Source organism: Aureispira sp. CCB-QB1, assembly GCF_000724545.1.
Classification (GTDB): domain Bacteria; phylum Bacteroidota; class Bacteroidia; order Chitinophagales; family Saprospiraceae; genus Aureispira.
This window is the reverse complement of sequence record NZ_JHBV01000008.1, coordinates 173,015-221,711: the sequence shown is the minus strand read 5'-3', so window position 1 is coordinate 221,711 and position 48,697 is coordinate 173,015. Positions and strand designations below refer to the sequence as shown.

General features: G+C 33.1%; 49 protein-coding genes (1 of these 49 only partly in view). 9 read left to right on the top strand and 40 right to left on the bottom strand.

Annotated elements, in window-relative coordinates:
* Nucleotides 1–240 precede the first annotated feature (240 nt).
* The 6 genes from CG11_RS04045 to CG11_RS04020 all read right to left on the bottom strand — a co-directional run bounded on the left by CG11_RS04045 (nt 241) and on the right by CG11_RS04020 (nt 4,998).
* The gene (locus tag CG11_RS04045) at nt 241–1,482 is read right to left on the bottom strand and encodes a HEPN domain-containing protein (RefSeq protein WP_052593394.1); all 1,242 of its coding nucleotides are present in this window, start codon (nt 1,480–1,482) and stop codon (nt 241–243) included.
* 215 nt (nt 1,483–1,697) lie between these two features.
* Nucleotides 1,698–2,006 carry a hypothetical protein gene (locus CG11_RS04040; protein ID WP_052593392.1) on the bottom strand — a complete coding sequence of 103 codons (309 nt, stop codon included), beginning with the start codon at nt 2,004–2,006 and terminating at the stop codon, nt 1,698–1,700.
* Entirely contained in the window at nt 1,999–2,637 is a 639-nt protein-coding gene (locus CG11_RS04035) for a nucleotidyltransferase domain-containing protein (RefSeq protein ID WP_052593390.1), read from the bottom strand. The genes CG11_RS04040 and CG11_RS04035 overlap by 8 nt, the downstream gene beginning before the upstream one ends.
* Nucleotide 2,638: 1 nt before the next feature.
* On the bottom strand, nt 2,639–3,448 hold the full coding sequence (locus tag CG11_RS04030) for a pentapeptide repeat-containing protein (protein ID WP_052593388.1): 810 nt from the start codon (nt 3,446–3,448) through the stop codon (nt 2,639–2,641).
* A gap of 184 nt (nt 3,449–3,632) precedes the next feature.
* A complete protein-coding gene (locus tag CG11_RS04025; protein ID WP_052593386.1) occupies nt 3,633–4,451 on the bottom strand; it encodes a DUF5675 family protein in 819 nt (272 codons plus the stop codon).
* Nucleotides 4,452–4,629: 178 nt separating this feature from the next.
* Nucleotides 4,630–4,998, bottom strand: a complete 369-nt coding sequence (locus CG11_RS04020; protein WP_052593384.1) for a helix-turn-helix domain-containing protein — start codon at nt 4,996–4,998, stop codon at nt 4,630–4,632.
* Between the two features lie 608 nt (nt 4,999–5,606).
* Between CG11_RS04020 and CG11_RS04015 the strand changes: the two genes are divergently transcribed.
* The 6 genes from CG11_RS04015 (at nt 5,607) to CG11_RS03995 (ending at nt 8,596) form a co-directional block, all read left to right on the top strand.
* On the top strand, nt 5,607–5,879 hold the full coding sequence (locus CG11_RS04015) for a hypothetical protein (RefSeq protein WP_052593383.1): 273 nt from the start codon (nt 5,607–5,609) through the stop codon (nt 5,877–5,879).
* A gap of 58 nt (nt 5,880–5,937) precedes the next feature.
* Complete coding sequence (locus tag CG11_RS04010) at nt 5,938–6,150, top strand: helix-turn-helix domain-containing protein (RefSeq protein ID WP_052593381.1); 213 nt, start codon at nt 5,938–5,940, stop codon at nt 6,148–6,150.
* Between the two features lie 46 nt (nt 6,151–6,196).
* Nucleotides 6,197–6,790: an N-acetylmuramoyl-L-alanine amidase gene (locus tag CG11_RS04005; protein ID WP_052593379.1), complete on the top strand. Its 594-nt coding sequence runs from the start codon at nt 6,197–6,199 to the stop codon at nt 6,788–6,790.
* A 2-nt stretch (nt 6,791–6,792) separates the two neighbouring features.
* Nucleotides 6,793–7,185 carry a hypothetical protein gene (locus CG11_RS04000; RefSeq protein ID WP_052593378.1) on the top strand — a complete coding sequence of 131 codons (393 nt, stop codon included), beginning with the start codon at nt 6,793–6,795 and terminating at the stop codon, nt 7,183–7,185.
* Nucleotides 7,186–7,239: 54 nt separating this feature from the next.
* Nucleotides 7,240–7,410 carry a hypothetical protein gene (locus CG11_RS30095; RefSeq protein ID WP_156039648.1) on the top strand — a complete coding sequence of 57 codons (171 nt, stop codon included), beginning with the start codon at nt 7,240–7,242 and terminating at the stop codon, nt 7,408–7,410.
* A gap of 199 nt (nt 7,411–7,609) precedes the next feature.
* Complete coding sequence (locus CG11_RS03995; RefSeq protein WP_081909451.1) at nt 7,610–8,596, top strand: T9SS type A sorting domain-containing protein; 987 nt, start codon at nt 7,610–7,612, stop codon at nt 8,594–8,596.
* A gap of 124 nt (nt 8,597–8,720) precedes the next feature.
* Here the strand turns inward: CG11_RS03995 and CG11_RS03990 are convergent, their stop codons facing one another.
* The 5 genes from CG11_RS03990 to CG11_RS03960 form a co-directional block, all read right to left on the bottom strand.
* Nucleotides 8,721–9,365 (bottom strand): hypothetical protein, encoded by a 645-nt coding sequence (locus CG11_RS03990; RefSeq protein WP_052593374.1) that lies wholly within the window; start codon nt 9,363–9,365, stop codon nt 8,721–8,723.
* Between the two features lie 1,061 nt (nt 9,366–10,426).
* A complete protein-coding gene (locus CG11_RS03975; protein ID WP_052593368.1) occupies nt 10,427–11,137 on the bottom strand; it encodes a leucine-rich repeat domain-containing protein in 711 nt (236 codons plus the stop codon).
* Nucleotides 11,138–11,339: 202 nt separating this feature from the next.
* Nucleotides 11,340–11,996 carry a GldM family protein gene (locus CG11_RS03970; RefSeq protein WP_052593366.1) on the bottom strand — a complete coding sequence of 219 codons (657 nt, stop codon included), beginning with the start codon at nt 11,994–11,996 and terminating at the stop codon, nt 11,340–11,342.
* An 89-nt stretch (nt 11,997–12,085) separates the two neighbouring features.
* Nucleotides 12,086–12,790 carry a hypothetical protein gene (locus tag CG11_RS03965; protein ID WP_052593364.1) on the bottom strand — a complete coding sequence of 235 codons (705 nt, stop codon included), beginning with the start codon at nt 12,788–12,790 and terminating at the stop codon, nt 12,086–12,088.
* 220 nt (nt 12,791–13,010) lie between these two features.
* A complete protein-coding gene (locus CG11_RS03960; protein ID WP_081909450.1) occupies nt 13,011–13,907 on the bottom strand; it encodes a T9SS type A sorting domain-containing protein in 897 nt (298 codons plus the stop codon).
* Nucleotides 13,908–14,422: 515 nt separating this feature from the next.
* Here CG11_RS03960 and CG11_RS03955 point away from each other — a divergent pair.
* Entirely contained in the window at nt 14,423–14,983 is a 561-nt protein-coding gene (locus tag CG11_RS03955; RefSeq protein ID WP_052593360.1) for a hypothetical protein, read from the top strand.
* Here the strand turns inward: CG11_RS03955 and CG11_RS31035 are convergent.
* The 3 genes from CG11_RS31035 to CG11_RS03945 form a co-directional block, all read right to left on the bottom strand.
* Nucleotides 14,975–15,217, bottom strand: coding sequence for a hypothetical protein (locus tag CG11_RS31035; protein ID WP_368667154.1), 243 nt, complete (start codon nt 15,215–15,217; stop codon nt 14,975–14,977). The two genes, CG11_RS03955 and CG11_RS31035, sit on opposite strands and share 9 nt — an antisense overlap.
* Nucleotides 15,218–15,276: 59 nt before the next feature.
* Nucleotides 15,277–16,104 (bottom strand): hypothetical protein, encoded by an 828-nt coding sequence (locus tag CG11_RS03950; RefSeq protein WP_052593358.1) that lies wholly within the window; start codon nt 16,102–16,104, stop codon nt 15,277–15,279.
* Between the two features lie 87 nt (nt 16,105–16,191).
* Complete coding sequence (locus tag CG11_RS03945) at nt 16,192–16,836, bottom strand: hypothetical protein (RefSeq protein WP_197043777.1); 645 nt, start codon at nt 16,834–16,836, stop codon at nt 16,192–16,194.
* Between the two features lie 929 nt (nt 16,837–17,765).
* Here CG11_RS03945 and CG11_RS03940 point away from each other — a divergent pair.
* Nucleotides 17,766–21,356 (top strand): polysaccharide lyase family 8 super-sandwich domain-containing protein, encoded by a 3,591-nt coding sequence (locus CG11_RS03940; RefSeq protein WP_052593356.1) that lies wholly within the window; start codon nt 17,766–17,768, stop codon nt 21,354–21,356.
* A 96-nt stretch (nt 21,357–21,452) separates the two neighbouring features.
* Here the strand turns inward: CG11_RS03940 and CG11_RS03935 are convergent, their stop codons facing one another.
* The 20 genes from CG11_RS03935 to CG11_RS03835 form a co-directional block, all read right to left on the bottom strand.
* Nucleotides 21,453–22,382 carry a DUF5655 domain-containing protein gene (locus tag CG11_RS03935; protein WP_052593354.1) on the bottom strand — a complete coding sequence of 310 codons (930 nt, stop codon included), beginning with the start codon at nt 22,380–22,382 and terminating at the stop codon, nt 21,453–21,455.
* A gap of 125 nt (nt 22,383–22,507) precedes the next feature.
* On the bottom strand, nt 22,508–23,617 hold the full coding sequence (locus tag CG11_RS03930; protein WP_052593352.1) for a DUF6544 family protein: 1,110 nt from the start codon (nt 23,615–23,617) through the stop codon (nt 22,508–22,510).
* Nucleotides 23,618–23,630: 13 nt separating this feature from the next.
* Entirely contained in the window at nt 23,631–24,671 is a 1,041-nt protein-coding gene (locus tag CG11_RS03925) for a two-component regulator propeller domain-containing protein (protein WP_052593351.1), read from the bottom strand.
* Nucleotides 24,672–24,738: 67 nt separating this feature from the next.
* Entirely contained in the window at nt 24,739–25,317 is a 579-nt protein-coding gene (locus CG11_RS03920) for a hypothetical protein (RefSeq protein ID WP_052593348.1), read from the bottom strand.
* A 92-nt stretch (nt 25,318–25,409) separates the two neighbouring features.
* A complete protein-coding gene (locus CG11_RS03915) occupies nt 25,410–25,865 on the bottom strand; it encodes a hypothetical protein (protein WP_052593346.1) in 456 nt (151 codons plus the stop codon).
* Nucleotides 25,866–26,063: 198 nt separating this feature from the next.
* Nucleotides 26,064–27,287 carry a GTP-binding protein gene (locus CG11_RS03910; RefSeq protein ID WP_076784490.1) on the bottom strand — a complete coding sequence of 408 codons (1,224 nt, stop codon included), beginning with the start codon at nt 27,285–27,287 and terminating at the stop codon, nt 26,064–26,066.
* Between the two features lie 234 nt (nt 27,288–27,521).
* Entirely contained in the window at nt 27,522–28,160 is a 639-nt protein-coding gene (locus tag CG11_RS03900; protein WP_052593342.1) for a DUF1826 domain-containing protein, read from the bottom strand.
* A 611-nt stretch (nt 28,161–28,771) separates the two neighbouring features.
* Nucleotides 28,772–29,905 (bottom strand): hypothetical protein, encoded by a 1,134-nt coding sequence (locus tag CG11_RS03895; RefSeq protein ID WP_052593340.1) that lies wholly within the window; start codon nt 29,903–29,905, stop codon nt 28,772–28,774.
* A gap of 66 nt (nt 29,906–29,971) precedes the next feature.
* Entirely contained in the window at nt 29,972–31,381 is a 1,410-nt protein-coding gene (locus tag CG11_RS03890; protein ID WP_081909449.1) for an alpha/beta fold hydrolase, read from the bottom strand.
* Nucleotides 31,382–31,453: 72 nt separating this feature from the next.
* Nucleotides 31,454–32,305, bottom strand: a complete 852-nt coding sequence (locus CG11_RS03885; protein WP_052593336.1) for an AraC family transcriptional regulator — start codon at nt 32,303–32,305, stop codon at nt 31,454–31,456.
* Nucleotides 32,306–32,438: 133 nt separating this feature from the next.
* Nucleotides 32,439–32,894, bottom strand: coding sequence for a GNAT family N-acetyltransferase (locus tag CG11_RS03880; RefSeq protein WP_052593334.1), 456 nt, complete (start codon nt 32,892–32,894; stop codon nt 32,439–32,441).
* 122 nt (nt 32,895–33,016) lie between these two features.
* A complete protein-coding gene (locus CG11_RS03875) occupies nt 33,017–33,394 on the bottom strand; it encodes a hypothetical protein (RefSeq protein WP_052593333.1) in 378 nt (125 codons plus the stop codon).
* Nucleotides 33,395–33,471: 77 nt separating this feature from the next.
* Nucleotides 33,472–34,314, bottom strand: coding sequence for a DUF5694 domain-containing protein (locus tag CG11_RS03870; protein ID WP_052593331.1), 843 nt, complete (start codon nt 34,312–34,314; stop codon nt 33,472–33,474).
* Nucleotides 34,315–34,427: 113 nt separating this feature from the next.
* Complete coding sequence (locus tag CG11_RS03865; RefSeq protein WP_052593329.1) at nt 34,428–35,531, bottom strand: serpin family protein; 1,104 nt, start codon at nt 35,529–35,531, stop codon at nt 34,428–34,430.
* Nucleotides 35,532–35,621: 90 nt separating this feature from the next.
* A complete protein-coding gene (locus CG11_RS03860) occupies nt 35,622–36,107 on the bottom strand; it encodes a DUF6265 family protein (protein ID WP_052593327.1) in 486 nt (161 codons plus the stop codon).
* 89 nt (nt 36,108–36,196) lie between these two features.
* On the bottom strand, nt 36,197–37,417 hold the full coding sequence (locus CG11_RS03855; protein WP_052593325.1) for a DUF418 domain-containing protein: 1,221 nt from the start codon (nt 37,415–37,417) through the stop codon (nt 36,197–36,199).
* A 143-nt stretch (nt 37,418–37,560) separates the two neighbouring features.
* Complete coding sequence (locus CG11_RS03850) at nt 37,561–38,184, bottom strand: bifunctional 2-polyprenyl-6-hydroxyphenol methylase/3-demethylubiquinol 3-O-methyltransferase UbiG (RefSeq protein ID WP_052593323.1); 624 nt, start codon at nt 38,182–38,184, stop codon at nt 37,561–37,563.
* 103 nt (nt 38,185–38,287) lie between these two features.
* A complete protein-coding gene (locus tag CG11_RS03845) occupies nt 38,288–39,136 on the bottom strand; it encodes an AraC family transcriptional regulator (RefSeq protein WP_052593321.1) in 849 nt (282 codons plus the stop codon).
* Between the two features lie 61 nt (nt 39,137–39,197).
* Nucleotides 39,198–40,622, bottom strand: coding sequence for a serine hydrolase (locus CG11_RS03840; RefSeq protein ID WP_052593318.1), 1,425 nt, complete (start codon nt 40,620–40,622; stop codon nt 39,198–39,200).
* Nucleotides 40,619–41,059 carry a MarR family winged helix-turn-helix transcriptional regulator gene (locus CG11_RS03835; RefSeq protein ID WP_052593316.1) on the bottom strand — a complete coding sequence of 147 codons (441 nt, stop codon included), beginning with the start codon at nt 41,057–41,059 and terminating at the stop codon, nt 40,619–40,621. Before CG11_RS03835 ends, CG11_RS03840 begins: the two co-directional genes overlap by 4 nt.
* A gap of 318 nt (nt 41,060–41,377) precedes the next feature.
* Here CG11_RS03835 and CG11_RS03830 point away from each other — a divergent pair, with 318 nt between their 5' ends.
* Nucleotides 41,378–42,706 (top strand): fatty acid desaturase, encoded by a 1,329-nt coding sequence (locus tag CG11_RS03830; RefSeq protein ID WP_052593313.1) that lies wholly within the window; start codon nt 41,378–41,380, stop codon nt 42,704–42,706.
* 98 nt (nt 42,707–42,804) lie between these two features.
* Here the strand turns inward: CG11_RS03830 and CG11_RS03825 are convergent, their stop codons facing one another.
* From CG11_RS03825 to CG11_RS03800, 6 genes are all read right to left on the bottom strand, one after another.
* Nucleotides 42,805–43,791, bottom strand: a complete 987-nt coding sequence (locus CG11_RS03825; protein ID WP_052593311.1) for a fumarylacetoacetate hydrolase family protein — start codon at nt 43,789–43,791, stop codon at nt 42,805–42,807.
* 152 nt (nt 43,792–43,943) lie between these two features.
* The gene (locus CG11_RS03820) at nt 43,944–44,927 is read right to left on the bottom strand and encodes a hypothetical protein (protein WP_052593309.1); all 984 of its coding nucleotides are present in this window, start codon (nt 44,925–44,927) and stop codon (nt 43,944–43,946) included.
* On the bottom strand, nt 44,917–45,882 hold the full coding sequence (locus CG11_RS03815) for a hypothetical protein (protein WP_156039647.1): 966 nt from the start codon (nt 45,880–45,882) through the stop codon (nt 44,917–44,919). The genes CG11_RS03820 and CG11_RS03815 overlap by 11 nt, the downstream gene beginning before the upstream one ends.
* An 803-nt stretch (nt 45,883–46,685) precedes the next feature.
* The gene (locus CG11_RS03810; RefSeq protein WP_052593305.1) at nt 46,686–47,696 is read right to left on the bottom strand and encodes an ADP-ribosylglycohydrolase family protein; all 1,011 of its coding nucleotides are present in this window, start codon (nt 47,694–47,696) and stop codon (nt 46,686–46,688) included.
* Nucleotides 47,697–47,736: 40 nt separating this feature from the next.
* Nucleotides 47,737–48,468, bottom strand: coding sequence for a hypothetical protein (locus CG11_RS03805; protein WP_052593302.1), 732 nt, complete (start codon nt 48,466–48,468; stop codon nt 47,737–47,739).
* A 61-nt stretch (nt 48,469–48,529) separates the two neighbouring features.
* Nucleotides 48,530–48,697: the 3' end of a helix-turn-helix domain-containing protein gene (locus CG11_RS03800; protein WP_052593300.1), read on the bottom strand. Its footprint extends 192 nt past the window's final position; the window shows 168 of its 360 coding nt (coding positions 193–360); the start codon falls outside the window, past its right edge; it ends in the stop codon at nt 48,530–48,532.

Below are 48,697 nucleotides of genomic sequence, written 5' to 3'. Positions count from 1 at the left end.
ACAGACTTAGAAAAGCCATCCATTTTATCTTAACATTTTTATTTTGTCAATGTGCTTTAGAAAATTCGGGATGACTCATGTTTTTTTTTTGTAATGTTGCTACATATATATAACGTGCCGCAAGATATGTGCTACGAAATATAGCCTTTTCCCAAAGCAAAATCTGGGATTTTGCGGCAGTCTCACAAAAGTCCTAGACTTTAGACGCAGGATGGCTATATATAGCCGTGTTGGCTACAGTTATTTTATTTTTTTTAGATCCTCAATAACTTTTAGCATTAATTCAATGGCTTCTGGTAAGTCTTTTTCTAACATAAATAAATCCGTTGATGGATTGTGAACTATCATGTTTCTATAATTCATTAAAAATATTAATTGATCGAATAATCTATTAGAAAATAGTTTCTTTTGATGAATTACTCTCAATAAACGGTGAACAGGTATAGATTGAGGTTTAACACTTAGAGCGTGATTATTGGATATTCGCATTAATTCAACTACTAAGCTTTTCCAATAGAAAAGAAAGTCACCATATAGTTTATTAATATTTTCAAGAGAATCTTTTGTGATTTTTTCTATTTCTTCTTCTGAGAATTCTATCTCATCCATAGTTTTATCTGCTTCTTCAATTATTTGCTTTAACTCATTACAGTCATTGACACCTTTTTCTAAGTCTTTTTCTGTAAATAAGTTGTTATGAGCTACTTTGTGTCGAAGCTTTTCAATATCTTCCCATTTTTTTTGAAACTGTTTGTCTTTAAATGTTTCTTTAAAATATTTAGTATAATTACTTTGTAATTCTTGTTTTAGCTCTTTTATTGCGTCAATACTTTCTTCAATATTCATGAGTTTATCAATAATATCATTCTTATTTATATAGCCAGAAGATAAGGCATATATCATTTTTCCAAGTTCACCGAAATCAATTAGATATACTTTGTTATCTATATAATTTGAAAAAACTTGTTCATTTTTTTTTCGTAATCTAGCTTTTTGTTTCATTTCGCTATCGGCAGTAATATCCCACCATTTAGGTCCAAGCTTAGTGATGAAAAATTTCATTAGATACCCTCGAAGTAAAGTTTCTAATTCGTTTATTAAAGGATATAATGTACATGCTATATTTTTTGATATTTCATCTTTTATAACATATGTATGGTCAAAATTTTGGGCTGAAATAAATTCAAGCAGTTTTATTCTAATTGCTGCTACTTTTTCATATTTACCCTTCAAAAAAACTAAATAGGATATTTGGTTGGGTATTGAATTATCAGAGGTAGAAGATTTCTTTTTTATTTGGCAGATAAGCGAATTGTTTTTTTCTTGAATTTTTTTATTTTTTAATTCAGCATCATCCCATAGTTCTCCATTTGATAGTAATAGGTGTAAAAAGTTAGTTTCATTTTTTACTTTAACATTAGAGGTTGTATCAACGCAGATAATAACAAATTCAAATTTCATTTTACTAGTGTCTAATTTCATGTCAAGATAATTGATTTATTTCACTTTTCTGTGTTGCTTACCTCAAAATCTTTAGGGAGCGAAGTTGCAGCCAACGTCTTAATATATGCAGTGCCACAAGTTATGCGAACCGAAATATGGCTAATCCCTAGAGCAAAATCTGTGATTTTGCGGTGTTAGACATACGCTGCGCCTTTTTCCTAGGATAGCCATATGCGCTTTGTTATGTGCTGTAATTATTGTTTTTCCGAATACTTTTTTAGCTCTTCTTTTAGTTTAGTAACAAAACTTGAAATTTCTACGCTTAGATTTTTATATGATTCGGAAATTTGTTCTTGACTCTTATTGGCTAGGAAAAATAGTTTACCAGAAATCTCCGTAATTATTTTTACTAATTCAGATGATGAATCTAACTGATTTTCTATAGTCCATCTTTGTATTGCTTTACTGGATAGACCAAATATTGATGTCTTTAGTTGCGTTGTACCATTAATTAGTTGAATTATTTCTCGTTGAGCAGATATTCTGTTATTGAATTCAAACATATTGTATTTTTTTATTTAATGAACTAAACCAATTTTTCAGTGATATTTCCTGACTAATTACTTTAGAGATTTCAGAGGTGTTTATTTTTTCTCCTATACCTCTCGTTGTTAGTATTCTTGCTCTTTCAAGAATGGAAAATATTAAGGGAGGAATATTTAGCGAATCTTCTCCTAACTTTAATGCTGAAAATCTTGAAAAGTTATATTGCTTTAAGACACCCAATGAGTAACACGAAGCAAAATTTCTAATGGCTAGAAAAATCATTGATAAGTCAAAAATTTGAGAATTAGGATTTTCCTTTAATGAATCCATTGATTCTAGAAAAAGATTGTAGAACTTCTTACAATCTCTCTCTTCATTTGTATAAGGGGAAGGAGGAGGAATATTTTCCAATAGATTTTCACCATTGTCTGAAAATAAAAATTTAGCTTCAGTGTATAAATGCCATGCGAATGGATTTCCTTCTATCCAAATTTTATTTAATCTTTCAAAACTATAAACTGAATATTGTTCCATATTGAACTGTCTATATGGGTTTTGTTCAGTTTTGTTGATCACAACTAATAGGTCTATATCTGAGGATGGGTCAATTTCTCCTCTACAGACAGAACCAAAAGCATAAATATACATACTATCTTTTGTTGAAGCGTTTAATTATTATAGCCATAAATAGGCTAAAGATGAATAATCTAATGAAGTATATCAAACTTAGATATGATTTTGAGTAATGAGAAGGTCGTTCAATACTGAAAAATATTTCGGGCATTTGGTTTAATGAACTCCAATATGAATCAATTTGATCTGTATCGCGAAATTTAAAAACATCATATAGAACCATTAAAATACCAAGAATTAAGACAGTTCTTAGTAATCTAGATACACTTTCTCCATTTCCCCATATAAATTCTTGAATTTTAAAAGAGACCCATTTGAAGAAAGCTTTTACTCTGTTAAAACCAGAATATTTTTTTCTATAGTAAGACTCATTTGAATTCCAAGATTTATATAAATGAGTTTTTGTAGCAGTTAATTCTACCTTAATCGCTTTATTCGCAGATTCATTAATTCCTAATGATTGGTAGTTTGTTCTTAGGGTGCGAGCAAACTTTAGCTTTAAATTTTCAAATCCTGGACAACTGTTTAAAAGTATGTCGTCATCTACAAATGTTTTATTAAAAGTGCTGTAATCAAATTTGCAACCAGAGAAAGAGGAGCCTGCAAGACTGGAGTTATTAAATTTACTACCTTCAAATAAACATGAGTCAAATGCGCAGTTTCTGAAATAACAATTTTCAAAAATGCAAAAGCGGAAATCTACATTAGTAAATTTCTTTCCTATTGCAGAAACTCTGTTAAATAGTGCTTTCTGAAAATTTTGATTTGAAATATCTTGTGCAAAATATTGGTCAATAATGGAGTTTCTATTTAGATCTTTTAGCATGATTTTACTATTATTTATACTAATATATAATTTTTTTTGTATAAAATCTCTTAGAGAAGGAATAAACAAGCTAATAGTTATTCTAAAAAGGGGTTTTGAGAGGGCTGTATTGCACATAACGGTAAGTATAACAAGCGTAGCATCCCGAAGGGTGCTATGATTTGTTATACAGTGTTAGGCAAAGTCAGTTTTTCCTTAATGTTGTTGAATCACTATAACCATCAGAAACATCAGTCATTTTCCATTTAATAGACTTTTTGTCTGATGATAATTGTAATTCGCAGTTATAATTATCACCATCTCCATTTAATTTGAATGTAATTTTGTTGGAGTTAACAAGCTTCACGTTTGTTGCTACATATCTGTCAATTTCTCCATCATCCCAAATCCAATTGTACTTTATGCTTACTGTTGAACCTGATTTAGAAATTACGAGTTGAATAATATCACCATCATCTTTAACCGACCATTTGCCTCCAAATAGAAAAACATCAACAATTTCAATAGTTATTTTTTTATTTGGACTACTATTTGGAGTGTCAGTGCCATAAAACTCTTTTCTCAATTTTGATAAGGTATGGTCTTTTGGAAGATACCTATTACCCTCTGAATCTCTTGGAACTCCCCCTAGCATTATGCACCCCTTCGAATGATGGGGCTTGTTACCTCCATGAAATAAAATGTTAGATCGAGCTTTTCCATCACTCCACTTGACATTACCAACTTCAAGTAAAAAATCTCCTTTATTAGAGATGTTTCCAAGCGGTCCTTGAACATGACCATTTTGAGAGATATATCTTAAATATCCCGAATACTTTCCTTCATTTATTTTTAAAGCATCATTCTCATAAGTAGTGCCAAGGTATTTTCCATTAACATATAGCTTCCCTTTTACTAAATTGTTTGAAACAGATTGACGAATAATTTTTATGTCAAAGTTTTGTTGTGCTGAAGCATTTATTGATAAAAAAGCTACTAGAATAAATTTTAAAATATATTTCATCTCTTTTGATTTTATTTTGCCTAACTACCACATATACACAATTGCATATACAAGCACATATAGCGATCTATATACACAATCTATCTATACAGTTTTAGGCACTTTATTAAAAAATAGATAATATTCTATAAAATTTTTACACATACATAAAGGCAAAAAAAAGCGAACCCTCGCTTTCCTATTTCTGATTTTTCTCAAGCATAGAAATAAGTTTTTCTTTGTCCTTTATAGACTGCTCCAGTAGAGCAATTTTATCATTCAACAGCTTTACATCTGTACAAGTTGAGTTTCTACTATTTGAAGAATCTGTTTTATCAATGCTTGATTCCTCACCATCAAGAAACATTTTACCTTGTCCTCCTAATAACCAATTGATATTTACATTGTACCTCTCTAATAGGGGAATTAATACTTTAGCATTAGGCAAGGTTTCTCCTTTCTCCAATTTCTTAATTGTAGGTTGAGTTACATTTAATTCTTTAGATAATGAGTTAGGCGTAAAGCTTAAGACTTTTATTAATTCTTTAAATCGTTCATTAACAGGCATTAATGTATTATGTTAATATAATTATTAAATAAAAATTTAAAATAGTTAAAATTTTATTTGACTTTTTAAGGTCAAAATCATAGTTTTGTTTAACTAAAGTAATTAAGTATACAAATAAAGTCACTTTGAGTAAAAACAAAATTGTATTCAAACACGCCAAAAACTAAGGATAAAAAAGTAAGAAAGTGCTGTAAACACTTTAAGAAAGTCTTAACATTTTATTAACAGTCATGTAGACGTATGTAGACCAATGTAGACAAAATGTTAAAAAAAGGCGAAAAAAAAGGGGAAAAAATTCAGTCAAAGGAGGTTGAATGGTTGGACGCGCTGCAAAGAATTGTTGGCACTATGGGGATGGTCGTCGGCAATTAGAAGGAAACTTCTAGCGTCCAATTTTTCTAAACGACAGCAAAACAAAGGGTTTTGTTACTGTGTACGTCTAGTGTTTCAAGGAAAAAGGGCAGTGGCAACTGCTAAAAGAGTTCGATTCTCTTCACTAGAGCAAAAACCAATTAGATCGGATAAAGTAAAGCAACTGCAATGAATCGGCGGTTCGGCGGAGCTTTGTCTATTACCAAACAAACAGATAAAAAAAATTGAGTAAACCAATGAAAAAAGCGACCACAAACGAGCGTCCAGACACTTTTTATGACTTTGTCTTCAACACCCTATCGGCAGCGGATTTTAAGAGCTTGCCCGAACAATTGGGCTTGAGTACAAGAATGACGACAATGCGCTTGCGCAAGCCTACTTTGTTAACCTACGACACGATTCCAAAACTGGCGGTGATCTTGGGGCGAGATTTAAAAGAATTGGTTCAAAAACACGAACTAGGTTACGATGCCTTATCGGCTCGAGAATATAAGCAATTAATGTATTAAAAATAGTACTCCGTGTGCTTTTGATAGCAGACAGGGAGTAATTAAAAAAGGAGGACCGATGGAGGTCGAGGAACTCAAAATTCAATTAGAACAGCAAATAGAGCAGTACAGAAAGGCAAAAGAGACCTATGAGCGGATCGCTCGAAGGGTAGCGATTTTAAAAAAGGTAAAAATTACGACAGAGGAAGCAGCGGTTCTCTTAGGCGTAAAACCAAGAACGGTTCGAAAATACCACGAAGAATGGAAATTTTTAGAAGCCTATTTGCATTAAAAGTTCAAGCCGAACACAAAACCGATTTAAACAACTCCTAAAGACCATGAATCAACTAATTGGAGTCCTTGGTAATGAACACGGCGGCATGATTGGCGGCGTGTACCAAACCAAGGGCAAACACTACACTTTTAAGGATGGTACGACCATCTACGGGGGGGAATACAACCGAGCGATCAAAGCTCGTGTAATGGAGCAGCTCACCGGAAAGGGCATTCTTTTTTATGATCTCGTACCCGAACAGCAAGATATTAGAATGGGTACCCGAATTTCAAGGGCAGATTATTTGTACAAAAAAAGCCAAAAGAGGACTTTTTTAATTGACTTGCATTCTAATGCAGGCGGTGGTCACGGTTGCGAGACTTGGATCGCTAGACAACCCAGTTCTAAAAGCAAAGCTTTGGCAAGATGGACAGAAGCTTTGTTTAAAAAGCATTTTCCCGAAAGTAAATTTCGAGGGATTAAGCGCAAGAATTGGGATATACTTGCCAAGACAGATAACCCTGCTATTATCTTGGAGCTGTTCTTTATGGACAATTACGAGGAATGTAAAAAGTACTTGCTATCGAGTGAGGGAAGAGACAGAGCTGCCGCTTATGTGGTGGATATTATCGAAAACTTTATTAAATACCATTCTTAACCATGACGAGTCAAAACAAAAATAGATTGCTGTATATTTTGCTTATTGCAAACCTTGCGCTTAGTACCTTTTATTTGCTCTCGGATATAATAAACGTTCGCTTTTCAACAGAGCCAACAGCACCACCTCAAGAAAGAATTATATCCATTGACACGACACCACCACCGCCCATTATTATACAAATGCCAAGGCAGCCCACCCCAAAGCCTATTATTGTTTATGTAGACAGTACAGGGCGCAGCGTTCCAACCGCTAAAATTGATACTTCTAAGCACGAAAAGGCGAACTTATACAGGGATAGTATAGAGGACGAGAATTTGACGCTATACTATGAATCTACGGTAAAAGGAAACCTTTTAAGTAATGCCTTGGATTACAAATTGAAAGTACCGTAACTTATCACTAAGAAAATAGAGGTTTTAAAGCCTGTTCCAACGCCCGTTAGTACATTGCTGCTAACGGGTGGCGTTGGTGGCAATGTGAATCAATTTTCTAGTATTCGGCTTGGTTTGCAGTTTGTGAGTGCAAAGGGTTGGGCGGTTGGTTATGATTATGATTTGTTGCAGAATGTGCATTCTGTTAATGTTGGGGTTCGGTTGTTTGGATTTGATAAGAAGTAATTTTACTTCTGTATTTAGTTATTTAACGCTGGCGTATATCATGTGCCGCATGATATGCGCTGTGTAATATACGCATTGTTGTATTTCTGCCTTTTTTATTTTTATTCTGTTGGACTTGCTAATGCACTAAATATGAACTATTATTGTGTAAGACTAACTTGTTCCCCACGAGTTGTAATTTACTAAATTCTTCAAAACGATGAAAACTCACATCTTGGCATTATTATGCCTTTTAATTAGCTACACTACTATAGCACAATACACAGTAACAACAACAATGAATACTTATCAGGATTTAAGTAATCCTATTTCTCTAAATCAGGGAGCAATGTGGACAGATGCAACAACATATCAAATTTTTTTCAACTTTGATTTTGATATTTATGGGCAGAACTTTACAGCTCTTAATGTCTACGCTGGAGGTGGTCTGCATTTTCCAGGTTTAGGAAATAAGCAGTTATTTGTTGTTCATTCTCCTTTTGGAGGCTATTTTCTTACAGATAAGGGGACATCCTCTTCACAGTCTCCAATTGGGTATGAGATTTCTGGGACAGCAGGAAATCAAATTTTAAAAATTGAATGGAAAAATGCAGGATTTCCTCAAACTGTTCCCAATCCCAATCCAGCTGACTTCATAGACTATCAAATTTGGCTATTTGAAAGCGACAATCATATCGAAATTCGCTTTGGTCCAAATCAATTCAACAGAGAGTCCTTTGGTCAATCGCCAGGAACTCAGACTTTGAGTGTTAAGTTTTTATATGATACTTGTAATGATATGCTTGGTCTTCAAGGATCCGCGAATTTACCATCGTATTCGTTTTATAATTCGTGCGTCCCCAATTATACTTTTATAGATGGCTCGCCCAATGCAGGGATTACATATGTTTTTAATCCAAGTGTAGGAACAGCTGTTACCAAGGTAATTGAAAAAGAAATTAAGGTTTATCCTAATCCTACTTCTAGTGAGATTTTAATTGAGGATCTCTCTGAATCGTTTGAGCTTAAACATCTTGAAGTCTGCGATATTACTGGTCGAATTTTATTGATGAATGATAATTTTGAACAGAATTTTGAGCTAATTTCTGTTTCACTAAATGATTTGTTGGATGGGATTTATTTTTTGAAGTTAATAGGCAATGAAGGAACTATTATCAGTAAGAAAATAATAAAAGAAGGTAATTAGTTCTTTTGTCGATTAGTTGGAAGCCAAAAAACGTCGAAAATTGGTTGAATACAATGGTCTGTGTATGGTGCGTATCCCGTAGGATATGCACTATACACCTTGTTGTGGTGTCGTTTTTTATTTTTCAATGTTCAGCATGACATTCATATTCATAAAATCCTGTCCCGTTTTTTATTGTCAATTCAAATTTTCCATAATCAGGTTCAAAATAGGGATAGATTTCCCCCCAAACTCTTACTTGTTTGTCTTTATCTTCAAATCCTTTCAAGCTGACTTCTATTTCACCCATTAAGTCTGAAAGAATGTCCGAAAACCAAACTTGTTCTTTTCTATTGATTGTTAACACGAAAAAGCTTGCTGAATTTTCTTCCATTCCTGTTATTTGGTGCAAAACATAGCCAACCAAAGTCAATGACCATTCATCATCAAACTTGTAAGACTTTGAAATCTTTCTGTTAATATCTCCACAAAAAAGGCTGTCTTTGGAACAAGCATTGTCAATAAATTCCTTTGCCTTAATATCTTGGAATTTGGTATTGGATAGTTCTTTATGTATTTCTTCCAAGTTTTCCTGATAGTCTGGAAATTTGGTAGTATCGCAAAATATGTCTGTTTGTTTTTCTGTCGTGTTTTCAGTCGAAAATTCCTTTTTCTTCGGATTTTGAACTTCAACTTTTGTCTTTTCAGGTTTCTGTTCTACGTCATTTTTTTGACCTGAATTGCAACTGAAAAACAAGGCTGTCAATATTATGATTAATGTAAGTTTCATTGTCTTTTTAAATGCACCACAACTATTCGCTAAACACAATGTGTTTTTTTCCTTATAAAAGGAATAGATTAACTATGTATTATTTTCTAAAAGTAACAATATAAATATTTTTACAAAATATAAAACAACTACCCCCGTAATTCAAAAAAACCTTTCTTTGTAAGCCACTGAAAACAGGCATATACACCCCAGTTTTCAGTGCAACAGCTAATAGACGTAATTGCTCGAAACACGCCACAAAACGCCCTGAAACAGGCCTAAAAACTCGCTTTTGTGATACTTTTTGTCTCATCTTTGTAACAACAAACAAAGCAACCAAAAACAAACCCTAAAAACCCTCTACGATGAAAAACTAAACCCTATTTTTTATACTAGTTCCAAACGAAATTGTGTTTGAGATCAAACTAGATTATTTATCCATTGCTTTGGTCGGAGTAACCAGTTTCTTTTTCATTCCAGTAGAATAGTTCTCTATCAATTGCGTGAGTGGCAATTCAAAGACTTTATTCCAATGGTGAATAGGGAATGTACAAGAACAAAATTTGAATCAATAAACTCACTTAAATTTTTATTGTTTAAATGAGTCCAAGGGGAGTTATTCGAAAATTGACTTAGTTTATAATAATTGGCACTATTTCTATTCTCAAAGAGAAGTCGAAGCCCTTCAAATCCATACTTATCAATAATTGTTCGCTCAAGATTGGTTGTTCTTATGAATTCAGAATCGAAACTTTTATTTGAGTTAGGTACTAAGGCTTTTCTATAATCATTTTTCTCTTTTTCTGTCACAATATTTAATTTAAATTGATTTTGTGGTGGTGCACATGCGTTCACTCCTTTTTCGCTGTTCGAGGAATGTACCATGAGCATATATATTTAGTTTAGTAATATGGAATAATAGTTTTAGATACGAATGAAATAGATATACAAAATAGAAACTATTGATACTAGAGCGAAGATTCTATTCTCTTAAAAAAGCGTTCCACTAAACTGAACCATGCTATTGTTGCCTTTATCATTAAATCAGTTTTAACTAGGAACAACTTTTGTTCAGTTTTTTATTAACTGTATATTTCACAATCAGGGAAAGCCATTCTCACTTTATCTAAAACACTTTCCTCTATTAGATTACTTTCAAGGTCTAAAACACTTAATTCTTCCATTTTTTCGATAGATTCAGGAAGATCTTTTAGTTGATTCTCTCTTAAACTTAATTCATATAGATTAACTAAATTTCCGATGGACTTTGGTAATTTTTTCAATTGATTATTATTGAGCACCAAACGACTAGATAAATTTATTAAATTTCCAATAGTGTCAGGTAATTGGGTTAATTCATTGTCTTCTAAATTTAATTCTTCTAGGTTAGATAAATCCCCAATAGATTCTGGTAATTCTTTCAATTTATTTTCAGAAAGATCTAAGCCTATCAAATTCGTTAATTTACCAATGGATTCTGGTAATTTTTCTAATTGATTACCTGGTAAGAATAATCCTTCTAACTGTTTCAAGTTACCAATAGAATCTGGCAATTCAGTTAGTGAGTTTGAGTTAATATAAAAAGAATCTAAATTAATGAAACGATCTATTGAGGCTGGTAATATTTCTATTTCCATATTGCATAGTTCTAATATTGTAATGGCTTCTAGCTTTTCTTTTAAAGTTGGATCTTCCCACCAAGAATCAAGAGTCTCGTTCTTAATTGCTTCTCCAATTGCTTTATTATGGTCTGTATTTAGTTTTTCGATACATAATTCTAAATTTTGTAACATGCTTATTTGTTTTTGTGTGTAAGTTAATTTTATTAATGTGTAATTGTAGATAACGTATTGATATATTATATGAAGTACCACAAGTCGTGCGCTCAGAAATATAGCTAATCGTAAAGCAAAATCTACGATTTTGCGGTAGTCTCACAAAAGCCTTGAACTTTTAGCTTTAGCCCCAAACATGGGATAATTATATATAGCCGTATTAGTTGCAGTTATTTTTTATTTGTATATCTAATGGAGTTGCTAATTTGTATTGGTGGTATTGAGATTTAAATTTAATATTTGTGATTAAGATTCTTTCACTCACTTTTATGTGTTTTGAAATTTCTTCCATGTTTAGTGCTGCCCCTTCACAATCTTTAAAGTAGACAAGTTTGTTTTTTCGGATGATAGCAATGGTATAACTTTCTATAGTAAACTGTATATCGAAATCGTAATTTATAAGTTCAACGATAATTTTTTTTGAAGCTTTAAATTGCCCTGATTTCATTTCGTGTTTTTCATTCAATTTTCCTAAGCTTCCTAAGTGAGCAATAGGTTGAGGAAGGTCTTTTACTGTGAAGAAGTTTTCCTGAATTAATCTAGAGTCATTATTTTCTTTTTGGTAAACTTCCAGAGCAATTTTTCCTTTTCTTTTGGGGCAGAGGATAAATGAACCATCGGGCTTTAGATTTTTTATTTCACAACCATAAGCGTTTAATTTTATCTTATTGATAGGAATTTTTTTAGAGTGCAGGTAGAGACGATTATTGAAGTTTACAAATAACCAATCGTGAGCTTTTTGAATTTGAACCAAATTTTGAGACTGAACAGTATTTAGAAAGCATATAAATGCTAGGATTGAAATAATTATTTTCATGAAGGTTTTTCTTAGTTTAATTTTTTGTGTTTTTAGAACTAATTCTAGAGAATAAACTATTTATTATAATTCTACGGATCATTGCGTTTTTATTTATAGAGTTTTAAAACATCTTCCTTATTTAAAACTGCATTTTGAAACTGACTTGCTTTTAAATATAATTTAGAAAGAGGTTCAAAAATGGTTAGTCCTTCTAGATAGAAAGACATTCTTCCTCTGGTAATGCCACAACTAATAGCTCCATTTTCTCTATATGGTAGATTTTTAGAATTGATAAAAAGAGCATAATTTTTTAAAATATAGATATCCCAATCTTTTTCATAAATTTTAAAGAACCTGTTACTTCCTTTAGATATCACTTCTATGAAAGGGGCTTTTTGTTCTGTTATTATCCAAGTTCTGAGTTTTTTATGGATAGTAGAGTCTATTTTATTTGAGATGTATATAGGAAAAGAAATTTTATTTTTACTAACTCCAGCATAGGATCCTGCAAACCCAACAAACTCATGAAATTTAAATTTAGTTTTGATTAATAGCTTTTGCAATTGGATATTTCTGATAAAATTAAAAACTGTATCTTTTTGATATATAATAGAATCTGCCTTAAAAATAAAAGGAGAACAATAGTCTAATTTATCTTCGTCAAAATAAGCAGTTTCGTTTACTGGTATTTCATCATAGAAATTTGTACATTCTTGAACACAAAATTTCTTTTCATTAAGAAAAACCCATTTTTTTAGAGAGCAAGATGAAAATATAACAAAGATTGATAGTAGAGGAATCAATATTTTCACAGAATGAGGTATTTTTCTTTAATGAAGTAATGTTCACATTTATGCTGGATAATGGTATGTTTTAATAAACTTAATTTATTTTCTTTTTTACTTTATTAGCTCTTTAAATTATTACTTTTTTGGTGCGGAAGGGATAATTTTTTATCTCAATTCTTTGCAAGCTATGGAGATTGTCAAAGAACTTGGAGTCCATTTTTTGACAATCTCCACTCTCACTTTTCTATTTCTGATGTTGCTTTACTATTTTGAATGTTTGGGAATTTTCAAGAACTAAAATATAAAGACCTGCATCTAGTGTTTCAAGATTTAACGTGTCGTTAGGCGAAATTTTCTTTTCCAATAGTAATTCCCCAATAAGATTGTATACCTCTATTTGATAAAGGGATTTTTTAGGATTTTCTACTTCTATTGTCAAGTTTTGAGTAACAGGAATAGGATAATGTTTAATTTTTATTTCGCTTGTTGATGAAATTGGTTCTATATTGGTAACATTAGTTAATGATTGAATACTATCGCAAGTAATATTTGTATTTGAATTAACTTGGCTAACGTATTTATATCCAGCGACAACAGAAGAGCTAGAATTCATATTTAAACCTCTATAATAATCTCCAACTCCTTCTACGAACTTTAAATAATGATTGCCCGAACCATATCCTTCAAAATGTAGTACTCGTCTGTTCTTTTGAGCAATAAACATGGTGTCAATATGTACTACTTTGGTGTAGGCAGGAGTATCAAAACCAGTATAATAGATACTATCTCCAACGTTTAAAGAGTAGTCAATAAAAAGTGTTTCCGTTGTGCTACTAGGAGCCATGAAATATATTTTTTTATTTATGGTGTCTTCTCGCAGATAACCATATAGACCACTTGAGATGTTATTAGCGTTATAAAGATGATAATAATGTTTGGAGTTAATAACGGTATCACAGTTTAAAACTTGGAACTCATCCCAAAAACTCGACAGTCCACCGTGATGGGTTGTATGTCTAACAGTCCATTTTTTTTGAGGGATTAAAGTTTTTTCGTATGACTGGGCAAAAATAGAATACGAGAATAGAAGCAAAGAAAACAATAGAATAGACTTTGGGAAGCAATAATTACACTTTTTCATTAATTGGAGTTTTTTGTAAAGTATTTACACACATGAAGTGGTGTTAAACATTAGTATTAGTTAAATATACACTATTTTTAATGAAGATTCCACTCTAACAGTCATAATTTAAAAAATGCCTTCTTCGTAAGCCCTTTAAAATAGGCACATACACTCAGTTTTTAGCGGAACAGAAATTGCCCGAAATTTTCTGAATGATTACTCAAAGAAATTGGTTTATTGTTCTGAAGTTTTGTCCTTGTCTATCGCTTGATTTCGTAGGCTACAAGTTGTATGCCCAAACTATATAACTTAACGGTATACGCAATTTATCTGTATAATTTTAGGTCTTTTATTAAGAATTCTAAGATTATTATAAAAGAAGCGATCTAGCTAAACTAAGTGAAACGACCCTTACTGTAAATATATGAATGGCTAAAACACGATAACTTTCGGAAATCAAAACCTCCAAATAAAAAAAAAATGATGTACTATAAAAATCTGATTTTTATAATGCTAATGAAAAACAAGAACTAATGAATAATACATTTTTTACTTTATTTATCAATAATAACCAACAAGCACAAATTATGGGCAGGATTTTGTTATTGTCATTGTTTTTCCTTCTCCCAGTAATGATAATTGCTCAATGTGATAAGGGGATTCGATTAAGTCATTTTCCTTCAAAAATGATTGAATGGAATTTAGAAATTTCTAAATCTAAAAATAATTTTCTTGAATATGAGCTTAAGATTGAACTTGAAATGGTGAAGGTTTATAAACCTAGTGCTAATATAGAGGATGTTTTGATAATTGAAATGGAAGGATATAAGTTAGATGGAGTTGGTATAGAAAAACTTGATAAAAATTTTTACGCAATCCAGATGGATTTGGATTATGAAAATAATAATGCTAAAAGTCGTCGCCATTCGTCTATATTTTATACTACTAGAGAGCATAAAATTGTTTATTTAACTATAGATCAAAAAGCAACATCGCACAAATTTGAAGCGTTAGGAGTAACTAGGTTGATTCCCCATAAGTTTAATACAGGTAAGTGTGCGGAGTACCCTATCCTTAGGACCCGTTTAAGCTGATTTGTAATGAATATTCTGTAGATATTTTTCTTGCAAATCGCCCTCATAAAAAAGAGGGGTGTTTTTGGAAGAAAAATATCGGTTGCTTGGCAAATGATGGTCTATGCCAGCATGTCTACGTTCAAAATTATAGTATTGGAAGTACTTCTCCAAACCTAGATAAAGTGCTTTTCCATCTTTGTACTCATAAATATAAGCATTTTCATATTTAACCGACCACCAGAGCCGCTCAATAAATACATTCTAAAATATGCATTGTCTTGGTCAGATCTGATGATGATAAAGAAAAAAATCTAGACCTCAATAAATTGGCATTTTTTCTGACTTCCTAGTCCTCCAGAAAATGGAACAAAAAATTTCCCTCCAATCATTCCTTTGGGGAAGTGAGAAAAGCAACACGTCCCAATTTCTTCTAAGTTATTTTTTGTGTCTAGTTTTAAAACTTTTGAATTGTCTTGTTCTTTTTCAGGAATGATGAAATACCAATCATCTCCTTTTTTAGAAAAGGCTTTAGGTAAAAATGGGAAACCATTTATTTGAGGAAGATAGAAGAGAACCTTAGAAGAAAAATCGACTAAACTAAATTCAACGATTGCTGAAAGATCAAAAGGAAAATAATAGATAGTAGTTTCATTTTTCTTTAAAAAAGCATAGTTCTCAAGCCAGCGAGGATTTTTAGATAAATCTACATCTCTATAGTATTCAAATTGACTTTGACCGTTTTTGTCAAAAACTACAAGCCCATTTTGAGCATATTTAAAATTTGTGAATAGTTGAGCATCTGTATACGAGCAAATAATATAATTTTTGGTTGCGACTATCTTATGTACACTACCCAAGTTTAATTCTTTTTCAACTTTGCCAGAATTATTAATTATCCAAGCATTAGGTTCTTCATTTTTGGATGTATATGGTTTTTCGGCATCGACTAATATGAACTGTTCAGGAGAAATTACTTTTAGAATAGGAAAACCCAATGAACACTCAGAGTCTAACTGGATGATTCTACCATTTCTGAATACTTCAAAATGATCATTTATTATTACATAATTTTCGGGAGAAGTAGCATCTCCATTAAAAAAAAAATTATCACAGGTATGTTGTATTTCTGTAATTTTCATTTTATGTTTTTATGGATTATAATATTAATGATTGCTAAAATATGACATCATTTAGTGCTTTTGTTTCTCGTCCATAATAGAAAGTTTTTATTCTCCTTCTTTAGGTTTGTATAAAATAATAACCTGAATTAGTACAGCCATGATAACTAAGAAAATAATTTCACTTTGAGTAAAAAGATTAATGATACCTTTGGCTTTTTCGCTAATAAAAACTTGCCGTCTTCCTTCCTGCAATTGAATTTTTGACAAGTCATATAAATGTTGATCAATTTTTTGGATACTTTTAAAAAGCTCATTGTTTGCTACATTATCAAAGGACTTCTCTTTTTGATTGAGAACTGTAATTTCTTCTTGTAGTAGTTGGAAAATAAACTTCTCTTTTTGAGTCAATTTAGTAAGAGCATATTTCCCTATTAGTTGGTTTAACTCCTGACTGTATTTATCATTTTGTTTTGTAAAAAAAATGGTGTCTAAGGTTATAACTGCAATTTCTTTTTCTTGAATAATTTTTGACATCTCAAAGAGCAAATCACTTGCAACAAGTCTATCTTCGTATATAGTAGTGACGGAGTAACTTAATCGATTAAAGTTGTTTCGATCGATCAAGTTCGTAATGAGTACAATGAAGAAGACCAAAAGAATACTTACAGTCCATTTTATTTTAGCGAAAAATTCCATAACGTGTTTTTTGACTTTAAAAAATTCATTGATTTTGCTCAATTGTGCTATCAAACTTATCACTTAAATTAAGTATATACAAGGAAAATAGATTTAATTTTTGCAGATGCAATTTTCAATAATTAGAATAAAAAAAGCTCCTCTTTCGTAAAGCCCTAAAAACAAATAAATAGCCCTCTATTTTTAGTAAAAGAGAATTCTAAAAATACACTATAAAATGCTTGAAAGCAAGTTTGATAGCTTACTTTTGTACGATTTTGTGTAGTATCTTTTATATTAAATTTCAGATGGGATTACTGATCTGCACCTTGATCAGCAATCATTATTCTCTTTGCGAAAGAGTTATGATAATCATTGTCTTTTGTCGCCTTAAATCTATGATTTACAGAAAAAAATTGTAGCTTTGAGTATATTGATAAAAACAAAAAACTTGTTTTTTGTTAAACACATCAAAATCTTGCCAATAATCAATCAAAAGAACGGCAAAACAAAGCAATTAAAATTTCCCCCTCGATGATTTAACTCCATGTTATTGGCAAATGCTTTAACACGAGAAGCAACAAAAGAGCTTCTTTTTCCATTGTTTTGTGTTCTATAGTAAGGTATATAATGTAGACTTAGTGAAAATTAAAAGTGCTTATTTCGTACTAAAGATAAATTAGTAGAAATGAGCAATAGTTTTATTTATTGTACACTTTGAGAAGCGGTTGTTTCAAAGTTAGAGGAGCTCATAAAATAAAACGGTTTTAATTATTGAGTTGTGAAAAGCATAAGTATTTAGTTTCAATGATAAAAAATGACATAAATCTTCCTGAATGGAGTGATTAAAAATAGATTGTTTTATCCAGCTTGTTTCTTTTGTGCAAAAGCAGGGTATGACTAGGTGTTTTGTGAATGTTGTAGGGATGTTTTTTTGACTCCTAATAAGATGAACTATAATAATTTATTTATAACTAATTCATTAACACACAAACATACATACTATGAGACTGAAATCGTGTATACTTTTTCTTTGGCCAAAAAGAAATATAGGGATTCTATTTTTTGTACTATTGGCTTGTTCTGGATACAGTCAAGAAGTGATTTTTGCAGATTATTTTGATATTAAAACTAGCTCTCCTGCAGGTAGTGTTGTAACAGGTAAAATACATTTAAAGAGAAACAAAGACGTATTGGTGACACCTGTTCCTGTTGGATATAATTTTGAGCTGACCACCGACCCTTCAGGGCTTTTTGATTTAACTAACAAATGGGATACTGTTGGAAAAATGCAAGGCTTATTGATAGGGGAGCTTTCTATAAAAAACGGTCAGACAACTCCGACTTTACCAACAAGTTATAACCTAACTATTTCCTTAAAAAACAACCAACAAGTTTTAGCTTCTCAACAAATTACAGTGCATATTGTAGATACAACAACGTGGGAAAAACTATTTGAGTATTACAAAGCAGAAACAATTAGTAATAGCCGACTTTATGGGCGGTTTACGTTGAGCGATGTTGCCATACAATCCTTAATTACAGAGGTTAACTTAAACAATGGGATGATTACTTCCGTTAATAATTTGTATAGTGCGCTCCCTGAAAATACCTCAGGTTTGGATAACAAACTGAAGGATATGGCAAAGCATATCGGAGCGATGGGCTATGCCTATGCCAATCAAAACTCAACTCATTATCAATCAGCAAGTCTTCGGCAAGCGATTTATAAGGCAGCTCGTTATTATATGAACTATTTGCCGATATTTGGAGATGATATTAGCAATCCTATAGGGAGTGCAATTGGAGATGGTTATCATGGCTTGAGGTTTAGTCACGGGAGATTGAGTGTAGGTACAACAACGCATCAATGGGTATTGGTTGATGCCTTAGGAGCTCCTTTAGTACAAGTGATGGATCATGTAATTGCTGATATTCATAATAATAATCCTGATGCTATTGCTTTGCAAGAGTCCATTTACCGATTCTATCAACATTATCTTTCTTTGGTGCCTACTCGTCGTGCGATGATTAATAATAGCCGATGGCGTGATATTGCTGATACGAGTCGGAATGAAGGGGCTTGGGCTGATGCCAATATTCACCACCGAATGCGTTCTTTAATGGCGATGGGAGTTATTTGGGCAGATTACAATCGTCCTATGACGTATGTTCCTTATTGGTATGATGATTGGAATAATGGAACTCCTTTTGCAGGCTTAACTTTGTCCAAAGGATGGAGTCCAAGAGGCATTATTTTGGATCTGAGACACTGGTGTACTAAAATTTACTGCAAAACTTACCAATATGCACAATCAGGATTTCATCCTGATGGGACAATTACCCATCATAGTGCTTATGGGGCTTCTGATGTAGCTTTATTTGCATATGGATTCGAATGGGCTTCCCTAACCAATTATGCAATTGAATATTTTAAAGAAACTCCTTATCCCTTTGGAAATTCAACCTATCAGTTTTTTACGGATCTTATTAAGTACACTTATCCGCATATAATTTACAAGCAACAGTTGGATTATGTTGTAGCAGGTAGGAGCTTTAGTTCTGATATGAGAGGGTTTACAATTGGAAAAATAGTTGCTCAATCCAACAAATTAATTGCTAATAAACTGCCTTCAACAGTGATTCAAAATGAAGCCGTTTTAGTTGCTTTAAAAAATGCCTTAAATAACAACTCACAACAGCAAAACAGTTCTGTAGCTTTTTGGAATGCTCATTATTTAGTGCACAGGAGAGAAAATAATATGAAAAACTTCTTTTTCTCTGTTCGCCAAAAATCAACTCGATCTGCAGGTGCAGAAGATTTTGGATCTATAAGACGTTCTTGGCATGCTGGTAGTGGTGTTTTTCAGCTAAGAGTAGATGGGGCAGAATACACTAAAGCAGTGTTAGATGAATACGATTGGCACATCTTACCAGGGGTTACAGAGGAGTGGCGAACGGATGCTATGCCGACTGGACGTGCTTCATTGGCAGGACCAGGGCTTAGTGCTCATTCTGGCGTTGTTGCAGACGGGGAACAAGCAATGGCCGCACACTTGTATGATCCAGCTCCTGGAATGTCAGATCTTGGCTTTAACATTACTAGTGGAAATGTTCCTTCTTACGCTATAGCCAAGGCTAATAAGTCCTATCATATGGTGAATGGTTGGGGAACAGCAATAGGTTCAAATATATTGAGAAAGAGTGCTGGACAAGGTTTAGAAATAGTTACTTGTGTAGACCAGTCTAAGCAGGATACAACCATTTATTACTCTGTTAATAGTGCTCCAGAAGTTAGTTTGCCACATACTGCTAGTCATAATCTGACGTTAACTATGACGGGACCGACTTGGTTGCACCATGATAATAAGGGATACCTAATCTTTCCGAAAACGAATCAAGATTTATTGATAAAAACGGGGACGCATATTAATCCAACATTAGGTGGGGCTAGTGATAATTTTATTATAGCCATAGGGCACGGAACGACACCTAATCAGACAACGCTCAATGGCTACCATTATGTATTAGTGGGAGATGTTGTAAAAGATAGCATGCCATTCATTATGAATCAATATTTGGCAGACAATTATATTGAAATAAAAGAGGGGAGATGTCATGCTGTATACAATCATGCCAATAAGGTGGCAGAGGTAGCCTTCTACGCAGCCGATACTGCATTTTTAGACAATACGCAAAGTACTTGGATTCGTGCCAATAAGGCGGCATTAATTCTCGAAAAAGAGGGGGTAAATGACATTCAATTGACAGTAAGTGATCCTATGCATGATATTAATAATTCTTCAATAGAACTAGAAGTTTCGCTAAATCTAATGCCAGGTACCTATCATACGGAGATTCATGGATTTGATACCATTGCAGGAGAAGTGGCTATTGTTACAGCATTAGCGAATGGAGGAAGTAGGATTGTGATCAATCTGCCCAATACTGGCGATGAATTGATTTATGGATATCAAGAACTTGTTTATGCTGGTGCTCCAATTACCTTAACTGTACCGAGGATGAATGTTGCCGTTTTACCTTTAGAACTATTGTTGTTCAATGTTCAAAAAGGAGAAAAAGAGATGACCTCAGAAATAACATGGGAAACAAATGCTAATTTGGATAGAAGCCATTTTGAGGTAGAATGGAGCAATGAGAAAACATTAAGCTTTTCAAAAATAGGAACGGTGACTACGGAAAACAATCAACTATTTTCTACAAATAACCAATATTTATATGTGCACGAAAACCCAACAGCTGGTGTTAATTATTATCGCTTAAAAATGATTGATAAGAACGGCGCTTTTGAATATTCAGATATTCGGGCAATAGAGTTTGATGATGTGTGGGGGAATGTGGAGGTGTTGCCTAACCCAACTACGGGGAATTCTGTAATTGTTTTTGAAAAATTGAACCAACAGGCTCTCTTGCAATTATATGATGCTGTAGGAAAGATGCTTTGGGAAAAGAAACTCCAGACTGGAATAACAAAAGCTATAATTGAGTTATCAACACTTCCCGCAGGAGTTTATTGGCTACGATTGTTGGACGAAAATGGCTATTTAAAAACATTCAAGTTAGAGAAAATCTAATTATTACTATTTGTAGAATTCTTATTTCCTAGGCAGAGGCACGGTATTTAGTGCCTCTGTTATTCATCTAATACTCCTCCCAACTATTGTATTTTGCTAACTATCGTTTTTGTTTTTTCTAATAGATTGCTTTATAAGGCTTAGCAAATATTCTATATCATCCAAATCTTGGACTTTTATTTCATAAGACCCATTTCCCCAATGTCCTACACTAGAAACATCTCTTGAGATATTCTTTGCATCCATCAAATCTCCACTTTTTAGATTGAGGTATATTTTAAGTGCTTTACTTTGGATTACAAAATCACAAAATATTTGATTCTCGATCTTGAAGCCAATCGTTTTTTTCTTTGGATGAGGAGAAACGTTATCATCTAAATTAATTATTCGCTCTTTTAAGGCATGATACATCTCTTTAATTTCAGAATTAGCCCCTTCCAAGTGATCTTGTTCGGTATAAACCTTTACTTCTTTATTGACTTGGTCGACAACGGCATCTTTGCTTGAGATGGTCTTAATACTTTCTTGAGCTCCCGAAGTCTTTATTTGGTTGTAGGTTATTGTCTTATTGTTGTATCTTTTTATCTCCCATAATTCAATGGGTAAGTCTTTAAAATTAATCGCCTCTTTTTGGTAAGTTGTAAAGGATGGTGAAATAAAAATTACTCTTGATTGCGACCAGTCAACGTCTTTTCTTCGTAAAGTCCCTTTACCGCTTTCATTAAATTCTAAAATAAAATCAGCCTTGTTGTTTAGCATCAACGATAGATAGGCGTAGCCTTGGTCAATGACACTAAAATTTTTATCTCGCTTGTACTCAATAATTACAAAAGTTCCAGCTTCCTTGTCAAAAGCCAATGTATCAATTCTAAAATTGTTTAAACTAAATTCTGATTTTACGAATTCAAGTCCAAAAATTGATTGTAAATTGTTTTCGGTTAAGGTCTGAATATCTTTTTCCAGTTTAAAAGGATGTTCCTTAATATTTTCAAGGTTACCGTTTTCAATTATTTTGAATAATGGCATTTTGTGTTTGTTTTTTGTAGAAACTAATTGGTCGCGTATCTTTTGGATAAAGATTGTGGTCGCTGAATATAAGCCTTTCTTAGAGTAAAACCGTAGATTCTAGTATTTATATTTTTTATTGCTTATTAATGGATAGGCATTGCGTTTACATTGTACCGAATATCCGTTATTTTTAATTTCAACCAAGTCCATTCGCTGCCTTCTAGTTCCCAACTAGCCTCACATTCAACGGGTATTTTTATTCCATTTATTTCTTTAGTTTTAGTGGCAATTACTGTCCATTGAGTCGGTACTTTATCTTTTGGATCTCGGTAACGCATGGTTACAAATTTTTCAAAATTTCCATTTGCATCAAAGTGAAATTCACCTGTACCTTTCGTTCCATCATATTCCATTGTAGCCCTTGCTGAGTAGTCGTTTATCGCTTCCCATTTTATATATTGGCTCAAAGATGCAGAAGGAAACCAAACAATTTCAGCCAAATAACGCTGCAATGTTGCTTGGTCGACCTTTTTGTCATGTTTTGCATTGGCAACAGGGATCATTGAAAGGAGTTTAATTAACATCTCACCTTTGCCATCCTTAAATTTATCTCGCCCTACTACATTTAATATTGAATTCATTTCTGTGCTAATATTCCAACTAAAAGCAGGTGGATAGACTGTGAAATATTGCTCTGCTTTTCCTGTGCTCCAATTTTTTTGTTCAGGTTTTAGTTTTAACAATAATTCTTGAGTTAGATACACATTAGAAACATCCTGCTTGCCAATTACGCCACTATTGCTTAACCATTTTTGAATTATTAGTGGTAAGTTATTGAATGATTGCTTATCAATAATCTCTAGATTTTTGGGATGTGCGCTTTGATAAAGAACATTTCTTTCTTCTTTAAGTTGATTCTCAAAACGGAGATACGAATTAGCTACAATAGCTGCAAATAAAATAATTAGATTGGCTATTGTCCCAAATTTTGCATCAGACCAATAGTTGAAAATTAAAAGTTGCGAAATAGTCACAGAAAAAAATCCGCTTAACCACCAGTAATTGGGGCGGAAAAAATATAAAATGAGTGTAATGGAAAATAGAAGAAATGCCAATAGCCAAAGCACTCCAAAAGTCTTTGAAATGGGGTGTGTAATCGCATTAAATTCAGATAGGTTAAATGCTTTTAGAAATCCAAATAAATGGATAAGCCCATGAATTCCAATTAATATGATTAAAACTATTCGCATCATTTAGTGCTACTTTTTATTTATTTTTTAATTGGGTTAAGTCAGTCAATTGCATTCCATCATATTTCCACAAATTTCCTTTTCTACCACCAAACCATAGATGACCATTTTTATCTTCTAAGATTGTTCTTATAGAAACTCCTGTTAACCTGTCAAATGTTTTGAAACTCCCATTCTCATAATAACAAAGTGTTTCTCTATCGCTACCCAACCATATTTTGCCATCGCTGCTTTGAAAGATGACAGCAATATTATTACTGCACAAGCCATCATTTTGATTAAAATTAGTAAAACTAGTACCATCAAATTTATCCAATCCGCCATTTCGATTTCCATTTGTTCCTATCCAAATATTTCCTTCTCGATCTTGGTAGAGGCAACGAACCATATTATCACTTAATCCATCCGCTTTTTTGAAATCTTTCGATGTCTCCCCATTAAAACGAACAATACCTCCATTGCTCATTGAAGCAAACCAAATATGATTATTGTTATCTTTTATAATGCTTTGCACAACGTTGTGATGAAGGTTATCTTCATATTTTCTGCCTTTGTTAGCCAAAATATTTTCAAATGTTTTTCCATCGTACTTGTAGGCTCCAATACCCGAGGTGCCAATCCAGAATATTCCATTCTTATCTTGAACCATCGAACTAGCTTGATTGGGATTTACAGTTGGGTAGATGTTTTTATACCAATCGCTGTCCGTGTTGATAGGAGGAAGGGAGATGGGAGTAAATGTTTTGCCATTGTATTGGCACAAGCCTTTATTGGTTGCCAACCAAATGTGCCCTTTGTTATCTTCAATTATGCTCCATATTTGGTTTGTACAGAGACCATTTTTGATATTAAAATTTGAAAATTTCCCATTACAATACTTATAAAGCCCTTCAGTTGATGTTCCAAACCATAAATTCCCATTCTTGTCTAACAAACTACTTGTAATAATATCAGCATCTGTGTAAATTTTGGGATCTGTTATTTGAGTAGGTTTGTTTTTTTGTCCGCTACAAAAAGCAAATAAAAGCAACAGTATTGTAGGCAATAAAAATTTCATTTGGATGATTGTTCACTTTGCAATGAAGTTATGCTTTATTTAAGGACTTGAAGGCATAATCAGAGACTTAATTACTCTGTTTTTTTTCATATCCATTCTTCGTATAGTGGTATATTCCCTCTTTCAAATTAGAAGGGCAATAATTTTTTGTTGTATCGTCATATTCAGGATTGGATTCTACTAGCTCTTTTTTTATATTTATAATACCCTTTGAATTGATTTTAAAACTATATTGGTAAGCACAAAAGCCTTCTGAATTAGGAGAATTCTGGTAGGCATCGGAATAAAAATATTGTTTGTCTAATGAAGTAGTACCTTCAAATAAGAGTTCTTTTGCGTCTACATCCCAAACTTCAATTTTCCCAATTTTAACTTTTTCACGGATACTGAATGTACCTCCCTCTTTCTGTACATCTGCTGAGCATTTGCGGTATATAACGACTTCTTTTGCTCCTATTCCATTGATTTGTATTGAATCAATAATTTCAATTTTTTCATAAACACAAAATGAATGAGGAACAATTGGGGCTAAAAAAATAGTATCATTGAGATTGTTGATATATAGTGTGTTGGAATCTATAATCTGAGATTTAGCGCTAGATAATACAAAAATGTAAAATATGAATATAAGTTTGATGTGCTGCATAATTGGGAATGATTTTATAGATTAATTTTCTCTACCCAATACAAAAAAAGTACCATATTACAGCAAAAATCTTTTAGGGGAATTAATCAAAATTAACTACATAATTCTGTTCCCCAACTAGAATGCCCTCTAGAGTCCCAACATTTCCAATTTTTCTTTATAGAAAGAACAATCCATTTATCATTTCTTTTAGTTAGCTCCATGATATATTTCTCTGCTTTTATGGAATCATCTAGCAAATTATCATGAATTAAAGTCACTATCACATTCCCATTGCCAATAGTTTTTTCTGAGATTTCTATTTTTTCATTTCCCTCACTAGAGTTTACTTCTTTGGGGTAAAACAGTATCATGACTTCTTTGGCAGATAAAACCTCTTGTTTATGGGTTAATAATTGATTTAAATTATCACTACTTATTTCTTTGAATTTTTCATCTTTATAGGTGGTTTTAGTTGGAACTTCCTGTTTTGGGGTAGAATTGTTATCATTAGAAGCACAAGAAAAAGTTAAGGTTATTGTTAAAATCAATCCTACTACTTTTTTCATAATGTTGTTTTTTTTCGTTTGAGAATCTATTTTCCTAAAAAGCGTGATTGTGCGATAAATATATATTTTTTTGAGCTTTGCCCCAAGACCCAAAGAAATTTTATATGGAGGAATTAAAAAGGAGTTCTCATTCACACGCTAATATGACCTACAGTTGTGCTAATGCAGGAGAGAACTCCTTGGATTATTGCTTGAATTTTAATTCATAGGATAAACTCTATTAACCGCCCATTCATCCTTGTAACCTTCTTGCCAAGCGTTCGAACGAAGTTCTTTTTCTGTTGCCAAGCAAGCGTCTAATTCCGTTTGGATTTGATTCTGATCTAAGTTGTGCCCTATAATTACAATTTCATTGGCACGGTCTCCAAATCTATTATCCCACTTCGATTCAATTAGATGCTGATTGTGAAGATAAGATGGGTTTGCTAGCCTATTCTCTTTGGGCATACTAGCCCACCAGAGTCCTGCACTATCGGCTCTTAGTGAACCACCAGCTTGATTCCAAATCAAGGCTTGGTTGGGGCGAGAAGCCATCCAAAAAAGCCCTTTACTTCTTATAATGTTACTAGGAAATTTGTATTGGATATATTCCCAAAACCGAACGGGGTCAAATGGAAGATTACTTTCGTAAACAAAAGAACTAATGCCATATTCTTCTGTTTCGGGAGTGTGTTCTTCTCTATTCAATTCTTCTATCCAACTTGTACTTTGCTCTGCTTCTTCAAAAGAAAATAGTTTTGTATTAATAATTTCGTTGGGATTGACTTGACTAAAAGTGGATTCTATTATTTTGGCATTTGAATTTAGTTCTTGAATCGTTGCTTTTAGAAAACCTAGCTTTTCAGGAGAAACTAAGTCTGTTTTATTAAGAATAATTACGTTAGCAAATTCAACTTGATCGGTTAATAAATTGACAATGGATCTAGTGTCTTGTTCCATATCAGTCAACTCTCTGTCCATAAGTGTTTCAGCACTGCCAAAGTCTTTAAAGAAATTAAAGGCATCAACAACTGTCACCATGGTATCAATATAACTCCATTTAGATAAATCAATGTTATTTTCTTCATCTATAAAGCTAAATGTTTGAGCGACAGGAACAGGTTCGCTAATTCCAGTACTTTCAATAAGCAAGTAATCAAATCGTTTTTCTTTGGCCAATCGTTCGACTTCAGCCATCAAATCTTCTCGGAGCGTACAGCAAATGCATCCATTACTCATTTCTACTAACTTCTCTTCTGTACGAGACAAGACATTTTCATTTTTTACTAGGTTAGCATCCACATTTATCTCACTCATATCATTGACAATAACAGCAACTTTTAGATTATCTTTGTTATGCAAAATATGGTTGAGTAATGTCGTTTTACCAGCACCTAAAAAGCCACTTAATACAGTTACGGGCAATCTTTTTTCTATTTTCATATTCGTTTGAGCCATTTTATAATATTTTCCAAATGTTGTTCCCCATAAAGAGCAATGAACTTTTGAGTTTCAGTATTTTTTCTATCTAAGTAGACGGATAGTCGTTTTGCTGCAAATTCTTTGGTTAAATGAATTTTGCAGTCGTTTTCAATACAGTATTTCCACTGTTCAAAAGATTGAGCGATCATGTTAGAAATTTTGAAGCGTTGTTTATAGGAATACTTCGTTGCTTCTTCAACGGAGTGATGTCATATCAATTCTTAGTAAAAGCCTTTTTTGTTTCTTTTTCTCAATACTTGGGCTTTTGTGTAAGATAGCTTGTGCATTAGGATACAAAGTTCCCTTTAGTACGAGCACATCCCCTGTGTTGGCTTGTTGAATAAGTTCAGGATTTGAAACGATTTGTTCGTTGTCTTTTCCAGAATAATATTCATGTCTATTTTCGGCTTCTATAGGCAACCAAAGCGTGGCGGGACCATGATAAGTGCAGAGTAATCTTAATTTATTCGCATCTGCATGAAATCTACTGCACAAGTCCGTTGTTATCGTAGAAAAGAGCACGCTAAAATGTTTTGTTTTACTCGTTGTTTCAAAAGAATTAAGCAAATTTGAAAAATCATTAAGTAAATGATGCTGAGGCAAACCGTTACTAGCAAAATAATCTCTACATTCTTCAAGTATCTTTTTTGAGTTTCCTTGTGCTTTTAAATGAATACCTTGATTTAAAAAGTGCTGTATTTCTGCTTCAAGATGCTGGATTTTTCTTTGGTAGATTGCAATATTGACTTCTTGAAAATGAATGTTATTAAGTACCGTCATATCTTCTCCTAATGACGCATTCTTAAAAGAGCTGATTTCTGAGTTTGTGTTCATATAGCTTATATCTGTTTTTTTGAAAACGGTAGGTTTAATATAGGTATAACAAAAACTGCTTAATGCAACAGTGTTGCAAATATAGAACAAACTTTTTAATAATGCAACAGTGTTGCGTTAGTAAAAAAGAATAGAGTATCTATAATTATCTTTTGAGAGGAGTTATACAGAGAATAGGATTACTTTGGAGTTTCATTTTTAATCTAGAAAATAACTCTAGGAGAGAGGCTCTTTGAGTCGAATCTATATTTTAGATCAAATTCTCTTTCATTTAACAATAGTTCGTTGAAACCACGCAGTAGCAGCGAAGCTAAACTTTATTAGTTTGATAATCAACAAGTTGCAGGCTTGTTGCGTTTTATCTTAAAACTTTAATTATCAGGCTAATATAAATGTTCTTTTTTATCTTTTTGGCAACTAAGCTTGCGATCTTACGAGCGTAGCGAGCTAAAAAAGTAAAAAATCAACGAACTACTAATTTAAATTAATAGCAAACTATAGAACTCGGGACGAGAATCCTATAGCTGCTATGTGCACGAATGGGGCTTGTTGTAATTATCTAGAAATAAGATGGGCGTATTATACTGTTTCGAAGCATTGTACTCTAAGAACTATTGGTTGTTGATTTTTTGCAAATCTTTATCAAATGGAATTTGCGCGGCTAAACTTCCATCATCATGATATTCAAATTTTAAAGCAGCAAACTGACCATTCGGATGGAGCGTAATGTTACCGTTCGAATCATAAAACTTTAGCCATTCTACACGCCTTCCATCGGCACTAAATTCTCGTTTAGCATGCAAGAGCAAATTGCCTTCCAAATCATAATTCTTTACCTCTATTTGGTTGTTAAATTGGTCGTAGGCATTGATTGTACGAGCAACGCCATTGGGCATCGCTTTATTTTTGCCAGCAACATCAAATCCTCGAAGTTCTACTTTATTTCCTCTACAATCGTATAAGTGTTCGCCTATTGCAAATTCAGGCGCATTACCTTCTACTGGCTGTAAGTTTTTATCAAAAACCATCCATCTCGAAAAATTCTCTTCTTGATCATAAACAATTCGATCCATTCCTGCTTTCATCGTATTATTAATAATCTTTCCTTCATCATTTAAGTGGTACATAAAGTCTAGTAAATCATCCGTACCAAATTCTAATCTTACAGTATAAAAAGTAAAATTAGGTCGTATCGTTTTGGGAGCTCCTTTTAAGTCAAACCGTTTCTCAATGACTTTTCCATCCTTCAAATGTTCCCATTGATAAGTATGAATTCCCCAAGCATTTTCGGAAGGTTGATTGTCTTTATTATAGAACTTAACTTCAGTTCGTTTGCCTTTCTTATTGATAAGAAAGACAGCTTTATACATTGCACCGTGTGCCTCAATAGGTTTATTCAGATGATCGTAATAGTGTCGAATTTCTTGATTGGCTTGATATTCTATGGTCATTTTTGGTGAAAACCAAATAAAACTATCCCAGTTTCCATTGTCGGCAATAAGGGCATCTCCCAGTCGATGCGATACTTCAATCAGCCTATCTTGCTCATCATACACAAATAAATAGTGGGCTTCTTTTTGGGCGGTGGCATTATCAATAGGATGGTTTCCTCTAGTGTCAGAATAAGGGGTTTCTCGAAATATCAAGTGGCGGTAGTATTCTTTTTTGATGTTATTTCCTTGTGCATAGGATGTTGTAACAAATGCAAGAACTATCTTTATTAAAATGAAATTTGTCTTATTCATATACATTTTTTTGGATTAAATAAATGTTGAATGGGTAAAGAGAGATGACTTAATGATGCATACACATTATTTTACTTTGTTCTTTATAACATTAGAATGCTTTTTCATCCACGCTATACTTTTGGTTGCAATTTCTGTGTTGAAGTGGGTAACAAATGTATTGATATAGGTGCCGTTCTGCATTACTGTTTGTAGTTGTTCTCTCGAATCAAATTTCAAAAACGCATGTTCGGTTTTAGGAATTAACTGAAATGTAGCGTTTCCATTGTGTTTATTGACATTAGTAGAAATCATTTCACCATACTTAGGATGGATAGCTTGTATGTCATATTCACCATGCAAAACCAATACGGGAGATTTTACACTAGCCCATGCTTGTGGGACTTGTATATTAGCTAGAGATTGCCAGTAGGTATAATGACGCTGAATATAGTAACCTTCTCTCAAAGTCTCTGAGACACCATCTGTTTTTAATCGATCCGAATAAATAGGATTTTTTAAGAGCTCAGTATTGGTCTGTTGGTGCACCAACATATCTTTTATGAAAGGCAAATAATACTTTTTGTTCTCCTCTATTTCTTGATTGGTTCCGCCCATTATTAGAGGTTGTTCGGTGTATATGTCGATCATATAATCGTACCAATTTTTTCCGACAATGCCATAAACCATAATTCCAGAAGGAGTATGTATTTTAGCTAACAAAGGAGCTATAATTCCTCCCATAGAGTGACCAAATAAAAAGATATTATTGGCGTCAATAGCTTGATTTTTTTGCAAAGCTTCATATGCTTTGGTAAACGCCATTAGCTCTTGATCAAAATCAATATCCATGCAAGGAATTTTGCTCTTACTGTCTCCCATACCTGGCTTTTCTACAAGAAATACGGCATATCCTTCTTTTATCCAGTAATCTATGAGTTGTTTGGCTGGATTGCTATTTTGCATTTCAATGCTTTGGCAAGTATAACCTTGGATAAAGAAGACAACAGGAGGCTGCTTTTTGTCATTGGGGAGATACAGGATTGACCTCAAAAGGTTGTCTGTATAGTGGACGACCCCATACTGTACAGTTGCATGAGGATGTTCCTCTTTTACTTTGCCAATAGCTGTCCCTTGATAAATTTTTTGCTGACCATTCTCAAAGACAGTAATCTTTAAATCATCTCCTTCTTTAATGCCTAGAAGTGCTGGTCTTAAATCTACTAGAGAAGAGATGGTATTATGGTTTATTTTTTGAAGTATCGTTCCTTTTGGGACTCCCATCTGTCCCAAACTGGCATTAGGAAGAATTTCTGAAAGATAAATGCCCGAATTGGTACCAAGGTCTTCCTCAATTGCAGATAAATCGACTAGCCTAGCGCCTAAGAAAACATTTCTCTTTAGCGTTTTGTTCGTTTGAGTTTGGCAACTTCCCACCATGTAGATAAGGCAGGTAAAACTAAATAAGATTATTTTTTTTAATACGTTTGATTGCATGATATTCTATGGTTATGAATTAATAGAATACAAATCAATCTATTTAAAGGATGAAAAGTGGGGTAAAAATTGCTAATTCTTGTTGGGAGAATATTTTAGGAGTGCTTTTCGTAAATTTCGTTCATCTGAAAAGCCAATCATGTTGCTGATGGCTCTATAAGAATAGTTTTGTGCAATTAACTCTTTTGCTTTTTGAAGTCTAAGCTGCAATAAGTATTGATAAGGAGATAGCTGAAAAAGATCTTTAAAGGTTCTTATTAAATGATATTTAGATAAAAATACCTGTGCTGCTAAATCATCCAAACTGATTTTTTCTGTGTAGTTGTCTGTTAAGTAATTTTTAGCCATAGCAGCTCTTCGATATAACTCTTCTTTGGTGGCTTTTTTGACAGAAGCAAGTTGTTGCAATTGACCTTTTAAGATCAATTGGTCTTCAATAATACATTCCGAAAGCGTTAGGTAAAAATCATCAAAGTTAATGGCTTCTTTATTTTCATGCAATTGAAGAATGGAAGAAACATGTTGGGTCAGGAATTTTCCAGTTCGATTTTCTCCAAAATGAAACAAGTTATGAACAAGCCTTATGGCTTTCTTCTCAAAAGGATTATCTATCATAAACTGCAGAGAGGCCATTTTGTAATTGGCTACCTCATTCAGTAATTCTTTTTCAGGAAAAATGCATATTCCTTTGACATTTTTCTTAGAGTCTATGGAAGTCTTAATCCACTCATTATCATCAACCAAAAGATATTGATTGGCAGCTAAAGAATAATTTCTTCCATTGACACTATATTGCTCTTCTCCAGACAATACCATTTTGATTGACGGAGTTTCTGAATGCATTTCACGCTCAAATTTTTTTAAGCTAGAAATAATGAAATTTCCATGAGGATTATTTTGAGATATGTTTTTTAGTTGACTCAACGGAATGACTCGTTTTGTAGAATGTATTTTTAAATCTAGTTTTTCTTATTAAAAATAGCTAAAAAGCCGCAAAGAAGTAACAGAAATAGCTTGCTTTTCTAAAAATAGGCATATGGGCATTGAGTGTTTGGTATCATTTAAAATGCATTTTCATTCCTTCATGTGATGGCTCAAAGCCTAATTCTTTATAAAACTTAAGAGCTTGAGGTCTTTTTTTATCTGTTGTCAGTTGTAGTAAATGAGCCTTTCGTTTTTTAGCCCGATTAATTGCCCATTCAAACATTATTTTGCCTATTCCAAGTCCTCTTTTATCTTTTCTAATTCTTACGGCTTCTATTTGTGCTCTTATCCCTCCTCGATAAGTAAGATATTGGATGAATGACAATTGTAATGTACCGATAATTTCAGAATTTTCAGCCTCGACTACAATTAGTTCTTGATTGTGATCAGCGGTGATGTTTTCAAAAGCATTAAGATACTCTGTTGGCAAAGGTATTTGAAAATTCTCTCTAGTTTTTCCAAGTTTGTCATCAGCAATCATTGCTACAATTTGGGGGAGATCGTTTTTTGTTGCTTGTCTAAATTTCATCTTTAAGTTGCACTTATTTACTAACAATTGTCGTTACGATTTATGTTTTTTGCTACGGCGTAATACTTGTTATTTTTTTTATGATTACTTAAGTGTTTAATAGGGGAACCTGCCCCTTATGCTCACCATACAATATGAGCATCAAATGTATACTTATTGGGCTGCCAAGCATTTTCTTCAATAATTTTGTTTTGTAGAGCTTGAATTTCTTTTGCTGTGCCTTGTACTAAGTATTCCTGATGCTCTTGAGTATAACCCAAGAGTTGAATTTTTAAGGATTGTAAATTAGCTTCGAATGCCACTAAGCCCTTGAAGTCATAGCCGAATTCTAGTAAATCCAAAATTTTATTTTTTGTATCTAGAATCTTTTCATCGACAAACCCATGGGAAGGATGCCTTGTATCGCCAAGTAGTATTCCTGTCAATTCTGCATCAGGGGGAAATAACACGAGAAGATTTTTTAAGGAAGATGCAATAATATGAATGGTGCTTTTGTTCATTTTTATTCTTGTTTGGAGCAATTTTTAGAAGCATAGCTATCTGTCGTTAGCCTACTTGTTAGCCTCTGCATCAGATATTAATCGCTAGGAGTATCTAAATATTTATTGATGTCAATGTATTGTACTTTGAGACTATTTTTATAAAACTCTTTTAGTAAAGAACTATGTCCTGCTCCAATTATAACTAAAACTCTATCTGTCTCAGAGATTAAATCATCAATATTCTTCTTAATATAAATATTTCGTTTCCACCAATTCGCTACATAATCAGAAGCTGGAGAATTCCCTAATTCTGTTATATTAAGGATGTTGTCTAAATAAAGAGCTTTATTGAATATCTCTGAATCTTTGTTGTTTAAGAGTATAAGAGTTTCACCAATTGTATGTTTTTTTAGATATTCTGAATGAGTATTTGCCCAACTTTGAGCACTGTTTATTATAGACTGAAATTGATCGATAAGCTGTTCTCTTGATAAATAGTCAACAAGTTCTTCGTCTCCTAGATCTAATTTGTAATCGATTCCATAAATATGAGAGTGATCAAGTTGTCGAGCAATTCTAAAACCTATTTGATACAATTCATTGCTGGGTAAGGTATATTTTTCAGCCTTAAAGGCTGCCAATCTTTGATTAAGCGTATCCGCATAAGTAGGCTCTCTTTCTACCAAAACTTTTGTAGGTTTAAATTTAATCAAACGCGACACGATATCTTCTATTTCTTGTTGCCTTTTTCTAGAATCAAGGCTATCAATTATAATTGCAGAATAATCCGTTGTATTCGAAAAATGAAAGGTTCCCAAAATACTGATTTGAGGTAAATTTGATTGATCCTGATAATCCAAATTGACTTTTGGTTGCTTATCGATAGGGTGCGAACAACCGATTAAGAAGATGAGTACAATTAATTTTGATAACTTCATTATTCAATGATTATTAATAGTTTGACTTAGAGAAGTCTGTGTGTAGTTGCGTTTTTATGAAGCTTGAGGAACTTCATATATTAACTTTTTTGTATTTATAATAATACAAAAAACTATCTAAAAAAACGCTTTATTTTCTTCCACAAATTATCCGTTGCTTTAAACTCCTTGGGGTTGGTAATAGCTCCTAAAAATAATATAGCATTGCTATTGTTTTCCCTTATTAAAAAAAGGAAAGGTCTATTTGCAATAAATTCTACTTCAAATATTGGTAGATTTCCTATGTCCATAAGGTGAGTAATCGCGGCAGCTTCTGTTCCTTTCTCATTAACTTTTGCAACAATTTCTTGCTTTATTATGCTTTTTCTATCGAAATACGATTCCCCCTTAAACTCAAATAAATCACTGAGACCATTTTTTTCTAAAATTGGATTCAAATCTATTGTTGAGGATACTTCAAATTTAGGGATTGATAGTAAGTAGTTCGATATTTTTTTAAATTTAGAATTTACTCGTATTAAATTTAGGTTGCCTAACTTTGAGATAAAGTGCTCAAAGCTAACTTCTTTATTAGGTAAATACACTTCCAATTGAATATTGTTTTCTTTATATGGTAAAGCGATAGCTTGAAAGCTTTTTTCTTGAAAAAAAGAAATAGGTTCTTTGCTCTGTTTGGAGAGATAACCTACGTTAATTTTTTGACCATTGGTTAAGTAGAATACCTCTGGATAGCTAGGGGAATCAAATTTATTAATCCAAAGGCTTTTAAAATAAAGAGTAGAGAGAAAAATAGAGTTTATCTGAGTAATAGAATCGGGGGGAGGAATATTTTTTATTAGTTTGTTTGTTTTTTGTTTTATCCAAGAATTAACAAGTAGAAGACTTTTTTTTGATGTAAAATCAACTTCAAATATCTCAAAGTAGGGGAATTTTATATTTTGAGGATTAAAAATCTCATTATGCCAAAAAGAGGCAGCGTAATTTAGCTTAGTTTCAGTACTTTTCAAATTTTGTATAACTTCTAGAAATACTTCTCTTGAATAGTCAAAATCTTTGAGAATAGCATTAATTTTTTCTTCTAAATCGGAATTACAATAACAAGCAATAATATCTAAAAATATTAAAAAGGATAAAGGGGAGCAAACTTTATTTGACAAAATGCTGTCATCGCTATCAAGCAACAAAAGGTCTTCTAAAATTTCATCTCTAATTTTCATCTCATCATTTTAAATTGCTATTGATTTATCTGGCTTTTTTTAACTCTATTTGATTGGGGGATAATTTGCGCAGTTTTTCGCCATTTGAATTTAATACACACGCTTCATAAAAAACAACTGTCGATGCTTTTTCCCTTTTCGGATTCCTGAAATTTCTGCAACTAGAGAATCTGAATGGATTTTTGTATAGGAAATAAGTTGAGGAAAGTCATGTTTCAAATTTTCGAAAACCAGTTGATTTTTAGAAACTTTTTTAGCTTTAAAACGAATCGGTAAGCCCTCATTTTGATTTTTGACAGTAGGAATGTAATAAAATGCATTCGATTTTTGAAGCAACTGTATGTGTTCAAAAAATGAAGTATCCTTTTCTTGAATAAGATAGCTTTTGCCAGCGAACTCATGCTCATTGATAGCACTCCAAGTTTCATAAATATTCCCTTGAGGCATTTCGTTTTTCCAAGTCCCGAGCAACCATTTTGCTTTTTGGATAGGATTGTCTTTGGTTGAGGTGCAGGCAAAAAAAAGCGTTGAACCAATACCAATAATTGCAGCAAACAGTTTTATTTTTATTTTCATAATGCTAATTGTTAGCAGGAATAGTTGAACGGTTATTTATTTCCTTTTTCAAGATAGCGTTTTATGGATTATTTTCTAAGTGTATTACTCTATCTTTCTTTAATAGGAAGCAGTTTTTTATACGTTAAACACCTCCATATCCATTCTAATGGACCAAATTGAAAATAAATAAACCAAAGCCTGCTACATATTACTTGAATTATAAAAACCAGAATAGCTGTCATCAACGTTTGAAATGGGCTCAAAGTCTCGTAAAGTTGCCATCCAATGGATGAAAATAACACAAGCCCAATAAAACTTTGGAGTAGGTAATTGGTCAATGCCATTCTGCCTACATACTGTAAGGGAGATAAAACTTTTCTCCATATTGTATGATGCCAAACCCAGCCAAGTAGCCACAAATAAAATAGCCCCATTACTACATCTGATATAACCATTAACTTGACAAAAAACGTTCTTAATAGTTCAATCCGATAGACTTCAAGTTTTGTTAAGATAAATAAAAATAAGATTCTATAGATATTGGTAAGAACTGTTATTAAGAGTATGGGTTTCTTTATTTGTTCTATGAAAGCATCCAACGATTCATAGATCTTGTTTTTACCCAGATAAACCCCGAGTAAGAACATGGATAATGCGATTGGTGCCAAAAAGCCAAACAACATTGGAATGTTAGAAAGATATTCCAATAGTCTTAATTCTACCCCTTGTAGATACGTTCCATTTGTAATTATTTGATGAACACTTGCTCCTGTATAATTACTCAAATATATTTCAGGATGAAAGTTTAAAAGTGTAAAGATCCATTGAAAAAGGTAATCGTAAAAAGGAAAGAAGAGAAAAAAGGCAGATAATGTCAGTATAAACCTGTTGGATTTTCTTATTACTAATGTTGTCAACAGTCCAAGGACAGCATAGAGGTTTAGAACGTCTCCAGACCATAGTAATAGGATGTGTGCAACCCCAAAAAGGAATAAAATGAACATTCTTCTAGCAAAAAAAGAAAATAAGCGATTATTTTTTTGAGATAGCTTCAAGGCTTGCATTGAAATTCCCAAACCAAAGAGCAATGAAAAAATAGGAAAGAATTTTGTGTAGAAAAAAAGTTGTAAAATCCTTTCCGATATTTGATCAATATTAGAAGTCCATTGCTTCGCAAATTCGTCTTGATTAAGAAAAGTCGAATTCATTATGACAATATTAACAACAAAAATACCAAGAATCGCAAAACCTCGGTAAACATCCAATAACTCAATGCGCTTTTTGTTTTTGGTTGGTTGTTTATCTAATTTAAACTCTATATTGTTCATGGTGTCTAATATTCCGTATGCAGGTTTGAATAATTGCTGCAATAAGCACTAAAGATAAATTTTCCTGCAAGCAAAGCGAAGTTTTGAGACGATTTTTCTCAAGAGAACCCTTCTATTTCTATACATTATAGATAGATTAAGAGCTAGCCTTTTCTCCCAACAAATCTTGTCACAGAGCCTTTCCCATTATGATAAATCCCTTCGCACAATTCAACTTCTTTTTCTACCAATTCCAGAATTTCATAATTATTAAAATCCGCCCTTAATTCGTCGGTTGAAAATAATGAGTCTATATTAGATGGTCCTCCAACCTTGGGATTTTTGTGTTGGTAGCTGAGGTGATTTTTACCAAAGGCTTCCAATATCAAGATTCCACCAGACTTCAATTTTTGACTGAGTAGTTTGTGATACTCTGATTTAATAGATGGAGGAAAATGAGCATAAATTAGTGCGACAACGTCAAAGTCATTTTTTTGAAAATTTAAATTGGGGAGTTGCCCAATTTGATAATCAATTGAGACATTCTTTTTATTTGCAAGTTCGATGGCTTTATTTTTTCCTTCTATGCTTATGTCAAATGCAAAAACCTCCCAACCAAGTGTTGCGGCATAAACAGCATTTCTGCCTTCGCCTTCTGCTCCAAAAAGGATTTTCCCAGGCTTTAATTTTAAAATCTGTTCTTTAAAATAGCTATTGGGTTCAATGCCATAAGCAAAGGCATCATTTTTAAACCGTTTGTTCCATTTGTTCAACCAAGTATCTGTCATTTTTTCGTTTTATTAAGATTCTGTATGAATTGTTTTTAAAATCAATCAAAAATAAAACATAAGGGACAGAAACAGATAGGACAAAAATGCAGTTGAGAAGTACTTACTTAAAGTTTTTTCTAAATACTTCAGGTGAGATTCCAGTATGCTTTTTGAAAAAACGAATAAAATAAGAACTGTCTTCGTAGCCTAATTCATAGGCAATTTGATTTATTTGATTAAGTGTTCCTAACAAATTCCTCTTTGCTTCAAGCAAAATCTGCTCATTGAGGATTTGAGAGCTTGTTTTGCCAAGAGTTTCCTTGGTTATTTTATTGAGCTGAAAGGTAGAAAGATGCATCATCTCAGCATATTCTGCTATTGATTTGTGAGAAGAAAGATGATTTTCCACTAATTCCAAAAATTCTTCTAATCTTTCTTGGGAATACAGAGTCTTTTTTGAAACAGTTGACGTATGATGACTTTGCCTGACTATTTCAATAAAGAGAATTTTAAGATTTGCTTTGATAACTTCTTCGTAATGAGCTTGCTTTTGAGAATGCTCCTCATTTATATTGGATAAAATTAAGAGTAGCTTTTGAAATTTTTCAGCGTGGAGTGAGTAATAATTTTTGTGACTTACTTTCTTGAATATAGATTTTGAACTTGCTAGTTGTGGGGAGTAAAAATTTTGATCAAACTGCATAAGATATCCAGCACTCCCTTTTTTGAGTTGAAGCTGATGCACTTGTCCTGGTCGCATAAAGAAAATAGAGTTCTTTTTGACAGGGTATGGTGTGAAGTCAATGATGTGTTCTCCATTGCCATCTTTTAGGAATAAGACAAAGAAAAAAGCATGCCTGTGAAGCTCTTGGATCATATCATTTTCAGAAAGCAAGCTTTCGAGTTTTGTAATATTAAATCTATTTTCTAAAGGACGTTCTTTGATACCTCTTATTGGGATTTTTTGCATTAGCGATTTATCAAGTTTTTGAGTATATATTTTAAAGAATCTAGGTTCAAATGCTACGGTTTTATTTTTCTAGCAATTTGCTCAACTGCTCTTTGGCATTCATATTCTCAGGATTTATCTCTAGGCTTTTGGTATAGTTTTTTATTGCCTTACTTACTTGCCCGTCTTTCATATAGGCTTCCCCTAGAGAATCGTAAGCATCATAAGAGTTTGAAAAAAATAAAACTTCGAGCCTAAATAAATCAATCGCTTTTTTATAAAAACCTCTTTTTATCATCTCATAACCTTTTGTATTTAAGCTTCTTTCGGAGAGTTCCAATTTTTTTGATGTTTGTATTGTCGCTTTTGCTTGCTCAATGCCGTTATTTAGACAGATATTGATCACTTTTTGGGTAAAAAAGTAATTGTTTAATCTAGGAGTATCACCCGAAATAGTTTTCTCAATAAAAAAACGAGCATTATAAAAACCTTGATCTAAGTCTTTATTGGTTAAGAGCGTAACAATATAACCTTGTTGTTCAAAAATGCGCCATTCTACACCTGTGCCAAAATGTCCGCCGCTATGCCCATAAATTCCAGAGCCTTTGGCTCCTGCAAATTGCATTCCGTAGCCATACCAGTGATCGGGCTCTGTTTTCATAAGATTTGTATAACTTTCATTTAGGAGCTTATTATGTTTAAAAGCAGTGGCAAATTTATACAAGTCCTCGGCAGTAGAATACCCACCACCAGCAGGTGTACCTTTGATCCCGCTCATGAAAATTGTTTTTTGGAATTGATTCAAATGAACATCTGATAAGGTATAGTTTTCAGCAACATTGTCAGTGATGTGATCAATGTCAAAATTGCCTGTATTTTGCATATCAGCTATGGAGAAAATATGTTTTTGTATATAGTTATCATAAGGCATTTGGGTAATGGCTTCTATGATTCTGCCAAGTACAATATAGTTGGTGTTGCGATACGCAAATTCTTGACCAGGGGAAAATTCTAAGGGTCTATTTTCGTATAAGTTGGTAAGATCATCTAGTGTTCTGAATTGTTCTTTGGAGGCTTGAGTATATTTTTCATAATGAAAATAATTAGGGAGACCGCTTTTATGCCTTAACAGCAACTCTATGGTAACAGAATCTCGCGCCTTTTGGTTTTGATAGTCAGGAAGGTACTTGCCAATATTATCTTGCAAAGACAATTTACCTTGCTGAATTAAATGAAATATAGCGACAGCAGTGAAGGATTTACCAATAGAAGCATAAGAAAACTTAGTCGCAACATTATTTTTGATTTTGTGTCCCAAATGGGCAAATCCATAAGCTCTTTTGAACAAAATATGATCATCTTTAGCAATTAGAACAACCCCACTAAAGCCTTCTAAAGAGTCTAAATAATTAGCAATTTGTTCGACTTTAGAGTCGGTAGGTTTTGGTGTTTTTTTGCGATTACACGCGCAGCATATTATGACCAATAAAAAAATTAGATGCTTCATTTTTTGGACTGGCAATTTTGGGTTATTTTATGGAGTATTCCATACAGTTGTTTTAGCTCCTCATCTGAAACATTATTTAGTGCGGTATCTCTGTTGTTTTGTATCATTGGTTGCAGCTTTTTTATTGTATTTCTTCCTTTAGCGGTAATTTCTAATTTCGATTTTCGTTTGTCTTGAGCATCTATCGTTTTGACCAAATAGTCTTTTTGAGTCATTAGTTTTACGATTCGTGTCATAGAGGCATAGTCTTTAAAAATCAAATCTGCAATTTCAGTTTGCGTCTTATCATTACCATCTAACATTAATAAAATCAAAGCTTGATCTACCGTAATATCAGGAACAACTTGTGATATATTATGCTGACTTAAGCGGCGATATGCTTTTATGGCTTTCTCTATAGAATAGAGGACGGTGCCAGTAGGAGAGTCAAAATTCATAGTTATTTATTGTGTTAATCAAAGGTGTGAAATTTATTTGATATATCAAATAAATTAACAAAAAAATAAATTTTTAATATTTTTTTCTTCTCTTCTAATAGCACTAGCCATCTGACCGAGGGTATAGCTACAAAGTAGCAGAATAGCGAACTATCGAATCGTATTAGTTAAGATTTGATAAAGCATTTTGGATCTCTTAATAGTAACTTTTCGATAATTTAACTCTTTTCAAAATCAATATTAGCATAAAGTTTAATTTTTGAATATTATATTTATTCTACTCAATTACAATTATTAACCCAATACAATATTTTTAATGTGAATGAATTATCAAAAAAAGAGCTAGCCAAATTGGTGGCTGCTGGAAAGTTATGGGAAATCCACGGCAAGTATTATGATTTTATTCCTTTTATCAAAGAACATCCAGGTGGAAAGCGTTTTTTGTTACAGTGTAGAGGGATGGATGCAACAACCCTTTTGGAAACAACACACCTTTTTGAATCAATTCCGAGAGGGTATTTAAAGATGTATGAAGTAGGGAAGAAGGAGGATTATCAACCTGATTTTGATTGGGATGGAGATGGTTTTTATCCCACCTTAAAAAAGAGAGTACAGGCGTATTTGCTTGATTCCGCCGAAAAAAGAGGCATAAAAGGGAAGGAGAAGCGACTAGCACATCATGGAACCTCTAATTTTCTATTTCGACTGGTCGCTTTGTATGTAATTTTTATAATCGTTTCGATTGGGGCAATAGGATATGGCAATATTTTTTGTGCCTTGATCTGGGGACCCTTAGCATTTGCGATTGGGGGATACGGGCATGAAGCGATGCACGGAGGCGTCTTTGCTTCTTCAAAGGCAAATCGAGTATTAGCATTATTTACATTGGATATTATAACTATTTCGTCTTATGTATTTACGGCGGTGCACGTCCCTTTGCATCATATTGTTACAAATGTTCCAGATAAAGATCCTGATATTGAAGTGCATTTTCCAATGTTAAGACTAAGACAAGAGCACGAGTATTTTTTTTACCATAAATTCCAACATTTTTATGTTATCTTTTTATACATGATCACTCTCCCTATCCTGTCCTATACTGATGTATCTTCTGTCGTTCGTGGAAACTGGATGGGACCCTATGGAAAAATGTCAAAAATTTACCCTTCAGAATTTTTTTTATTGATCCTGTTTAAAGTTATTTCAACAGGATTGTGGTACGTACTGCCGTTTATTTTTTTGGATGTTTTTACAGCTCTACTTGTTATTGGGTGTATGTTAGGAGGGGCAGGGATTATTGTTCAAGCTACTTTTGGTGCTAGTCATCAGTGTGAATTAGCTATGAATGGAGAGAAAAAACCGAGAAAATACCCACGAGATTGGGGGAGTCTACAAGTTGAATCTACTGTAAACTTTGAACATGGTAACTGGTTTCTGACAATGATGACAGGAGGTTTGGGCTACCAGATCGAACACCACCTATTTCCAACAATTTCTTATAGTAGATTGCACGAAATAGCTCCAATAGTAAAGGAGACTTGCAAAGAGTTTGATTTGCCCTATCATTACTATCCAACATTATTTTCTGTTTACAGAGCCCATTTTAGTTATATCAAGAGTATGAGCAAAAAAGTTGCCACTGTCTAAAATAGATATTTTCGAATAGTCTGCCAATAAATAGAGCACACCCCATTCTCTAGCGGACTATTCGAAAATCAAAAAGATAAATTTTATGAAAGCGCAAACTACTTTTGATATTTTGTTACGACTTGATTGATTTTTCCGAAAATAGAATGGCCATTTTTATCTTTCATTTCTATTTCGATTCTATCTCCAAAACTCATAAAAGGGGTAGAGGCTTTTCCATCTTTGATTACTTCCAAACATCGAACTTCTGCCAAACAACTAGAACCGTTAGGGCTTCCTTGATTGGCAACGGTTCCTGATCCAATGACTGTTCCTGCCATTAGCGAACGAGTTTTCGCAGCATGGGCAACCAATTGTCCAAAATCAAATGTCATATCAACCCCAGCATTGGGAGAGCCGATAAGTTGGCCATTTAATGTAGAATATAATGGTAAGTGGAGTTTTCCGTTGTCCCATTCTTCTTTCAATTCATCTAGAGTAACTACTACGGGAGCAAATGTTGTCCAAGGTTTGGATTGGTAAAATCCAAATTGTTTAGATAACTCATTCGGAATAAGATTTCTTAACGAAACATCGTTTATAATAGTCACCAATTTAATGTGTGTCAAAGCTTCTTGGGGGCTAACACCAGCTGGAACATCATCTGTAATAACAGCTACTTCTGATTCAAAATCAATACCCCAATCTTCGGTTTCAATTTCGATAGCATCGTTTGCCCCAATAAATGCATCAGAAGCTCCCATGTACATTAGAGGATCTGTCCAGAAGGATTCAGGTAGTTGAGCATTTCTAGCTTTTCGAACAAGTTCCACATGTGTCACATAAGCACTTCCATCTGCCCAATGATATGCTCTCGGTATTGGAGCCATTACTTTTGCAGTTGAAAAATCAAAAGCAGATTCTAGTTTATTGGCATTCAACTGAGCATAAACTTCTTGCAATTGACTTTCTGTTGCTGACCAGTTGTCTATTGCAGCTTGCATAGTTGCAGCAATTTGGGGAACTTTTACAGCTTTAGTTAGTTCTTTGTTGACAACAACCAATTGACCATCTCTTGTTTGGTTGTCGATAGATGCTAATTTCATTGGTGATTTCTATTTTTGTTAATATTATAGTTATTTAGTATTTAGTTGTGCTGCTACTGCGTGGTTTTGACGAAGTAATGATTATTGCAAACGCTAGCGTATATATTATTCAGAATTGCGCAAAGCTATTTAAAATCTACCAGTATGCAGATTTATTGTTCTATTAATTCACCTGTAGGACTTATTTTGTAATAATCGATCCACGATTGGTTGATCTCTTTGTCCTGTTCAAAATAGATACTGTTCCCTTTTTTAAAAATAGTTATTTTATCCCAGTCAACTAGTATCGAAGCACTACGGCTGTGTTCTGCTTCAATGCCCATGTCCGAATCATTGCAGTTGCAGCCAAGATTTTTAGAACTTTTTAAATTTCCTTTATAATCGAAAATATGCACTAATAACAATTGATCGTCAATACCAAAGGCACCAGGGGAGTAGTATTCTATGGTGAATAAGTAAATATGATGCTCTGTAAAAAAAGCATCTCCATATAAATAACCCGCTTGATCATCATCGAAATTTTCATAGCCACTTTTTTTTAAGTATTGGGCTGCAATTTTTCGATCTATTTTTTGTGTACGCTTCTCATCTAAATCGGAAATTGCAGCAAAATTAGGGATGATAGAAGTTTTATATCCTTTTACAAAAGCTTTGAAATTCTTATTTTGAATGTCCTCCAGTCGATTGGAGTAGTATTGTTGGACGTAAGCGCGCAACTCACAAAGCTCTATTTCAATGGTGTAGGAGCTCCCTTGATTATTAATCCATTCTCCAGTGCTGTTTTCCATGTCAAAAATTAGAGTTCCTGTATGCTTGCCTTTTACAAACTCCTTGAGATAAACTTTTGAGCCTTTTAGAATGCCTTCTAATTGTATAGGGGTATTATATTTAGTGTACAGGTATTCTCCCCATATCTTAGTTTCCTTAGGGTTATAAATATAGGTATTTAGCAAAAAGAATACTCGTTTGTCTTTTCCTAACTTTCCTTCAAAAGCTTTCCACTGTTCGTACTTGTCTTTTTGCCCTTTCATTACATCGCTTTTTAGTTTTGCAATGAATTCTGAATCATACGAGTTTTGAGAAAAACTAAGATGATTAAAGCATATAAAAAATAATAGAACTAATTTAATTTTCATAGTACTCAATTTTATATTGGAGCAGCGATTTTTTTATACCTACATAAAAAACATTAGGATTTCTATCGATTACGAAATCTTCATCTTCAATAGGGGAATATACATTAATCGTTTGCGTTTGGATTAAATTATGGTGTTGGTCATACGAGTAGAGGATAGTTTTATTCTCCATGCCTTTTTTTGTGAATTTGATCAAGTCTTGGTCTTGGTTATATTTAAAATAGTAGTGTGCATCGTCTCCTAGAAAATAGGATAATAATCCTTCTTCATTGTATCGGTAGAATGTAGCCGTAAATCTATTTTTGGAAAGGGGCTTTTTATAATGTTGATGCTTGACAAGTTGTCCTTCATTGTTATAGTCCAGAATATGACGATGGATGGAGTCACAGGAACCATTGTTACTACATTCTAGTTCAAGAATTTGGTGGATTTGTTTATCAGTAGTATAAGAATATTGGCTTATGTATTTAATCAAGAATCTCTTTTCTTGAAATTCTTTTTTTACAATTAGACCATCTTGATTGTAGTAATAGGACTGTCTAGTATCTCCGTTCCCTTTCTTATCTTCAAACGCATGTTCTATGATTTTATCACCCTCATAAAGGACTGTTGATATCCCTTTAAGGTTTTTACTTTTTCCATTTATTTCATAATGTTTGATTTTTACTAATTGTCCCTTCTTTTTATAAATGCATTTTTTTACTTGAAGAAAATTGTTGTCTGTTGTGGGGTAAATATACTGTGTGAGCAGATTGCCACTTTCGTCAAATACATTGGTATTTAAAAGAACAGTATCTTGATAGAGTTGCATTTTTTTTACTTTCCCTTGCAATCCAAAATGCTTAAGTGTTGCTTTAAGCTCCACAATTTGATGGCTCTTCGCAGGAACAGAGAAGAAGCTATTGAAGCTATTTTGTGCACAAGCACAATTGAGTTTCAAAAAGAATAGTAGCACGAGACTTACGATTTGTAATGTTTTTAGAAGCAATGTGTTATTCGTTTTTTTGTTTCAATAGTTCGTTTGGAAATCTTATTGACTTGATAATTAATTAATTAAACCTTTAGCGTGTTTTGTGATAAATTTTTGATTATTAAACTAATATGAATGTGATTTTTTATCTTTTTGGTAACTAAGCGAAGCGATCTCATAAAATAATCAACGACCGCGAAGTAGCAGAGAACCCAGCTTGCTGGCTCATGACCGCAGGGAGTAACTAAGCTAACTACGATGTTTGATAAATGAATTTTTTTATAAAAAAAAGTATCATTTTGATAATTATATACTTTGGTTGTTATGCGGGTATGTATTATGCCTTAACCGCTATTTAAACAATTCATGCACATCAACGATCGTAAATAATAACCCCAGCCTACCAAAGAAACTAATATTGTTCCCATCTTAATCATAGCCACATAGTCAACCTTAAGCCCCCGATTGTTGAAAATAAATAACAACAACCAAAAGATAGCTATAACATAATAAATGATTCCTATAAACCTCCCATCATAATAATGGCTATTAGCAGATGCTTGAGAGTATAACGCAAGTCCAAAGGATGTTAAATGTAGGATAATAAGGGATGGAATAAATCTTTGAAACATTGTTTTTAGAGATTTTGGATTGGCGAAGTTTGACGAATGGTCGTATTCATTGATAGTAAAATCATTTTTCAAAAGTATTAGATATTATATAAGGTTGCACTAACATATGTTAGTTAATTTTAAACAACTGTAAAAGTAAAATACAGTCATACTTGCTTATATATATAAATCAGCAATCTGCTCTAGTTCTTCTTTGTATTCAACTCTTTGAACCCATTCTTTGGGAATAGCTTTAATTCCACAGTAAGCACCACTAAATGCCCCAGTTAAACAAGCTATGGAGTCAGAATCACCAGAAGTAACGACAGCTCTTTTTAGTGCCTTAGCAGGATCGGTAGGATACAATAAAAAACAGAGCAAAGCTGTAGCAAAAGCTTCTTCAGCAACCCATCCTTCGCCACTAATTAAACAAGGATCGACAGTAACGTCATTTTTCTCAACGCCTAATTTTACGTTTAACAGAACGGCAATAATTTGTTCCCAACCAAGTGTCATAAATTCTTTGGGATTTCTGAAAGGAGGTCTATCCCAAATTTCCTTCAAGTAACTTTTATGATAAACTGTTTTTTGGCGCTCGGCATAGACTAATAATTCTTCTAACAACTGACTGTGAGAAACTCCATAGAATAATTTATAAACTGTAATAGCAGTGATTTCAGAAGCAGCTAATGCGGTAGGATGGGCGTGCGTAAGAGCGGATTGAAATTGAGCAATTGCACCAACCTCTTTTTCAGATAGCCCCTTTGCAGCTAGCAAGCCAACAGGAATAACTCTCATATTGGCGCCGCAACCTTTGGAATTTAGGTCGGTTGCTTTTTGCCAATGAATTCCCTTCTCGAGCCTTTCGCAAGATCTGATGCACGTCATTCCTGGTGCTCGGTTATTTAGTGGGTCATTCAGCCATTCAACATAGAACTTCGTCAGGCTCTTTTCTAGAGATTCGGGAGAATAAGCTTCTTCTTCGGCTTCGATAAGTGCTTTAGCCACTGCAATAGCCATTTGAGTGTCGTCTGTGACTAAAATAGGATTACCTTCTGGTTCTTTGGGTCCATTGGGCGGCCATCTTGCTGTAATTTCTTCTATGGTAAGAAACTCTGTAGGGTAGCCATAACCGTCTCCGATAGCCATACCGAATAAGCTACCTCTGATTGAACTAGATTTTTGCATGGGATGTTGGTTTTTTTTAATAAATAGATGGAGGAATGATTTAATCTACTTTGAAAGCGTATTTATTGACTTCGTCAAAGTCAGAACCTATTATTTTATAATAAATTCCTTTTTTATCTTTTATGATGTAATAATAAGTATAAGAAGTTTTGTCAACCACAATCCTATCAATGACTAGGTATTCACTAAATAGAGTAACTGTTTCTTTGGTCATAATATTTGTCAAGTCTATTTTATGAGCAAAAAATGATTGACCAATTTTAGATTTTTCTTTCTCATAAAAACCTAAGGTTAAAAAAGGAAAAGGATTTGGTGCTGTTGGGTTAAATTTAAAATAAACAGTTGCACCTCGTTTTTTGTCCAACAATTTAAAGAAATAAGAAGACTGCCTTTTCACAACATCTTGAACATAGAAATAATGCCCTAACAAGCTATCTTTATTAGAGGAATTGCTAAACTCATAAGGATGAGGAAAGTAGGTTTCTGTAGTTTGTGTTTTGTTCTTTTTTGCTGTTTTTTTAGTTGGCGGATGGATGTTGTTAGAAGGCAATCGTGTTCTTAAATGAATACTAAAATATGTGGGTTGAACTTTGGCCACGAGAAGTGTTTGTCCTTTAAATGACCGAATATTTTTTAAAGTAGGATAGTTGTTGGTCGAATCATAAGGATAGAATGTTGTGTCCTTTACATTGTCTATATTTTCAAAGGCTACTTGGGCTAATACTTGTGCATTTATAAAAAGAAGTAAAACTATACTAGAATAGTATTTCATATGTAATTAGGTTATGAAACTAATGGTTGATTTTGGATTAAATAGAAGAATAGGAGGCATTTTATTTCTTGAAAATCTCTTTTCGATGATGTATTCCCCAGTCAATAATTTCTACTATTAAATTATTTAAGGTCTTTCCATGTTCTGTAATGGCATATTCAACCGTAATAGGTTTGGTATCTTTTACAGTGCGAGAAATTAGTTTGTTCATTTCAAGCTCCTGTAGGTC

Excerpts from the sequence above, each read along its gene's own strand:
- CG11_RS04045 (WP_052593394.1), bottom strand. The coding sequence starts at position 1,482 with ATGAAATTAGACACTAGTAAAATGAAATTTGAATTTGTTATTATCTGC.
- CG11_RS04040 (WP_052593392.1), bottom strand. The coding sequence starts at position 2,006 with ATGTTTGAATTCAATAACAGAATATCTGCTCAACGAGAAATAATTCAA.
- CG11_RS04035 (WP_052593390.1), bottom strand. The coding sequence starts at position 2,637 with ATGTATATTTATGCTTTTGGTTCTGTCTGTAGAGGAGAAATTGACCCA.
- CG11_RS04030 (WP_052593388.1), bottom strand. The coding sequence starts at position 3,448 with ATGCTAAAAGATCTAAATAGAAACTCCATTATTGACCAATATTTTGCA.
- CG11_RS04025 (WP_052593386.1), bottom strand. The coding sequence starts at position 4,451 with ATGAAATATATTTTAAAATTTATTCTAGTAGCTTTTTTATCAATAAAT.
- CG11_RS04020 (WP_052593384.1), bottom strand. The coding sequence starts at position 4,998 with ATGCCTGTTAATGAACGATTTAAAGAATTAATAAAAGTCTTAAGCTTT.
- CG11_RS04015 (WP_052593383.1), top strand. The coding sequence starts at position 5,607 with ATGAAAAAAGCGACCACAAACGAGCGTCCAGACACTTTTTATGACTTT.
- CG11_RS04010 (WP_052593381.1), top strand. The coding sequence starts at position 5,938 with ATGGAGGTCGAGGAACTCAAAATTCAATTAGAACAGCAAATAGAGCAG.
- CG11_RS04005 (WP_052593379.1), top strand. The coding sequence starts at position 6,197 with ATGAATCAACTAATTGGAGTCCTTGGTAATGAACACGGCGGCATGATT.
- CG11_RS04000 (WP_052593378.1), top strand. The coding sequence starts at position 6,793 with ATGACGAGTCAAAACAAAAATAGATTGCTGTATATTTTGCTTATTGCA.
- CG11_RS03995 (WP_081909451.1), top strand. The coding sequence starts at position 7,610 with ATGAAAACTCACATCTTGGCATTATTATGCCTTTTAATTAGCTACACT.
- CG11_RS03990 (WP_052593374.1), bottom strand. The coding sequence starts at position 9,365 with ATGAAACTTACATTAATCATAATATTGACAGCCTTGTTTTTCAGTTGC.
- CG11_RS03975 (WP_052593368.1), bottom strand. The coding sequence starts at position 11,137 with ATGTTACAAAATTTAGAATTATGTATCGAAAAACTAAATACAGACCAT.
- CG11_RS03970 (WP_052593366.1), bottom strand. The coding sequence starts at position 11,996 with ATGAAAATAATTATTTCAATCCTAGCATTTATATGCTTTCTAAATACT.
- CG11_RS03960 (WP_081909450.1), bottom strand. The coding sequence starts at position 13,907 with ATGAAAAAGTGTAATTATTGCTTCCCAAAGTCTATTCTATTGTTTTCT.
- CG11_RS03955 (WP_052593360.1), top strand. The coding sequence starts at position 14,423 with ATGAATAATACATTTTTTACTTTATTTATCAATAATAACCAACAAGCA.
- CG11_RS03950 (WP_052593358.1), bottom strand. The coding sequence starts at position 16,104 with ATGAAAATTACAGAAATACAACATACCTGTGATAATTTTTTTTTTAAT.
- CG11_RS03940 (WP_052593356.1), top strand. The coding sequence starts at position 17,766 with ATGAGACTGAAATCGTGTATACTTTTTCTTTGGCCAAAAAGAAATATA.
- CG11_RS03935 (WP_052593354.1), bottom strand. The coding sequence starts at position 22,382 with ATGCCATTATTCAAAATAATTGAAAACGGTAACCTTGAAAATATTAAG.
- CG11_RS03930 (WP_052593352.1), bottom strand. The coding sequence starts at position 23,617 with ATGATGCGAATAGTTTTAATCATATTAATTGGAATTCATGGGCTTATC.
- CG11_RS03925 (WP_052593351.1), bottom strand. The coding sequence starts at position 24,671 with ATGAAATTTTTATTGCCTACAATACTGTTGCTTTTATTTGCTTTTTGT.
- CG11_RS03920 (WP_052593348.1), bottom strand. The coding sequence starts at position 25,317 with ATGCAGCACATCAAACTTATATTCATATTTTACATTTTTGTATTATCT.
- CG11_RS03915 (WP_052593346.1), bottom strand. The coding sequence starts at position 25,865 with ATGAAAAAAGTAGTAGGATTGATTTTAACAATAACCTTAACTTTTTCT.
- CG11_RS03910 (WP_076784490.1), bottom strand. The coding sequence starts at position 27,287 with ATGAAAATAGAAAAAAGATTGCCCGTAACTGTATTAAGTGGCTTTTTA.
- CG11_RS03900 (WP_052593342.1), bottom strand. The coding sequence starts at position 28,160 with ATGAACACAAACTCAGAAATCAGCTCTTTTAAGAATGCGTCATTAGGA.
- CG11_RS03895 (WP_052593340.1), bottom strand. The coding sequence starts at position 29,905 with ATGAATAAGACAAATTTCATTTTAATAAAGATAGTTCTTGCATTTGTT.
- CG11_RS03890 (WP_081909449.1), bottom strand. The coding sequence starts at position 31,381 with ATGCAATCAAACGTATTAAAAAAAATAATCTTATTTAGTTTTACCTGC.
- CG11_RS03880 (WP_052593334.1), bottom strand. The coding sequence starts at position 32,894 with ATGAAATTTAGACAAGCAACAAAAAACGATCTCCCCCAAATTGTAGCA.
- CG11_RS03875 (WP_052593333.1), bottom strand. The coding sequence starts at position 33,394 with ATGAACAAAAGCACCATTCATATTATTGCATCTTCCTTAAAAAATCTT.
- CG11_RS03870 (WP_052593331.1), bottom strand. The coding sequence starts at position 34,314 with ATGAAGTTATCAAAATTAATTGTACTCATCTTCTTAATCGGTTGTTCG.
- CG11_RS03865 (WP_052593329.1), bottom strand. The coding sequence starts at position 35,531 with ATGAAAATTAGAGATGAAATTTTAGAAGACCTTTTGTTGCTTGATAGC.
- CG11_RS03860 (WP_052593327.1), bottom strand. The coding sequence starts at position 36,107 with ATGAAAATAAAAATAAAACTGTTTGCTGCAATTATTGGTATTGGTTCA.
- CG11_RS03855 (WP_052593325.1), bottom strand. The coding sequence starts at position 37,417 with ATGAACAATATAGAGTTTAAATTAGATAAACAACCAACCAAAAACAAA.
- CG11_RS03850 (WP_052593323.1), bottom strand. The coding sequence starts at position 38,184 with ATGACAGATACTTGGTTGAACAAATGGAACAAACGGTTTAAAAATGAT.
- CG11_RS03845 (WP_052593321.1), bottom strand. The coding sequence starts at position 39,136 with ATGCAAAAAATCCCAATAAGAGGTATCAAAGAACGTCCTTTAGAAAAT.
- CG11_RS03840 (WP_052593318.1), bottom strand. The coding sequence starts at position 40,622 with ATGAAGCATCTAATTTTTTTATTGGTCATAATATGCTGCGCGTGTAAT.
- CG11_RS03835 (WP_052593316.1), bottom strand. The coding sequence starts at position 41,059 with ATGAATTTTGACTCTCCTACTGGCACCGTCCTCTATTCTATAGAGAAA.
- CG11_RS03825 (WP_052593311.1), bottom strand. The coding sequence starts at position 43,791 with ATGAAATTAGCATCTATCGACAACCAAACAAGAGATGGTCAATTGGTT.
- CG11_RS03820 (WP_052593309.1), bottom strand. The coding sequence starts at position 44,927 with ATGAAAATTAAATTAGTTCTATTATTTTTTATATGCTTTAATCATCTT.
- CG11_RS03810 (WP_052593305.1), bottom strand. The coding sequence starts at position 47,696 with ATGCAAAAATCTAGTTCAATCAGAGGTAGCTTATTCGGTATGGCTATC.
- CG11_RS03805 (WP_052593302.1), bottom strand. The coding sequence starts at position 48,468 with ATGAAATACTATTCTAGTATAGTTTTACTTCTTTTTATAAATGCACAA.